Genomic DNA, 56,073 nt, shown 5'->3' with positions numbered 1-56,073 from the left:
AACAAAAAAAGCCCGGCCGCAAGGCCGGGCTTTGTCGACGTCGGGGAGGACAGTCGATCAGAGGCCGAGTTCAGGCATGCCGATCAGCGCGCCGAAGCTCTTGACCTGATAATTCACGCCGATGCGCGCGATGTGGGTGTCGAGGTTGTTGCCGGTGGTGACGCGGTAAGCGAAGGGGAAGCCGATACTTGCGCCGGATGCGCCCTTCATGCGGGTGAAGAGATACTCCGCCTTGACGGTCCAGTTGTCGAGAACGGCGTATTCCACGCCGGCGCCGACGGTGAAACCCGCCTGCCATAGGGCCCGGCTGGACGGGAACACCGATCCATTCGCCCATTGCTGGCCGTAGGGACTCACCTTGCCGTAGGCCAAGCCGCCGGTGATGTAGGGGAGGATCCGGCCGAAGGCGTAACCGAAGCGTAAACGCTCCGCGCCGAACCACTGCAGACGGCTGCTGGCGCCGACGCCGGTAAAATAGCCGTTCGTATTCGTCGCTCGAACGTTGGCGTAGTTGTATTCGCTTTCGTAGCCGACCACGATACGGTTGGCGAACACCCAGTTATAACCATTCTGATAGCCGACCATGTATCCGCTCGTGCCGATCGAATTCGACGTCGGGAACACTAGGAACGACCCGGGCTGCAGCGCGTAAAGGTTCGAATACTGGCTGGAGACGCCGCCGGCATAGGAACCGCTGACGCCGATATGGAAGCCTTCCCAGCTGAAGGGCGGCGGAAGCGGAGGCGGCGGCGGAGCCTTGTAGCTCGGAAGGTCAGCCGCCGAAGCGGCGCTGACCGCCAAAACTGACGCGAAGGCGCCAAAAATAAAAGTTCTGAAAGTCATTCGAGGCGCCTCCAATGAGCTCGTCCTCTCGGGACGAACGGCAGTTTCGAATGCTAAAGTATCACCATCAAACCTAAGACGTAATTAGCGCCAAGGGTCATAGCGCCGTTTTTCGGGCGCCGTTGCCGATGAGACACACCTCCCCACAACCTACTGATTTCCTGAATCTACTCCCTAGATCCGGCGCTGATCAGCGCGGCCGCGAGAACGCCGAGGCTCGCCTTGTACGCCGCGAGCGAAAGCCGCGACTCGTAATAGCGGCGCGCCGGGCTGCCGCGCCGCCCCGCTTCGTCCAAAGGCGCGCTGACCGCCGCCGCCCGGTTCAACGCGTCGGCGAATTCTTCAGCCGAACTGACAATGGCGACGCCAGGAAGGCGCAACGCTTCCTCATCCATCCCACGCATCGCCTGGGTGGTGGCGATCAGCGGCAGGCCGCTCGACAGCGCTTCGACCGTCTTGATCGAAAGTCCAGTGCCGCTGATTGTCGGCAGCAGCGCGAGGCGGGCGTTCGCGTAGACGACGCCGGGATCTTCGACCCGGCCCAGAAACCAGTCCTTATAGGCGGCATATTGCTCTGGCGCCTTAGAGCGCACAGCCGCGTCGACATTGCCGACGATCTTCACGGCGACGCCCGGCGCTTTCGGCGCGACTTCGCGCAGAAACCAGATGACGCTTTCGACATTGGCGGTGTTGTTGCTCGCGATAAGAATGATGTCCGGACCGCCAGGACCGGTCGGCGCCTCAGGCGTTGCGGGATAGAGCAGCGCATGCGCTTTTTCAGGAATTAGAGCGCGAAAGTCTTCGGCCTCCTGCGCATTGAGATGCAGCAGCAGATCGGCGCCGCGCATCGCCTCAAGTTCCTGCGCGAGCATCGATTCGTAGGAGGCGCGCGGCGCAAGCCAGAGCTTTGTCTCGTTGATCAGCGCGAACTGCCGCGCCTGCAAATCATGCGTGTCGAGCAGGATCGGCGCGCCGCCCGCAAGACGGCGCGCAATCGGCATCAGAAAAAAGTGGTTGCAATGAACGAGATCGAACGTCGCGCCCTCGATGCCGGGCGACAGCCGCGCGCGCTCCGCCATGCCAAGACGAACCACCGCCTGATCGCCATGGAGATAGGGCCACAACACGTCACGCAAAAATTGGGGCGAGAGCATCGCGTGGAACGGCGCGCCGCCGTAATAGCGGGGGTCGCCATCAAGTTCGGGAGTCGCCTGGTTGAAGGATTTCCAAATCCAGCTCCGACCCGGAACGAAGCCTGGATCGGAACTGATCGCGATCGGAAAAACTTCCGCTCCCAGCGCGCGATAGGCGGCGATCTGGCCAAGGACGACGCGGTAGGTGCCGCAAGAGTGCCAAGCCGGGTGGATCAGCGCGACGCGCCGGCCAAGAAGCGGACGTTGGGCGCAGGCGAAGCAATCACTCGATGCAACGCTCAACCCGTTCCTCCAGCTGGCGCGAACCGCAGCCTAAGCAGAGTTCGACTGCCCCGACAATCGCTTTAGCGCGGAACTGCTGCAACATGGCGCGTTTGCGCGCAGGCGCCGACCAAAGAAGCACGGTCTATGCTCGCGATCGCGCAAGCGACGAATTTGGCGCTCTTGCCGCGTCAGTTTAGAGCGCTGCGGCGGCCATTGCCAGAGCGCGCGCATAAGCCTCTGGGCTGAACGCGTCTTCGTACAGGCGGCGCGTGTCGCTTCGCTCCGGCTCTGCGGCTTCTCCGCTGACGGCGCGCGCCTGGGCTTCGCGCCATAAGGCTGCATATTGCCTGGCGTTTTCGGCGAGAGCCACATTTCCGAGTTTGGCGGGATCGACTTGCATGCCGCGAAACGCCAGCGGCGTCGCGACGAGAGGCGCGCCGCAAGATAGCGCCTCGACCGCCTTGATCGACAGGCCGTGGCCTTCAACGGTCGGGAGCAGCACGCAGCCGGCGTTGGCGTAGACCGCGCCGATGTCGTCGACGCGGCCCTTGAACAAGGCGCGATGCGACTCATAGAGCGCCGCGTCGCGTCTCTTCATGGCGCCGTCGATATTGCCGTAAATCGCGACGCGGGCGTCGCCCGCAAAGGGCATGACCTCCTGCAGGAACCAGCGGAGGCTCATGTAATTGGCGTAATTGTCGCTCGCCACGATGATGATGTCGCGGCCGCGCGCCAAGGGCGCCGACGCCACCGCCGGGTAAATGAGCGCATGTCGCAACTCCGGCAGGAGCTTTTGGAAATCGCGATGCTCCTCCTCATTGAGATGCGCGCAAAGATCGGCGCGGCGCATCCATGCGAGTTCGACCTCAAGCATGCCGCCGTAGGTCGCATAGGGCGGAATGAAGAATCCGCCCTTGTTGCGCAACACATATTGGCGCGCCTGAATGTCCTGCGTCTCCAGAACGACCGGAACTTTACGGCCGCGCATCAGCCGTTCCGCGAAGGGCAGCGTGAAGTAATGATTGGCGTGGATGAAGTCGATCGACTCGCTTTCGAATCCTTCGGGCAAGGGCGCGCGCTTCGCGAGTTCGATGAGCCACGACGCCTGATCGCCGTGGATCAGCCGCCACCAGCCATCGACAAGCAGTCGAGAGGCCAAGGCGGAGAACGGCGCGCCCGAATAAAATCGACGGTCGGCGCCGATGTCGCGCGACGCTTCAATATAGGCTGGCCAGCGCCCGCCGAGCGGCGGAGGGCGCGCGAGATCGTCCATCATCGCGACAGACACGACGCGCGCGCCAAGCGCCTTATAGGCGGCGATCTGACTGACGTTCACCTGATAACTGCCGCAACTGTGCCAGGCGGCATGAACAACGGCCACGGTTTTGCCGGCAAAAGGCCGCGCCTGCGCGCCTGCGGTCTGCGCCCCGCGCGCCGCGGATGACGAAATATGGCTCATCGTATCAGACATCGTGCTGCAACATGGTCGATCGTTCTCAAATAGCTTAGGAAAACCGCGCGCTCGGCCGCTCAGGCGCGCCGCATCGCTGCTGTTTCACATTGAGGCGTCCCGACCCGCATCTTTCCTCAATACCGAGCCGCCCCTTGCTTTTGCCCGACATTTTCAAATACATCCCCTATATGAGGCTTCGCGTTCCAAATCCAGTCTTATCGCCCGAAGGCGCCGCGGCGGCCAGCCCCGCGCCCACCCCAGCCCCTGCCAAGCGCTACGGCGTCGCCATCGTCGGCAACGACAAGATCATCGACTGGCTGCTGCCTTTTCTCGAAAGCTACCGAGACACCAATTCCGGGCTGCCGCTTTATCTCATTCCCTATGACGACAATGTCGTCATGACGCGCCGCGCGGCGGAAATTTACGGGGCGCATTACGTCGGCGAAGAGCCGACCGAAATCGACAAGCTCTCGCATGAACTTTACCCCGGCATCTTCAACACCAACCGCCGTCGGCTAAGAAAGCTGCAAGCGCTCGCGCTGCCGCTCGATGAAGTCGTCTATGTCGACGTGGACGTCATTCTGTTTCGCGACTTCACGCCGCTGTTCGGCCGTTTGGACAAAGGCAAGACGGAGTTCATCGTCGCCTCTCCGAGCTTCGAATATGTCTACAACGACCGGCGCGACCACTATCCGTTTTTGAAGGACGCGCTCCTTTTCAATGACGGCTTCTGGGTCACCTCGAACCAATATCTGAAGCTGTCCGATTTCATGGATACCGTCCGCGACGACGCCGTCATTTTCCATGACGTGCGCAAGCGCGGTCAGCTCTTCGCCCAGCCGCTCGTCAATTTCGTCACGCACCGCCGCGGCCTGAAAATCGAGCTTTTGCCGAACGTCATCGCGGGCGCCTCCCACGAAAGCTTCTACAAAGCGCCAGGCGTCGAATTTAAGAACGGCAAGCCCGTCGACTACGAAGGCAAGGAAATCTATTTCGCGCATTGGGCCGGCGCGACAGCGCTGCCGAAGAATGGCGTGTTCGATGAGGCGTGGACGCACTATTCGCAGGCCGCCTGGGCGAGGTTCAAGCAATGACGCGCGGCGGCGTTTCGCATCGTGCGCGCCTTTGCGCCGGCGCGCCGCTCCGCCGCTTAGGCGTCGCGATGCGGATTTTCTTTGCCGCTCGGCGCGACGCCGAGCGATAGCGCGGAGCCCCCCATGCCGCGCCTGCTGTTCCGCTATCTGTTCAAGCGCATCGGGTTGGGCGTGCTTATCGTGCAGTTCGCACTCTCCATTCCCGTCGTCTTGTCATATCTGCTTTACCAACTGCCGCCCGCTGCGGTGCGCGGCGGCCTTGTCATTCCCGCTTTGATCGGGGTGACGCCGACGGTGGCTTACGTGACTTTGCCGATGGCGGTGGGCGTCGCCACCGCGCTCGAGTTCGGCCGCATGGCGAGCGAAGGCATGATCGCCGTTCTCTACGCGCTGCGCCTTTCCGTCTGGGCCATCTGCCGCCCGGCGCTGGTCTTGGCGGCCGGCGTCGTCGTCCTCGGCTATCTGCTCGCCAATTTCGCGGCGCCCTACTATTCGAGCGGCATGCAGGACGTGCTCAATGTCGTGCGCAATTCGCTCAACCATCGCATGCTCGACGCGGCGCGTTTCTACACCTTCGACAATGGCGTGAAGACGCTCTACATCGAGCGTTGGGAGACGCCAGACCTTGCGGTCAATCTGTTCGTGCGTCAGCTTTCGATCGAAAAGATGCAGGAAGAGACGGTGACGGCGGCGCGCGCCGAATTTCGACGCAATGAATCCGGGGTCATCGTCGCGCTCTCCAATGGCAGCATCCAGACGCGCTCATTGACGACAGGCGACGTGCGCATCGCCAGTTTCGATGAATACGCCATGGCGTTGCCGATGCAGGGCAGCGCATCGCTGCCCGACCGGGGCTGGCGCGGCGTCTATGAATTGTCGGCCGGCGCCTTTCTCGCCAATTACGCCGCCGCGCGGCGCGATCCGCGCCAGCTTGGCGAGTGGACGGCGGAGGCGGCGAAGCGTTTCGGCGTGCCGGCGCTCGCGATCTCCCATACGCTCCTTGCGATGGCCCTCGTCCTGACATTCGGGAATATCACTGGGCGGCGCGGAGCGGCGGGCGGCCTCGCCACGATTGCGGTTCCAGCCGTGCACATCGGCTTTCTCGTCGCGCTTGAGTCGCTTCTGCGCATCAGCGGGTTGTTCGTCTTGCTGCTTGCCGCGCTCGCGCTCGCCGAAGTCGGCGTTTCGCTTTGGCTTCTTGCCCGGCTCAACCGCAGCCCCAAGCCCAAGCGCCTGTTCGACGCACGCGCTTCATCCGCGCGGGACGTCTACGCGACGCCGCTCGCCTGACCCTCTTCGGCGCGCATCGCCTTACGGTATTCCGCGACCACCTTCTGCGGATCGCCCATCTCGCGCACGACGCCGCCCTCGAGCCAGAGCACGCGATTGCACAGAGAGGCGAGAAAGTTGAGATCGTGCGACACCATCAAAATGGTGCCGGTTTTGGCAAATTCGGCGATGTATTTCTCGCACTTACGCTGAAAGATTTCATCGCCGACCGATAGCGCTTCATCGACGATCAGCACGTCGGCTTTGGCGTGGGCGCAGATCGCAAAAGCCACTCGCGCGATCATGCCCATCGAATAGGTGCGCATCGGCTGCTCAAAAAATGACCCGATGTCGGCGAAGGCGGCGATGTCGTCGATGCAGGCGTCGACCTCCTTGCGCGACAGCCCCAAGATCGCCGCGCCGATGCGGGCGTTTTCGCGCCCCGTCAGCAGCCCGTCGAAGCCCGAGCCGAGCGCCAAGATCGGCGCGATACGGCCGCTGACCCTGAAATCGCCTTTCGTTGGCTGGGTAATGCCGCACAGAATCTGCAGAAGCGTTGTCTTGCCGGCGCCATTGCGTCCCACGATGCCGACGCGCTCGCCTCTCTCGACCGTGAAATTGACGTCATGCAGGACCCATTTGTCCTTATAGAATTTCTTCCATAGGCCAAACAGGACCTGCTTGAGCTGGTCGTTCTGATGCGCATAGAGCTGGAAAGCCTTGCCGACGCCCGCGCAGCTGATAGAGGGCTCAGATGACATCGACGATGACCGATTTGTAGCGCATGAAGAACTGATAGCCGCCAAGGAACACGGCGTAGGAGACCGCGACAAGCGCGAGATAGCCGAAGACGTTTGGAAGCGTTCCATCAAGAGCAATGGAGCGCAGCATCTCGATGTAATCCCCGACGATGTTGAAGTGCAGCCAGAAGGCGGCCGATTTCGACATCGCGGCGATCTGGTCCAGGCGATAGAAGATCGGCGTCGCGAACATGAGCACCGGCACGATGGAGGCCATGATATGGGCGACGTCGCGCGTGAACGCCCCGAGCGCCATCAAAAACCACACGACGCCGATGATGAAGAGGAAAAAGGGCGCGATGAGAAACGGCGTCAGCAAGATCGTTAAGGGAATGCTTCCGGCTGTCAGCAATCGGAAGACGATGTAGACGGCAAAGCCCACGCCGCCGTAGGTGAACGCCCGGATCGTCGCCGTCCAGGCGATGGTTTCACTCGGGAAAATCGACTTCTTCACGAAGTTGACATGCTCGTGCAGAAGCATTGGCGCCCGATAGGCGAGTTCGCTAAACAGATTGAAGACAATAAGCCCGATGAAAATCGAGCTTGCGTAGTCGGTGACGCTCACGCCAGCGGAAAGCTGCGGCACCGTGATCGAGAACAGCGCCGTGTAGGTGAGCAGCATGAACAGCGGCGAGAGCACCGCCCAGAGCGGTCCGAGCGCCGAGCCTCGAAATCGGGAAATGAACTCGCGCCGCACGACGGCGCGGATAAGCTCCCGGTTGCGCCAAGCCCGTTCGAAGGGCGCGACATAGACGGGAGGGATCGAGGCGAGCAAGTGTCGGCGCGTCCTTAGGTTCAGACCATGATTTCGAAAAGCGCGAGCCGTCACTGGGACAAGATCATGCGCCGATCGAGCATTCTCGCGCCGGGCGCGGCGTCGCCCGCATAGACCAGTTCAGCCCGCCCCCTGTCAATGGCGACGCTCACCCTCACTGGAACAGCATGCATTATCGAGCTTATTGTCTTTGGAAGCGGCCATGGTGACGCGTCGTGCGACCATCGCTGGTCTGGGCGCGCTGGCGACGCAGCTAGTCCTGCCGAGCGCCGAAGCGGCGCAAGAGCCGCCCTATCGACTGGGCGAATGGACGGGCGACAGTTTCGCGCCGATGCACGCTATCCGCGACGGGCTTTGGCGCGCGCCGCTTTCGGCCCCCGAGCGGCGCGTCGACGTCGTCGTCATCGGCGGCGGAATAGCCGGCCTCGCCGTCGCGGCGCTGCTACGGGATCGCGACGTGCTCGTCCTTGAGCGCGAGTCCGATCCTGGCGGCGTCGCCAAATCGGGCCGCTGGCGCGATGTCGATTATGCGCTCGGATCAGCATATATCGTTGATATATCAAAACCTTTCATGGCGCTTTACGAGACGCTGGGCCTCGCGCCGCGCCCGGTCAGCGAACCGGTCGACAGAGCGCTGTCGGGGGTCGCCGGCGCGGGGGATCCAAGGGACGGGGAATGGCGCGGCGCCTATGAGCGGCTGAAGAAACTTCTGCGCCGCCTCGGCGAGAGTCCGGACTTTCCCAAGATACCAATCGCCGAGGCGTCGGCGCCCGCGCTTGCCCTGGACGGGCTGTCGCTCCTCGACTTCCTCCGGCGCGAGCATATCGACGCCGAACTCTTCGGCCTGCTCGACGCCTACTGCCTCTCGGCGCTCGGCGCGCCTACGGCCGAAATCTCCGCCTATGCGGGCGTCAATTTTCTTTCCGAGATCAACGCGCCGATCTACGCCTTCCCCGGAGGCAACGGCGCGATCGCCCGCGCTATGGCGGCGCGCCTGTCGCGCGCCGGCGAAGGACGCATCGTCACCGGCGCCGCGGTTTACGCGATCGAGCCGGCGGAAGGCGGCTACGCCCGCGTGGGCTGGTTCGACGCGCAACATCCTGGGGAGCCCCGCTGTCTCGAGGCGCGCTGGGCGGTCGTCGCCGCGCCTTACTTTTTCGCCGGCCGTATTCTGCGCGGGGTCGATCCTGCGGCGACGGCGCAAATGACCCGGTTGCGGCAGGGCAGCTATCTCGTCGCCAATTGCTGCTTCGAGGGGACGCCGCAAGAGCTGCCCTATGACAGCTGGGCGCTCGGCGCCCAGAACTTCAGCGACGCGATCAGCGCGACGGCGGTCCTGCCCCCCGCCGAGCGGCCCAAGGATCACAGCGTCCTGACCGTCTACGCGCCGTTCCGTGACCCTGGCGCGGGGCGGGCGCGCCTCCTCGCCGGCGACGGCGCCACCTTCGCCGCGCCGATCGTTGAAGAATTGCGGCGTTTCATGCCGGAGGCCTTCGGCAGGGCGCGGCTCGCGGAGGTGCGGCTGACGCGCTGGGGCCACCATCACCTCATCGCTGCGCCGGGGATCGTCGCGACAATGCGTGCGCTGCCGAAGCGCTTCGGCAATGTGCTGCTCGCCCATTCCGACGGACAGGGCATGCCGGCGGTCGAGAGCGCCATCGTCGAAGCGCTGAGCGCCGTCGAAACCATCAAGAGGGGCTGAAGCGCCCTACTCCACCGTCACGCTCTTGGCGAGATTTCGCGGCTGATCCACGTCTTTGCCCATGAATGTCGCAACGTGATAGGCGAGGAGCTGCGCGGGAACCGCGTAGACGATGACCGCAAACGGGCCCGCGACGCTTTCCGGCATTTCAATGAAACCGGCGAGCTCGGCCGCCGCCGCATCCCGCGCGTGCGGCGAGCCAATCAAGATTAAGTGACCGCCGCGCGCGGCGACCTCCTGCAGATTCGATACAGTCTTCTCGAGGCTCGCGTCGGGGGGCGCCAACACGATCACCGGCATGGCGTAGTCGATCAGCGCGATCGGCCCGTGCTTCAGTTCACCGGCCGCATAGCCCTCCGCGTGGATATAGGAAAGCTCCTTGAGCTTCAGCGCGCCTTCGAGCGCCAAAGGGAAAGCGGTTCCACGCCCGAGATAGAGCACGCTCGAAGCCCGCGCCACGTCGCGCGCCACGGGTTCGATCTGCGCCTCATGGGCGAGCGCCTGCGCCATCTGCCCTGGCGCGGCGACGAGTTCGGCGACCAGTTCGCGTTCGCGCTCCTTGCTCAGAACGCCGCGCGCGCGGCCCAGCGCCAATGCCAGACAAGCGAAAACCGCGAGCTGACAGGTGAAGGCCTTCGTCGAGGCGACCCCAATCTCCGGTCCCGCCAATGTCTGCGCCACCGTGTCGCTCTCGCGGGCGATCGTGGAGGTCTCGACATTGACGATCGAGAGAATGTGTTGGCCCTGCTCGCGGGCGTAGCGCAGCGCCGCGAGCGTGTCGGCGGTTTCACCCGACTGCGAGACCAGAATCGTCAATCCATTCTCGGGCAGCGGCGCCTCGCGGTAACGAAATTCCGACGCGATATCGATTTCGACCGAAAGACGGGCAAAGCGCTCAAGCCAGTAACGCGCCACGAGGCCGGCGTAATAGGCCGTGCCGCAGGCCGAAATGGTCACGCGCGACAGCGTCCGCGGATCGAATTTGAACTCGAACGGCAGGCGCACGACGCCCTCGGCGAGATCGAGATAATGTGCGAGCGTGCGGCCGACGACCTCCGGCTGCTCGTGGATCTCCTTGGCCATGAAATGGCGATAGTTGCCCTTATCGACCTGGAAGGAACCGGCCAGCAGCGGCTGGAAGCGCCTCTCGACGAGATTGTCATTGGCGTCATGGAAACGCGCGCCTTCGCGCGTCAGCGTCACCCAGTCGCCTTCGTCCAGATAGGCGATGGACGTCGCGAATGGCGCGAGCGCCAAGGCGTCGGAGCCGAGATAGACGCCTTCGTCGCTCCAACCCACGGCGAGCGGCGAACCGCGCCGCGCGCCGATCAGAAGATCGTTTTCGCCCTCGAAGAGGAAGGCCAGCGCAAAGGCGCCCTTGAGCCGCTTCAGCGCCGCCGCGACAGCTCTTTCCGGCGTCGCGCCGTTGCGCAGCTGGTCGGCGACGAGATGGACGACGGCCTCCGAGTCGGTCTCGCTCGAAAAGACATGGCCTTTCGCCGTCAGCTCGGCGCGCAGTTCGCGAAAGTTTTCTATGATCCCATTATGAACCACCGCGACGCGGTCGTTGGCGTGCGGATGGGCGTTGTTCTCGGTGGGGCGGCCATGGGTCGCCCAGCGCGTGTGGCCGATGCCGATGGCGCCTGAGAGCGGCGCGGCTGCGAGCTTCTCTTCGAGGTTCCTGAGCTTGCCGCTCGCCCGCACACGGGTGAGCCTGCCGTTCTCCAGAGTGGCGATCCCGGCCGAATCATAGCCCCGATATTCGAGACGCTTGAGCGATTCGACGATTTTCCCGGCGACCGGACCTGTTCCGATGATTCCCACAATGCCGCACATGACGACCTCCGAGAGCATAATAGCAAGAGAGCCGCCTGAGCGGATGGGCGCGGGAGCGAGACGGGATCAGGGACAGGGACGCGCTTACTTGTTCTCCTTGCGCGGATCTTCCTTGGGATCGGTATAGGCGATGCCCCATGGCCCGGTCGCGATCAACTCAACGAGCGTTTCCTCATCTGTCGTCCAGACAAAATGCGCATGACCCGCCGGCAAGGCGAAACTGGAGCCCGCATTCAGCACACCGCCTTTTTGCGCATCGAATTTTTCGCCCATGCCATTCCCTAATTTCCCACTCAGGATGGTGATGACCTCGGCGAAGGGATGCGAATGAGGTGGGATTTTATAGTTCGGCGGAAACTTCAGATAGGCGATAAACACGCCAGCTTTGCTTGGATCGCCGACGAGCAGAACGCTTTTGGCGCCTTTGGGAAGGATCGGCTCGTCTGTCCATCGAAGGCTGTCCTTCGTGAAGGTTTCCGCGGCGTCTACGGTCATGCGATCAATTTTTTGATCGGCCTGCGCGTATACAGAGCCTGCAATAGCGAGCAAAATCATGGCTGACGCAAGGATTCTCACGAGTTTCACCTTTCATGCGATCGGGCGTCCTTTGTCAGGCCGCGTGTTCGAACCTGCAAAGCCGGGCACGGATTAGTCTGACTCAACCCGAACCGTTATTTTCCTTTCGCCTTCTTCTCCGCCTGCGCCATACGAAACGAGACCGCCCACCCCGATTTTTCCATCTGCCGCCCGCGCGCCACGGCAAGCGCGTCGGGCGCAACGTCTTTGGTGATGACGGAGCCGGAGCCGACATAGGCGCCCTGCCCGATCGTCACCGGCGCGACAAGCGACGAGTTTGAGCCGATGAAGGCATTTTCGCCGATCGTCGTGCGATATTTGAGGAACCCGTCGTAATTGCAGGTAATGGTTCCTGCGCCGATATTGGCGTTGGCGCCGATGTCGGCGTCGCCGATGTAGGACAGGTGATTGACCTTGGCGCCTCGCGCGACATTGGCGTTCTTGATCTCGACGAAATTCCCCACCTTGGCTTTTTCGGCAAGAGCTGCGCCGGGCCGCAGGCGCGCGAAGGGACCGACGCTGGCGCGTTCGCCGACGCGCGCGCCTTCAAGATGCGAGAAGGCGTGGATCACGGCGCCGTCGGCGATTTCGACGCCGGGTCCGATGAAGACATGCGGCTCGATGACGACGTCGCGGCCGATCACGGCGTCGGCCGCAAGAAAAACGGTTTCCGGCGCGATCATCGTCGCGCCGCCCGCCATGGCGGCGCGGCGAAGACGCGCCTGCGCGACGGCCTCAGCCTGCGCGAGCTGCATACGGTCGTTGACGCCGAGAACTTCGGCTTCGTCGGCGATGACGACTCTCGTTTCGAGTCCGTCCGCGCGCGCGAGCTCCACCGCGTCGGTGAGATAGAATTCGCCTTTGGCGTTCTTGTTGTCGATCTTTTCGAGCAGGCGCAGCGCCTCTACCCCGTCGATCGCCATCAGACCGCCGTTGCAGAGCGTGACCGCGCGTTCTTCGTCACTTGCGTCTTTCTCCTCGCGGATGGCGACCAGGCGCCCCGCGGCGTCGCGCAGCAGCCGTCCGTAACCGAAGGGGTTGGACGCCTGAAAGCCCAGAACGGCGACGGCGGCGCCCTCGGCAAGGGCGGCGCGCAACGCGCCGATCGTCGGCGCTGTCAGGAGCGGCGTGTCGGCGAAGAGCACAAGGAGGTCGTCAGCTCCTTTAGCGATGGCTTGGCGCGCGGCGAGAACGGCGTGCGCCGTGCCGCGTCGTTCGCTCTGCACGAAGATTTCCGCCTCGGGGATAAAGCGGCGCGCCTCCGCGCCGACGTCATCGCGACCCGGCCCGACGATCACGGCGACGCTGCCGACGCCCGCCGACATGGCGCTCGAGAGCACATTGCCAAGCATCGAGCGCCCGGCGACCTCGTGCAGCGCCTTCGGCCGGTCGGATTTCATCCGCGTGCCTTCGCCGGCGGCAAGGACGATCGCGAGCGCGCTTCTTTCTGTCGGCATATGGCGCCCAAAGGCTAGACGTGGCGTAAGGAGCCGGCGTCGCGACGCCGCTCAGGCCGCGGTTCTGGCAGATTCGAGCGGCGGAGCGCAAGCCGCCGCGGCTTTCGCGCGCAGCCCTCAAAAACCGCCAAGAAAACCATTTTGTCTCCTTAGCTTTCTTGTATAGAGGGGCTGTCGCCAGCGCAGCGCCGCAAAATGGCTCAATCACACGTTCATGGACCGCGCGGATCGGCCTCCTTCGGTAGCTCATGTTTGAACGTCGAGATGTTTTGAAAGCGGGCTTGGGCGCAATCGCGGCGGGAATCGTTCCGCCGCCGTCAAGCGCGGGGACCGCCAGTCAAGCAGCCCCCCCGACGGTTCAAAAGCCTGCGCCATTCTCGCGCGACATGGTGGTCGAACTTGCCCGCGCGCTGGCCGCAAAGCCGTATACGCCGCCGCGAACCGACCTGCCCGAACCTTTCGCCAATCTCTCCTACGAACAATTCGTCGGGATCAAGACGAAGCCCGACGCGGCGATTTGGCGTCACGAGAACACGGGTTTCAGCATCGAGCCGCTTCACCGCGGCCATATTTTTGCGGCTGCTGTGGATATCTACGTCGTGGAGAACGGCGCCGCCGCGCGACTGCCTTATGAGGCGAGCCGCTTCGACTATGGGGCGCTCAATGTCCCGGAGACGCTTCCCGACCTCAGCTTTTCGGGCTTTCGGGTGCTTCACGCCCAAAATGGCGGCGCCGAGGCGGAGCTCGCCATATTCCAGGGGGCGAGCTTTTATCGGGCCGTCGCGCGCGGGCAGAATCTCGGCGTGACGGCGCGAGGGCTCTCCATTCGAACAGCCGATCCGCGCGGCGAGGAATTCCCCGCCTTCCGCAGCTTCTGGATCGAAAAGCCCGCGCTCAGCGACAACGCGCTCGTCATCCATGCTCTGCTCGATTCGCCAAGCGTCGCCGGCGTCTATCGCTTCACGCTGCGGCCGGGCGAGGCGACGCTTATCGACACCGAATTGACTCTCTATCCGCGCACGGCGGTCGATCATTTGGGAATCGCCGGTTTTGCCGGGGCTTCGCTGTTTACGCCGCTCGACCGTCCCAGGCTCGACGATTGGCGGCCGATGGTCGCCGACATCAACGGCATTCAGATGCTCAGCGGCCAAAGCGAATGGCTCTGGCGACCCGTGTCGAACCGCGAAAGTCTGCAGTTCTCCTCCTTTGTCGACGACAATCCGCAGGGCTTTGGCTCGCTGATCCGGCAGCGCGACATTGACGACTATGAGGACGACCAGCAGCACTGGGAACGCCGTCCCTCGCTGTGGGTCGAACCGCTCGGCGAATGGGGCGAAGGCGCCCTGCAGCTCGTCGAAATTCCCTCCGAATCCGAAATCAACGCCAATATCGTCGCCTATTGGCGGCCCAAGACCGCTCTCGTCGCCGGCAAGGAGACGTCCTTCGCCTATCGGCAGTTCTGGTGCTGGGAGCCGCCGACGCGGCCGCCGCTGGCGATCGCCATGCGCGCGCGCTCGGGCCGTGCGCCGGGCGGCAAGCTCCGCCGTTTTATTGTCGTCTTTTCCGGCGACGTGTTGGCGGACCCTCAACGCACAACGCAGCTGAAAGCGGCGTTGACGACCTCTCCGGGATTGGCGACGAATATTCGGACCTATTTGAATCCGTCGGCAAAGTCCTGCCGCGTCGCCTTCGACGTAGACCCTGCCGGCGAGAACTACTGCGAGCTTCGGCTCGTTTTGCAGTCCGACGAGCGACCGATCAGCGAGACCTGGCTTTATCGATGGACGTCGTGACCCTCGTTCCTTCAGACGATCCGCCGCGGGCAAGCGAATGGCGGACCGCCAGCTCCGATCCCGCCGCCGCCCCGCCGACTCCGCTCGAGAGCCGGCTGTCGATGCCGGCGCAAAACCTTTTTAAATTCGACAAACGGCAGCAGCGCAAAGCCGAAGCGCCTTGGCTGTGGCGCACGCCATGGCTTGCGAGGATTGTCACCTTTGGCGGCGGTCTGGCGCTGACGGCCTATGGCGCTCACGAGATGTATAAGGTCGTCGACGTCGGCGGGGTGACCACATTGAAGTGGGCACTGCTGGGGTTGTTCGTGCTGAACTTCTCCTGGATCGCGCTGTCCTTCACGAGCTGCGTCGTTGGCTTCGCTCTGCTGATGCGCCAGCGCCGGCGCCCGGCTCTGCCGACGGCGCTCGCCGAGACCACCGCCGTCGTCATGCCGATCTACAATGAGGCGCCGAGCCGCGTCTTCGCCGCCCTGCAGACGATCTATGAAGACGTGCAAGCGACCGGCCTTGGCGCGCATTTCGATTGGTTCTTCCTCTCAGACACCACCAATCCCGACATCTGGGTCGCCGAAGAGCGCGCCTTCATCGGCATTCGCCGCCGGCTGGGCCCACAGGCGCGAATCTTCTACCGACGGCGCGAAAAGAACACCGGACGCAAGGCGGGCAATATTGAAGATTTCGTCTCGCGCTGGGGCGGGGCCTATAAGCACATGGTCGTGCTCGACGCCGACAGCCTGATGAGCGGGCCGACTATCGTCCAGCTCGCCGCCGCCATGGAGGCCGACCCCGATAGCGGCATCATTCAGACCCTGCCGCTGATCATCAACCGGAACACGCTGTTCGCCCGCGTCCAGCAATTCGCCGCGCGCATCTATGGCCCCGTCATCGCGATGGGCCTAACGGCCTGGATGGGCCGCGACGGCAATTATTGGGGGCATAACGCGATCATCCGCACCGAAGCCTTCGCCCGATACTGCGGCCTGCCCGACCTGCGCGGCCGCCCGCCATGGGGCGGCCATATCCTGAGCCATGACTTTGTCGAAGCCGCGCTTATCCGCCGCGCCGGATATGCGGTCTACATGACGCCGACGCTCGGCGGCTCCTATGAGGAAAGCCCGCCTTCGCTGATCGATTTGTCGATTCGCGACCGCCGCTGGTGTCAGGGCAACCTGCAGCATGCGCGCGTGTTGAGCGGCAAAGGCTTCCACTGGGCGTCGCGGCAGCATTTTCTCACCGGCATCTTCGGCTATCTGACGTCGCCGCTCTGGCTGCTGCAACTTCTCATCGGCATCGTCATCGTCTTCCAGGCGAGTTATTTCCGACCGGAATATTTTACCGGCGAATTTGCGCTGTTTCCGACCTTCCCGCGGTTCGACGCCGAACGGTCGCTCGAACTCTTCGGACTGACGATGGGCATTCTGCTCGCCCCCAAGATGTTGGGCCTGATCGTCGCGATCTATGAGCCGGAAACGCGCAAAGGCTCCGGCGGCGTGATCATGCTGCTGATCTCGACCCTTTTCGAAGTTGTGCTGTCCGCCCTGCTGGCGCCGATCATGATGCTGATCCAGACCGGCCATGTGCTGCACATCGTTTTCGGCTTCGACACCGGCTGGGATCCGCAGCGCCGCGACGACGGCTCCGTGCCGTTTGCCGATATCGTCCGCCGCCACATATGGCACGTGGCGCTGGGCGTCTTAAGCCTCGTCGCAGGCTTCATGATTTCGCCCTCGCTCGTCGCCTGGATGTCGCCGACGATCGCCGGCCTCGTGCTCGCGATCGTTATTTCCTGGGCGACGAGTCAACGTTGGCTCGGCCTGATGTTTCGTCGCGCCGGCGTGCTGACGACTCCCGAAGAAACCACGACGCCGCCGATCGCCAAACGCGGCAAGGCGCTCTCAAAAGCGCTGGCGCGCGCCGGCGAAGATGACGTCAATGGTCTGCTGGCGCTCCACGCCGATCCCGAGTTGCGCGCGCTGCATGAAAGCTGGCTGCCGACGCGACGCCCGAGGCAGCGCGGGCAGATCAGCGCGGACCGCGCCTTGGCCGAAACCAAGATCGCCGACGCCGAGACGATCGAAGATGCCGTCAATTGGCTGAACCGCGGCGAGCGGCTGGTGGCGCTCTCCGACCGTGCGCTCATCGGCATGATCGCGCGTCTGCCGCGCCGCGCCGCGCTGGCGGCCGCTGCGCAGAGAACCCCGCGCGCCGCGGAGTGACTCGGCGCGTGGAGCAAAGGCTGGTGGGCCGGTGACGCATATTTACAAAATCGTTTCGCAGTCCGAGTGGCGTGCGGCGGAAGCGGCCGGCCTCTTTAGCGGCGCGGCGGTCGATCTCGCCGACGGCTTCATTCATTTTTCGGCCGCGGATCAGGTCGAGGAAACTGCGGCGAAATATTTCGCCGGCCAAACCGATCTGCTGCTCGTCGCGGTGAACGCCGCCGCGCTCGGCGACGCGCTCAGATGGGAGGCGTCGCGCGGCGGCGCGCTCTTCCCGCATCTCTATGCGCCGCTTTCGCTCGAGACGGTGGCGAACGTCGAGCCGCTGCTCCTCGGCGCAGACGGACGGCATGATTTTTCCAGCCTCCACAAATGACGGACGCCTTCGCGATCGCATCGCCGCTTTTGCGTCTGCTCGACGCTGAAACGGCGCACCATGCGACGATCGCCGCGCTGAAACTGCTGCCCTGTCGGCCGCCGCCGGCGAATGATCCGCGTCTCGCGATTCACGCCTTCGGTCTCGACTTTCCCAATCCGATCGGCCTTGCGGCCGGCTTCGACAAAAACGCCGAAGTCGCCGACGCGATGCTCGGTTTGGGGTTCGGCTTCGTCGAAGTCGGCACGCTCACGCCGCGCGCGCAGCCCGGCAATCCGCGGCCGCGCGCCTTTCGACTCGTCGAGGACCACGCGGTCATCAATCGCTATGGCTTCAACAATGAGGGTCATGCGTTGGCGCTGGCGCGCCTGTCGAAGCGCGCCCGGCGAGGAATCGTCGGCGTCAACATCGGGGCGAACAAGGACGCTGGCGATCGCGTCGCCGACTATGTCGCGGGCGTTTGCGCCTTCGCCGACGTCGCGAGCTATTTCACGATCAACGTCAGTTCGCCGAATACGCCCGGCCTGCGCGATCTGCAGGAGCCGGCGGCGCTTTCAGATTTGCTGGCGCGTGTCGCCGAGGCGCGCGACGCGGCGCCGGTTCGGCGGCCCCTGCTCCTCAAAATCGCGCCGGACCTCACGCTCGAACAGCTCGACGCCATCGTACGCGTCGCGCGCGATCAGCGCATCGACGGCATGATCGTGTCGAACACGACGATTTCGCGGCCCCTAACGCTGCACTCGCCTTTGGCGAAGGAGAGCGGCGGCCTCTCCGGCGCGCCGCTGTTCGACCTCTCGACGCGCATGCTCGCGCAAACATTTTTGCGCGTTGAAGGACAGTTTCCGCTGATCGGCGTCGGCGGCGTCGACAGCGCGCAAGCGGCGCTCGCCAAAATCGAAGCCGGGGCGACGCTGGTGCAGCTTTATTCGGGGCTCATCTATGAGGGGCCAGGGCTGGTCACGCGCATCAAGCGCGGATTGGTGGAAACGCTCGCGCGAGACAGAGAGGCGCTGGCCGCAAGGATCGGCAAAAGGGCGAAATCGTTTTAGCGCCGGATGAAACGCTCGACGGGGTTTCCCCTGCGATTCTCCATCGCTACTCGCCCTGAGAAGGATGCTGCGCACGCCGACCGCGCGCCGTCAGGCGCACGATTGAGCCGCCCGGACGCGGAAATACGAGCTGCAAACAATCTCCCGGTCCGTTGGTGATTTCCCACGGATGGGTCAGATAGGTGCTGATCGTTTTGCGCTCTCCAGGATTAAGACCGCCATAACTCTTGTCGCTTCCGGAGAAGTCTTTCCAATAGATGCCGCGATATTCGCCCGACTGATTGACGAAGGTGATCGTCGTCGCGACGTCGCTGTTTTGTGAACGCGCGCGCGGACAACCGGCGTGCGCCGAGGTTGCGGCTCCTACGGAGGCAACCGCAACAAGCGCGGCGCACAGCCGTAACGACCGAGTTGAAGCGTCTGTCACAGGGTTCCCCTTCACGAAGCGTGCATATTGAGGGCGCGCGCCGCCTATCATGACGTGCGGCCGATGCGGCGGCAACGCCGCTCAGCAGGAGGATCGCGGCTTCCATGCAACGGCGCGCGATGCTATCGAGCCCTCGATCAACGCAAGAGGAACGACGATGACCGAGCATATCTGGCTAGCGACGGGCGAAGCGACGGTTCTGGCCGCGGACGGACAATATACCGACGCCATGCCGGAAGTGATGATCGGCAACGTCAAGGGCCCGGTCGGGCACGCCTTCGCCAGCATGGCGGGCCAAGTCGCCGGCCATCCGCGCATGTTCGTCATCCGCGACCTCAACCAGCAGGTGCGGCCGGCGACGATGATGACCACCAAAATGACGGTCAAATCGGAAGATTACGTCGAGCTTCTCGGCGGCGTCGTGCAAGCGGCGACCGGCGACGCCATCGTCGACTGCGTCGCCGATGGGATTCTCCCCAAGGATCAGCTCAACGAGCTCTGCATGATCATCATGGTCTGGCTCGATCCGCGGTGCGCCACCCATGCGGAGCTCGACAAGAAAGATCTCTATCGCACCAATTACGAAGCGACGAAGCTCGCGATCTCTCGCGCCATGAAGGGCGAGCCGACGGCCGACGAACTCATCGCCAACCGCAAGAGCGTCCAGCACTACGCGCTTGAGGGCGTGTTCGAAGCTTGATCGTCGTCCTCGCGGACGCGCACGCCGATAATCATGCCGTCCTCGAACCAGCTCGACAAAGATTGCGCCAGCCGCTCTGGCGCAATCTCGCCAGCCTGCTGAAAGGCGGCCATCTGACAGATGTCCCCGAAGGCGTGCCCGGCGCGCGCTTCGGAAAGCGCGACATATTCGTCGGGCTCGAGCTGGCGGTAGGCGGATTCATCATCGACGCGCCATACGGCGGCATGTTCGATGTGTTCGCCCGCCGCGGGCTTATCGACTTTCGCCGGCGCCTCCTCGCTGATCGCCGCGCCGTAAGCCTCGATCGTGCCGGCGACGAGCTCGAGCAGCGTCAGGCTCGGATCGAATTCGAAGGCGAGCCGCGCCCAATCGTCGGGCGCAAATCCCGCCAGCGCCTGCACCGTCAACGGCGTTTCGTCGGCTGTGTCGAAGGCGTCGACCATGGCGCGCTCAAACAGCGCCATGGAGACGGCCGCAGCATCGTCGCGCCAGCGCGCGTTTTCGCGCATGAAGTCCGGCAGTCCGGTCGTAAACCAGCGCGCGTTCGGATCGCGCGACGGACATTGGTCGATGTAGTCGTCGACCAGCGCGTCAAACGCCTCGTCTCCGAGAATCGCGCGAAGCCCCGGGTGATCCTGCGAAACAAAGTCCGCCAGCCGTATGCGGTAGCCCGTCTGATAGACGTCCAGCAGCGTCTCCGGCGCGGCGCCGCGCGGCGACGGACGCAATTTTTTCAGGAGAGGCTCGTCCGCCTCTCCAGAGCCGGCCAGCACACGCTGCTGAAACAGAGACTGAAAATCTGCGAGCTTCATGCTGCGCTGAGCGCTCGCTCTTTTGAGATGCGGGCGTCGATATCGCGCATATTCTGGAGTTCGTCCAAAAGCTCCGCGAGCGGCGGATAGTTGTCATCGCGCTCGATCATGGCGGAGACGTCGCCGCAGCGCCGACGCGCGTGCTCGTAGAGCGCCCAGACTTCATCGCAGACCGGCTGATCGTGCGTGTCGACGCGATGAGTCTCATTATTGGTATGACCGGCCATGTGAAATTGCACGACGCGATCGGCCGGAACGCCATCGATGAAAGCGACCGGATCGAAGCCGTGGTTGAAGCTAGAAACGAAAACATTGTTGACGTCGAGCAGCAACAGGCAGTCGGCGCGCTCGGCCATTTCGCGAACGAACTCGTGTTCGCTCATCTCGGAATCGACAAAGGACACGTAGGTCGAGGCGTTTTCAACAACCAGCCGGCGCTTGAGAAAATCCTGCACCCGCTGAATGCGCTCGACAATATGCGCAAGCGACTCGCGCGTATAGGGAATGGGCAGCAGATCGTGGAGCGTCACGCCATGAACGCCTGTCCAGGCGACGTGATCTGAAACCCATGCCGGCTGAATGCGTTCAGCGAGCGCCTTCAACTGCCGCAAATAGTCGAAATTGAGCGGATCGGTTGAGGCGAGCGACATCGAGACGCCATGCATGACGACGGGATAATCGGCGCGTATCCGATCCAGCATCGCCAGCGGCCGCCCGCCGGCGAGCATGTAGTTTTCAGAAATGATTTCGAACCAGTCGATCGGCGGGCGCGACGACAGGATCTCTTCATAATAGATCGGCCGCAGGCCCAAGCCGTAGCCAAGCGGCGGGGGCTTTTCCATGACGTCTTCCCTCTCAGGCATCGCCGCTCATGCCGGAGCCGCATCGGCGTGGCGGGGACGGCTGTAGCCGCCGCCCCCGCACAAGGCGATTACTTGCTGTGGCAGCGGCTCTTCATGTTGCAGCGGCCCTTGTGATGGTGGCACTGCGCCTTGTGGTGGCATTTGGCCATGTGGCGGCAGCTTCCCTTGGCGCCGCAATGAGTCTTCGCGTGGGTCGACTTCGCGGAATGCGCGTAGGCGGGCGCAACCGATGCGCCGCTCAGAGCAAGGGCGACGGCGGCGGCGGCGAGAGCCGAACCTGAAATAATATTCGTCTTCATCTCTTTCTCCTCTTTATATCCCTATCGCAACGACGGGAAGTCGACGCCCTCGCCATCTGGACGGCGAGGGCGAAGTTCACTGGTCTTCGGCCAAGTCCCGGCGCCCCTGTCGATCGGCGAATTCGCCGCCGCTGACGTTCTGCGGCGCGCCGAAGCCTGGCAGTCGGCGCAGACTATGCGTGCGGCTGCGATTCCGCTAGGGAGAAATTCGCCAACAAATCAGCCTTTTTGAGTTATGATTATTATATTAAAACAGTATATTGTTAACTTATTGCAGTGCAATATCATGACTTTGGGCAGGCGGCGCCGACTGTTTTCTTTTTGGCGCGCTTGCGACGGCGGCGCGCCGCTGGTAGATAGGCCCCGCCTCGGTAACCAAGCCGGGGCATTCGCTTTGGTTTTCGACATCGGGCCGCGCCGGCAGTTCGCTTAGCGAACTTTTCGTCCAGCCTCGCGTTTTAGCCGCGGGGGACGTCCGATACCGAAAGCCGATCTGCAACGCTAACCCTTGCCGGCGCCGCCCTCTCTGGGCTCTCAGGAGAACATATGTCCGCCACGACCGATCGCGCGCCTACGCGCGAAGATTTCGCCGCTCTGCTTGATGAAAGCTATGGCCAGAACGAGGCCTTCGAAGGTTCCGTCATCAAGGGCCGCGTCGTCGCCATCGAAAAGGATGTCGCCGTCATCGACATTGGCCTCAAGACCGAGGGCCGCGTCGCCATCAAGGAATTCACCGGCTATGGCCGCGACCCCGCCCCGCAAGTAGGCGAAGAGGTCGAAGTCTACCTGGAGCGCGTCGAGAATGCGCTCGGCGAAGCCGTCATTTCGCGCGACAAGGCGCGCCGCGAAGAGAGCTGGGTCAAGCTCGAAAAGGCCTTCGAGACCAATGAAAAGGTCGAGGGCGTCATCTTCAATCAGGTCAAGGGCGGCTTCACCGTCGACCTCGACGGCGCCGTGGCCTTTCTGCCGCGCAGCCAGGTCGACATCCGACCGATCCGCGACGTCGGCCCGTTGATGAACGTGCCGCAGCCGTTCCACATCCTGAAGATGGACCGCCGGCGCGGCAATATCGTCGTCTCGCGTCGCACCGTGCTCGAAGAGAGCCGCGCCGAGCAGCGCCACGAGATCGTCGCCAACCTCGAAGAGGGACAGGTGATCGACGGCGTCGTGAAGAATATCACCGACTACGGCGCCTTCGTGGATCTCGGCGGCATCGACGGCCTGCTGCATGTCACCGACATCGCATGGCGGCGCGTCAATCATCCGTCCGAGGTGCTGACCATCGGTCAGACCGTCAAGGTGAAGATCATCAAGATCAATCACGAGACGCACCGCATCTCGCTCGGCATGAAGCAGCTCCTCGAGGATCCCTGGCAGGGCATCGAGGCGAAATATCCGATCAGCGCCAGATTCCACGGCCGCGTGACCAACATCACCGACTACGGCGCTTTCGTCGAACTGGAGCCTGGCATCGAAGGCCTCGTCCATGTCTCGGAAATGAGCTGGACGAAAAAGAACGTCCACCCCGGCAAGATCGTCTCGACGAGCCAGGAAGTCGACGTTCAGGTGCTCGAGGTCGATCCGGTCAAGCGCCGAATCTCGCTGGGCCTCAAGCAGTGCCTGCAGAATCCGTGGGAGGCCTTCGCCGAGAAGCATCCGATCGGCTCGACCGTCTCTGGCGAAGTGAAGAACAAGACCGAGTTCGGGCTCTTCATCGGGCTCGACGGCGACGTGGACGGCATGGTCCATCTGTCGGATCTCGACTGGAACCGTCCCGGCGAGCAGGTCATCGAGGAGTATAAAAAGGGCGACACGATCAACGCCCAGGTCCTCGACGTCGACGTGGAGAAGGAGCGCATCTCGCTGGGCGTCAAGCAGCTTGCGGGCGATCCGTTCGCTTCCGTCAGCGCCGAAGAAGGCGCCGAGCTCAGAAAGGGCCTCGTCATCACCTGCGAGGTGATCGAGGTGAAGGATTCCGGCATCGACGTAAAGATCACCGGCACCGATCTCTCCACCTTCATCAAGCGCAGCGAACTCGCTCGCGACCGCGCCGACCAGCGCCCCGAACGGTTCGCCGTCGGCGAGAAGGTCGACGCCCGCGTGACGCTGTTCGACCGCAAGGCCCGCAAGGTCTCCGTCTCGATCAAGGCGCTCGAAGTCGCTGAAGAGAAGGAGGCCATCGCGCAATATGGCTCGGCCGACTCCGGCGCTTCATTGGGCGACATCCTTGGCGCGGCGCTCAAAGCCCGCGAAGAGACGCCCAAGAAAGCCAAGAAGGACGACGAGGAGTAAGATCTCCTCGACCGCGAGTTTCAGGCCCGCGCCGCAAGGCGCGGGCTTTTCTTTGCGCCTCGCGTAAACCTTTCATTCACCAAACCCCAATTCGCGCAGAGCCGTTAACGCTAACTTCTGAAACGACTGGGCAAAGTCGGCGTGTTTTCCGCCCGCGGCCGCCGCGGGCCGCCGGAGTCGCGTCCCATGAGCGTTGCCGAATTCGACCCCAACTACAGGCGTTATGCGCAGCCGCTGCGCGCCCGCCCGGCGGGCGTTCGCGCAGCGATCGGAATAGGCGTCGGCGCGACGCTCATTCTCCTCGCCGCACTCGTCCTTCTTCCGCGCGGACCTCAGATCCCAGAACCGAAAGTCGCGGAGAACGTCGAACAACCGCGCGTTTCTGTCGCGCCATCTCGCAAGATTTCCACCAAGGTTTCCGTCGAAGCCATCGAGGCCTCGGCGCTGATGGCAAAGCCCTTCAGCGCATTCGACATCGCCGCGCCGGAATTCGACCGGGAGAAAAAAACGCTCGCCGTGCGCGACAGCGAGAACGGCTCCGGCCGTATCGACACGATCGCCGTGGGGCAATTCGCCATGGGCGCGCCCTTCATGCGCGTCGATATTCATCAGGACATCGTCGACAAGGAAAAGTCGTCGGATTTCTTCCTCGACATGACCCGACACGCCGCCCAGGCCGGCCTTAACGTCGCGAAGATCGGCCAGCCGAGCGCGCTCATCACCAAATTCGGGGCGTTTGAGACGGCCGAAATACGGCTCTCGCAAACTGCATCCGAAGGCGTCGCGGCGAGCGAACGCAGCTGCCTTGCCGCACGTTTCATCGATGGCAAGCTCGCTCTCGAAATCGCCGGACTGGCATGCGGCGAATCGGCGAAACCGATCGACCGGGTCGCGCTCGGCTGCATGTTGGACCATATCAACTACACGGCGAGTCGGGATAATCCGGCGCTGAACGACTTCTTCGCGCAAGCGGCGTCGACGCGCGCCATTGGCTGCGGCAACATCTCGCGCGACGACCTGACCGCGACCATCCCAGCGCAAAAGAACGCCGCGCGTCCGGCGCAGGGCGCGCGCCGCGCGCATGCGAGGCCATCGCGCCGAGGCGCAGAGATCACGCGCTAGGCAGTCCGCATTCACCCTGACGGCGGATTGCTAGCGGGAAAAGCCCGCTTTAATTCGCTTTTGCGAAACGATCCGCTATTATGATCCTAGGCGTTCAGTCCAAAGGGGATCGTGATGCGCAAGAATAGAGTGCTGTCGGCGGGGCTCGCCTGTCTGGTGTTGTTCGCGGCGGGCGATGCGCTCGCCAAGTCTCGCTATCGCGTCGCCTCGGGCGATGCGTGTTGCGGCCGCGGTCCGATCGACATCCAGCGCCGCAGCTGGCTCGATCCCGGCACCCAGGTGCCGGTCGGCAGCACCAACCGCTACATGGTCCAGCAGACCTACCTCAATCACGATCCGATCGAGCGCAACCAGCGTAGCTGGTATATGCAGGAGACGCTTCCGCAGCGGCCGCCTTATAACGCCAGCATGATCGTGCCTTACGACGAGGGTTTCCCGTTCTGGTGGCCGTAAGTCGGGCTTTTTTCCATAAATCTTGACTTCAGGGGCGCTTTCCTTTAGCTCCCCACGAGCCTGACGCGGCCCGTTCGCGCCAGGCCAGCACCCGTGGCGTTTGCTGCAAACGCCTGTCGGCCGTTATGACGGCAGAGGAGGGCGCGTTCTTGATGCCCCGGCGCTGGCCGGGGGCGGCGAGAGACGCGATTCTGGACGACGTCCGAGCGCAAGGCTCCGGACGATTTTCGTCTGTCGCCTCTCGCACGCAACAAACGCGATGATGAGAGGACGAAGTCAAAGTGACGAAGCGCGCAGAATCAAAATACAAGCTCGACCGCCGCCTGGGCCAGAACATCTGGGGCCGGCCGAAGAGCCCGGTCAACCGCCGCGAATATGGCCCCGGCCAACACGGACAGCGGCGCAAGGGCAAGCTCTCCGACTATGGCACGCAGCTTAAAGCCAAGCAGAAGCTCAAGGGCTATTACGGCAATATTTCCGAAAAGCAGTTTCGCAAATATTATGCGGAAGCGATCCGGTTGAAGGGCGACTCGGGCGATAATCTGATCGGCCTTTTGGAGCGGCGCCTTGACGCGATCGTCTATCGCGCGAAATTCGTTCCGACGGTTTTCGCCGCGCGCCAGTTCGTCAATCACGGCCACATCCGCGTCAACGGCAAGCGCGTCAATATTCCGTCTTATCAGGTGAAGGTCGGCGACGTGATCGAGGTGAAGGAAGCCTCGAAACAGGCGGTGACCGTTCTCGAGGCGGTTCAGCTCGCCGAGCGCGACGCCCCGGAATATTACGACGTCGATCACTCCAAGATGACCGCGAAGCTCGTCCGGGTGCCGCATGCGACGGAGGTGCCCTATCCGGTGCAGATGGAGCCGAACCTCGTCATCGAGTTCTATTCGCGCTAACCTCGACGCGCAGCAATGTGAAGAAGACAGCCGCTTCGAGCGGCTGTTTTTTTATGCCCGAATTGTTGACTGTGGGTCCGCAATCGGAAAGTCTAACGCGCAAAAGCGCCGTCATCGCTTGCGAGCGTTTGAAAAACGGCCGCGCCAAGGGATCGCAGAAGGAGAGGCACGTGTCCGGGCTATCGAAGAAGCGGCCGGCGGAAAAGGAACGCGGTCAGCGTCCCCTCTGGATCGCGATCGGCGGCTTGCTGGTCAGCGTTCTAAGCTACACCATGAGGGACCTGATGCTCGGCGACGTCGTTTTCTGGTTCGGCGTCGTGCTCGCTTTTATAGGCGTGCTTTACTGGTTCATTCGGCCGAAACACGGGCTGTAGCGCCCGGTTAGCGGCCCCCATTCTGCTCGCCAGATTTGATTTGCCACAATTGTCGAAGACGATATGGTCTTTGGCGTCGCAACAGTTACGGACCGCACATGCCCTTCGCTTTTATGCCCCGTCGTCGTTTCCTTGTCGGCGCCGCCTGCGCGCTCCTCGCCGCAATGCCCGCCCTTGCCGAAAAGTCTGCTTCGGGCAAGGTCGCAATTGACGAACTGATGGCGCCGAACGCTCTGCCCGACGTGGTGGAAGGCGCGGCGGACGCTCCCGTGACGATTGTCGAATATGCTTCGATGACCTGCAGCCACTGCGCGGCGTTCCATCACGACGTGTATCCGGAGCTGAAGAAGAACTACATCGACACGGGCAAGGCGAAATTCATTTTGCGGGAGTTCCCGCTCGATCCGCTCGCGACGGCCGCCTTCATGCTAGCGCGCGAACTCGGCGACAAGCGTGACGCGACGGTCGATCTTCTGTTCTCGCAGCAGAAGAACTGGGCCTTCTCCGACAAGCCGCTCGACGGTTTGGCCAATGTCTTGAAACAGGCTGGGATCGGCCAGGAGAAGTTCGAGGCCGTCTTAAAGGATCAGACGCTTTACGAGAACGTCAACAAGGTGCGTAATCGCGCCGCCGAGAAATTTGGCGTCAACTCGACGCCGACCTTCTTCGTCAATGGCGACAAATACACCGGCGAGATCGGCGTCGAGGATTGGGAAAAGATCATCACATCGAAAACCGCAGCGAAGTGATCGCTTCCTGCGCTCGATGGCGGTGTCAAGCCAGCCATGACGGCTCTCAAAGACGCCCTTTAGAACGCCGTCCGCCGCTCTAGCGCCGCCGCAAGCGTTCCCTCGTCGAGATAGTCGAGTTCGCCGCCGACCGGCACGCCGTGGGCGAGACGCGTCACCTTCACGCCGGACGGCGACAGCACATCGGCGATGTAATGCGCGGTCGTCTGTCCATCGACCGTTGCGTTGACCGCAAGCACGACTTCGCTGGTCTCTTCTCCGCGCACACGCGCGACGAGGCTGGCGATGGAGAGATCGTCGGGGCCGACGCCGTCAAGCGGCGACAACACGCCGCCGAGCACGTGATAGCGCGCGTTGAGCAGCCCTGCCCGCTCCAGCGCCCAGAGATCGGCGACCGTCTCGACGACAACCAGGATCGACCCGTCGCGGCGCGCGTCGCGGCAGATCGTGCAGGGATCGCTCGTATCGATATTGCCGCAGACCGAGCAAAGGACGATGCGCTCCTGAGCGATGCGCATCGCTTCGGCGAGCGGCGCCAGCAGTTCTTCGCGTTTGCGGATGAGATGCAACACCGCGCGCCGCGCCGATCGCGGACCGAGCCCCGGCAATTTGGCCAGGAGCTGGACGAGCTTTTCGATCTCGGGACCGGCCACCTTTTCCGCCATAGCCGGATCAAAGCCTCATGTGGTTTCGCGTCACGCCCGCGCTTGTCGCGGGCATCCACGTCAGAATGCTACGTATCATTGGAAGCTTTGCGCGGCGTCATCACGAGGATGGCCGGCTCAAGGCCGGCCATAACGCGAGAATCGCAGCAATACGCATCAGAACGGCAGTTTGAAGCCTGGCGGCAACGGCAACCCGCCGGTGAGCGCTTTCATCTTTTCGGCCATGGCCTCCTCGGCTTTGGCGCGCGCCTGCATGTGGGCCGTGAGGATCAGGTCTTGGAGAATTTCCTTCTCGTCGGGAGTCAACAGACTGGGGTCGATGGAGATGCTTTTCATCCCGCCTTTCGCGGTGAGCGCGACCCTCACCATGCCGCCGCCCGCCTCGCCTTCGACGACCGTCTGTTCGAGCTCCAGCTGCGCTTCGGCCATTTTGGCCTGCATCTGCTGCGCCTGCTTCATCAGGCCCATGAAGTCCATCATTGCGCTTCTCCGTCGTCTTCCTCGATTGGCGACGCGTCATCATAGAGCGTTTCGGTGGACGCCGCGCCCTCGTCCCTGCCCCGAACGGCGACGATCTGCGCGCCGGGAAAACGCGCAAGAACGCTCGCAACGAGCGGATCTGATTCGAGCGAGGAGCGGCGCTTGCGCTCCTCCGCGTCGCGCTGTTCCTTGAGCGTCGGCGCGCCGCCGGAGGCGACGACCGACACCATCCAGCGCTCGCCGGTCCAGGCCTGAAGCCTCTGCATCAGAGTCGACGCCAGTTCACGCGCGCCGCCCGGCGCAAGCTCAAACTCGATCCGTGCATGTTCAAACCGCACCAGCCGCACTTCGGATTCGAGCCCTATCTTGAGGCGCATGTCCCGCTTCTGCGCGGCGAGCGCGACAAGCGCGTCGAAGCTCTCGATGATGAGTCCTGGTTCCGGCGTTGCAGATCTTGGCGCCGGCGCTGCAGTGGGCTGAGGCGTAGCGGCGCGCGGCGCGGGCGCGAGTCCCTGGCCGCCGCTGCGCGCTTGCGGCGCAGCGGCGGGTCCGGCGGGCCCTGCGCTTCGCGTTGAAGGCGCCGCGGAGTCGGCGCTCGATGCGTTCTCGCCAAACCCCAGGCGGCGCAGCGTCTCCGCCGGCGACGGCATGTCGGCGGCGTAAGCGAGCCTAACGAGCACCATGTCGGCGGCCGCCAACGGTCGCTGCGCGCCGCGCAATTCGTCGACGCCTTTCATCAAGATCTGCCAGGCGCGCGTGAGCGTGGGAACGGAAAGGCGCGTCGCCGCGTCTTCGCCGCGACGTTTCTCTTCGGGCGTCAGCGCCGCCGACTGGGCGGTCTCCGGCGCAAGCTTCAGGCGCGTCGCGAGATGCGTGAATTCGGCGAGTTCGAGCAGCACCTGCGCCGGATCGGCGCCGCCGTTATACTGATCTTCGAGAATGGCGATCGCCTTGGCGATATCGCCCGACATCGCCGCTTCGAAAAGGTCGATGATTCGCGCCTTATCGGCGACGCCGAGCATCAGCCGCAGATCCTCGGCGGCGATCGCGCCGCCCCCCGAATGCCCCGCGCCATAGGCGATCGCCTGATCGAGCAAGGACAGCGCATCGCGCGCCGAGCCTTCCGCCGCGCGCGCGATCATGGCGAGCGCATCCGGCTCGATGGCGACGCCCTCGGCCTTGCAGACGCCAAGCAGATGATTGGCGAGCAGACCGGCGTCGATGCGGCGCAGATCAAAGCGCTGGCAGCGCGAGCGCACCGTCACCGGCACCTTGTCGATTTCGGTCGTCGCGAAGATGAACTTCACATGCTCGGGCGGCTCTTCGAGCGTCTTTAAGAGACCGTTGAACGCGGCCTTCGAGAGCATGTGCACTTCGTCGATGATGTAGACTTTGGTCCGCGCCATCACCGGGCGGTAACGGGCGTTGTCGATGATCTCGCGGATGTCGTCGATGCCCGTGTGCGAGGCGGCGTCCATTTCGAGCACGTCGACATGGCGCGAGTCGATGATCGCCTGACAGTGGACGCCGAGCTCCTCCATATGGATCGTCGGCTGATTGATCGCGGGCCGCGCGTCTCCTGCCGGCAGTTCATAGTTGAACGCGCGCGCGAGGATGCGGGCGGTCGTCGTCTTGCCGACGCCCCGCACGCCGGTGAGCAGATAGGCCTGATGAATTCGGTTGAGATCGAAGGCGTTTTCGAGCGTGCGCACCATCGGCTCTTGGCCGATCAGGTCTGCGAAGGTGGTCGGTCGATATTTGCGCGCCAGCACGCGATAGGCCAACGGCGGCGCCTGATCGGCGCCAAACAGCGAAGGTCCGTCATCGGGCCCCAGCGATGGCCTCGGCGGATCGTGCTCGTGGTCCATCTGCATCCATCCGGCGGCAGACGAGCGACGAACAGCGCAGTATATTGCGCCACGCCATTCGCTGCTCGCCGAAGAAGGTGGGAGGCTGAACGAAGACCCGCCCAAGCTCGTTAGGGCTGCTTCCTTCCGGACCTGACCCGGTTGGCGAGTGAAGCGTCCACCGCCAACCTCCCGACCCCTTATTTGGCAGACGAGCGCGCGGGATGCAAGGCTCCGGACCGCGGCCTTTGCCTTACGGCGTTCACCTTTCGCCCGGAGCAGGGGTGCGCGCGCGCGGCGCACTTGCTAAAGAGAGCGCAAATTCGAGGGATTTGCGCTTGAACGCCGTCACCGCCACTTCAGCAGAACGCGAAGCTACGAGCCTTGCGGCCATCCTTGCGCATTTCGCGCGCGAGGGGTTCACACGCTGCGAGCCGCGCCTCCTGCAGCCGGCGCATGTCTTTCTGGATCGATCCGGCGAGGATTTCCGCGGTCGGCTTTACCTGACGAGCGATGGCTCGGGTGCTGAATTTTGTCTGCGGCCGGAATATACGATTCCCGTCTGCCTCGATTACCTCGCCTCCGCTCGGGCGGGCGATCCGGCGGCCTATGCGTATGGGGGCTCGATCTTTCGGGCGCCTGAACATGGCGCGACGGGCGACGGCGAGTTTCTGCAGGCCGGGCTGGAGAGCTTCGGCCGCCCGGACCGCGAAGCCGCGGACGCCGAAATTCTGGCTGCTTCCCTCGACGCCGCGGCGGCGGTCGGCGCGACGGCGCTCAAGGTTCTGATCGGCGACGCCGGTCTCGTCGCCGCCTTCCTCGAACGGCTTGAGATGCCGCCGGTCTGGCGCCGGCGTCTGGCGGCCGGGCACGCGCGCGGCCAGAGAATATCCGATATTTTTGCGGCGCCCGAACGCAATGGCGGATCGGAACAGTCGGGCGTATTGGCGGCCCTGACGAAAGTCGACCCGTCGGATGCGCGCCGTCTCGTCGAGGATCTGCTGTCGATCGCCGGCATCACCGCCGTCGGCGGCCGCAGCGCGGCTGAAATCGCCGAACGCTTTCTCGATCAGGCGACGCTCGCCGAAGGCGCGGGCGTTTCCAACGAAACGCGCGCGCTGGCGGAGACTTTTTTCGCCATCGAAGGCGCGCCCGAGTCAGCTTCCGCAGCCATGCGTCGACTGGCCGCCGACGCGCAGCTTGACCTCTCCGCCGCGCTGGACGCGTTTGACGCGCGCGCTGAGGCCATTAGCGCGCGCGGCCTTACGATTCACGAGATCCGCTTTTCGGCAAGTTTTGCGCGTCATCTCGATTATTACACGGGCTTCGTTTTCGAGGCCCGCCACTCCAGCGACGGCGCGCCGGTGATCGGCGGCGGACGCTACGACCGACTGCTCAAGACGCTCGGCGCGGCGTCGGACATCCCTGCCGTCGGCGCCGCCATCTGGATCGACCGTCTTTCCCCGAGCGCGAGACAAGCATGATGACGCCCGCGCAAAAACTCATCATCGCCTCCCCGTCAAAAGGCCGGCTGCAGGAGAACGCCGCAGCCTTCTTCGCGCGCGCCGGTCTGGAGCTGACGCAAGGCCGCGGCGCGCGCGACTATCGCGGCGCCGTCGCCGGAGTCGAAGGCGCGGAAGTCGCCTATCTCTCCGCTTCCGAGATTACGCGCCGGCTGGCCTTGGGCGAAGCCCATCTCGGCGTCACCGGCGAGGATCTGGTGCGCGAGGAGATCGCCGACGCCGACAAGAAAGTGGAGCTTCTCGCGCCGCTGGGCTTTGGCGCCGCGAATGTCGTCGTCGCGGTTCCGCAAGCCTGGATCGACGTGCGCTATATGAGCGATCTCGCCGACGTCGCCGATGGATTTCGCGCGCGCCACGGCCGCGGGCTGCGCGTCGCGACGAAATACATCAATACAACGCGGCGCTTCTTCGCTACTCATGACGTATCGGACTATCGCATCGTCGAGAGCTCCGGCGCCACCGAAGGCGCGCCCGCCGCAGGCTCCGCCGATCTCATCGTGGACATCACGACGACAGGCGCGACGCTCGCAGCGAATGCGTTGAAGATCATCGAGGACGGCGTCATTCTGCGCTCGCAGGCCAATCTCGTCGCCTCGCTGACGGCGCCTTGGGACAATGCGGCGCGCGAAGCGGCGCGCGTCATTCTCTCGCGCATCGCCGCGGAAGAAGAAGCGCGCACGACCCGCGACGTGCGCGCAAGCCTGCCTACGCTTAGCGAACATATCCTGAAAGAAGCGGAAGCGAACTTCGGCGCCGGATTGCGCGACATCGACGACGGGTCAGCGACGTTCTCCTGCCCGGCGAAAAAGGTTGCGGCGCTCGCCGACTGGCTGATCGCCCGAGGCGCCAAAAGCGTCACCAGCGCGCGGCTCGATTATATCTTCCAGGCGGAGAACGCCTTGTGGAGCAAGCTGGCGGCGCGGCTTGGCTGATGTCATTCCCGACGCTTCGCTTAAAGCGAAGCGATCGGGAATCCAGAGTCGCAACAAGCATTTTGGAAGTCGTTCTGGATTCCCGGTCGGACTTACGTCCGCCGGGAAGGACAAACCGCAAACCGATTCACGCTTCCATCAAGGCGCCGACATGCGCCGCAGCGCTGCGCGCGAGATCTTCCGGCCGATAGCCGCCCTCGAGCAGTGAGACGATGCGTCCCTTGCAACGTCGCGCGGCGATCTCCATCACGCGCAGCGTGACGTCCCTGAAATCTTCGTCGACGAATCTTAATCCGCCAAGCGGATCGTGAAGATGGGCGTCGAATCCGGCGCAAAGAATGATGAGATCGGGCGAAAACGCCTCGACACGCGGCAGAATGCGAGACGCCAGCGCCTCGCGAAATTGCGCGCCGCCGTCGCCCTTTGCGAGCGGCGCGTTGACGATCGTGTCATGCGCGCCGGTTTCGCTCACCGCGCCAGTTCCGGGATAGAGCGGCATCTGATGCGTCGACGCGTAAAGCACGTTTCGATCGCTCCAGAAAATCTCCTGCACGCCATTGCCGTGATGCACGTCAAAATCGACGATGGCGATGCGCGACGCGCCATGCGCCGCGCGCGCACGCAGCGCCGCCACGGCGGCGTTATTGAAAAAGCAAAAGCCCATCGGCGCATCGCGCGTCGCATGATGTCCCGGCGGCCGCATGGTGACGAACGCGTTCTTGGCGTCGCCGCGCATCACCGCATCGACGGCCGCCAGCGCGCCCCCGGCTGCGCGCAGCGCCGCTTCATGCGTGGCGCCGTTCATGACGATGTCCGGACCTATATGCGCATATCCCTCTGCAGGCGCCGATTGCGCAAGATGCGCGAGGTGTTCAAAACTATGCGCGCGCAACAAAGTTTCCTGCGCCGCTAAAGGCGCCTCGGCGCGCATGAGGCCGGCGAAGCGCGGGTCGTCAAGCGCGCGCAGAACCGCCCGAAGGCGCTCCGGCCGCTCGACATGCGCCGGCCCCATGTCATGCGCCAGCGCCGCACGGTGCGTGACGAGCAGGGTCGAGGCTGTTGCAGCGCGCGCGCGGAAGCCGGCAAGGCTTGCGCCGGCGCCGGCGATCGCCGCCCGGCGCGTAAAGGCGGCGTCGTAACTTTTTCGCGCCATTTCCAGTCCGCTCGCTTCTTAGGACCGTCCAAGGACTGTCAGCCAATTTCGATTTGACAGCAAGAAACGCATTGCGGCGGTGGGCGCAAAAGTTCGATGATGCGCGACATGCAGACGAACGACCCGACGCAGGCACATTCGCTCGACCTCGATGAGACGCGCTGGGCGGCGGTTGTCGCGCGCGATGCGCGCCGAGACGGCGACTTTTACTATTGCGTCGAAACGACCGGCGTCTATTGCCGTCCCTCCTGCCCCTCGCGGCCGGCGAAGCGCGCCAATGTGCGCTTTTGCGCCACGGCCGCCGAAGCGGAGGCGGCAGGGTTTCGTCCGTGCCGCCGTTGTCGGCCAGAGGCGCCGCCGCAACAGGAACAGGATGCAGCGAAGATCGCCCGGGCCTGCCGAATGATCGAAGCGGCCGAAGCGCCGCCGACGCTCGCGCAGTTGGCGCGCGGCGCCGGACTTAGCTCCTATCACTTCCACCGACTGTTTTCGCGCATTTGTGGCGTCACGCCCAAGGCCTATGCTCAGGCGCACCGGCGCACGCGCCTGCACGAAGAACTGAAGGAAAGCCGCACCGTGACAGATGCAATCTATGGCTCGGGCTATCATTCAAGCGCGCGGTTCTACGCAACGGCGCAGGACACGTTGGGCATGACGGCAAGCGCCTATCGCGCCGGGGCGCCGCGCGAAGCCATTCGCTTCGCCATCGGCCAATCGTCTCTGGGCGCGGTGCTCGTCGCGGCCAGCACGAAGGGCGTTTGCGCCATTTCGCTCGGCGACGACCCTGAAGAACTGCTGCGCGATCTGCAACATCGATTTCCGCGCGCGACTCTCATCGGCGGCGATGAGTCGTTCGAACGCTATGTCGCCGCGGCGGTCGGCATGGTGGAGCGGCCACAATCATCTTTCGATCTGCCGCTCGATATGCGCGGCACGGCCTTTCAGCAGCGCGTCTGGGCCGCGCTGCGCGACATTCCGGCGGGAGCAACGGCGAGCTATGCCGACATTGCGAAACGCATCGGCGCGCCGAAGGCGACGCGCGCGGTGGCGGGCGCCTGCGCGGCCAATCCGGTGTCGCTCGCGGTTCCTTGCCATCGTGTCGTGCGCAGCGACGGCGCACTTTCCGGCTACTATTGGGGCGTGGAGCGCAAACGCGAGCTGCTCAAACGTGAACGCAAGCCGTGAATGTGCGGCGCCCTACGCGCTTCGCAGCGCGGCATATTCTTCATTGATCGCGTCGTGCAGCTCTTTCCACAGAGCGTTGATGCGCACGTCCGGCCCCCAATTGTAGAGCGCCTTGGCGACCTCCGCGATCGTCTCATTGATGGGCTCGCTTTCCCCCTCCTCCAATTCGAGAGAGAAGAGCTTCGGCGGCGCTTCGCCTTTCCAGGCGTCCCAATGTTCGTTCGAATAATTGGAGACGCCGCGCTGCGCCGCGAGCAGTTTCGGCGTATATTTGGCGAAGCGGCGATGCAGAGGTCCGTCCGACTTTTCTGCACGATAGGCGTCGCGCACAAAAAAATAGCGCACATGCTGCAGTTCATGCGCAAGGCAGCAGCCAAGGCGCGCGTGGCTCATGTTCGGGTCGAAATAGATTTCAATGCGGCCGTCGGGAAAGGACTGTCCCTCCGAAGTGAAGCTTTGGCCAAGATAGTTGAACGTCTTTTTCTGTGGGCTGAGGGTCACTTTGCTGACGTCGCAGCCGAACTCCGCCACGAGCGCCGCGAGCGTTTGCCGCTTCCTTAAGAAATCGGGCGCGTTTTCGATCTCGCTCACTGTCTGCACAGCTTGGACAGCGGGCGCCGAGCGCCGTGCGGCATGCCTTGAGCGGAGAAAAGACAGCGCGTCAAAACCCCGCCGCTCACGTCCTAGGCGCACTTCCGAACGGCTCCTCATGCGTGATCACCCAATCGAATTCCGGATGCGCCGCGGCGACATGCTCCCACCATCGCCGCCCGTCCTGCAAGCGCGGCGAGAGATCATTGACCCGCAGCAGCTGGAACGCGCCGGGACGCTCCTTTACCCCGGCGATGACGGCCTCCACCATCGCCCGCCCCAAGCCGCGCTGCAAAGAGTTGATCTGTTCGAAAACCAGCGACGGCGGCTCATAGGCGCCGGCGAGCAAAAGCGCGATCCCAGACGCCTCCGTCCCCTCGGGCGTGGTGATCAATTTCGAGGAGGTCGACGCTTTGATTTCAAAGAACCCGCGCCCGTACGGCCGCGCGTCGACATAGAGGCCGAGAGCCGCGAGATTGCGGGAGATCGCCTCGGCGATCGCCAGCATCGCTGGGTCCGGCTGTTGAGCCACCGGCGTCCTCCGCCAGAACCGCAAGACCTCCCAAAACGCCATCATACGATCTCACACGATCCCAATGTTTGGCGCGAGATACCCCCCTTTGCGGGGAGGTCGGCGATCCCAGCCAAGTTTACGCAATCTGCGTAAACTTGGCGGCGGGATCGCCGGGCGGGGAACCTCACGTCCTCAAGCGAAATTTTTCCCCACCCGTCCCCGTAAAGGGGAGGGGTACGCAAACGCCCAGCCTTTATCCGATGCCGGCCCCCATCGCCGTGCCCTTCCCGTCGTTCCGTGCGATAAAGGGCCATGGCGACACCGATTCGCAATGCTTTCGACCCCGGCTTTGGCGTTTATGTCCATTGGCCGTTTTGCCTGTCGAAATGCCCCTATTGCGACTTCAACAGCCACGTGAGGCGCGGCGACGTCGACGAGGACCGCTTCGTCGAGGCCTTCAGCGCGGAGCTTGCGCATCGCGCCGCGCTGACGCCCGGGCGCGAAGTCCGCTCGATCTTCTTTGGCGGCGGCACGCCGTCATTGATGGCGCCTTCGACGGCTCAAGCCATTCTCTCCCAGATTTCGAGCCACTGGCCCCTCGCCAAGGACTGCGAAATCACGCTCGAAGCCAATCCGACGAGCGTCGAGGCCTCGCGTTTCAAGGGCTTCAAAGCCGCAGGCGTCAACCGTGTCTCGCTCGGCTTGCAGGCTCTGAACGACATCGACCTGCGCGCCCTCGGGCGGCAGCACTCGGTCGCGGAAGCCCTCATGGCGCTCGACGTCGCCAATTCGGTCTTCGAGCGCACATCCTTCGATCTGATCTACGGCCGCACGGGCCAGACGGCCGCCGCCTGGCGAAAAGAGCTGGAGCTGGCGCTCACCCGTTCGCCCGAGCATGTCTCGCTCTATCAGCTGACGATCGAGCCGGACACGATGTTCGAGCGCATGGTCAACGCCGGCAAGATGGCGTTGCCCGACGTCGAAACGCAGCGCGCGCTCTGGGACGTCACGCAGGAAGTCACCGCCCGCGCCGGCCTGCCGGCTTACGAAGTCTCCAATCATGCGCGGCCCGGCGCGGAGTGTCGGCACAATCTGGTCTATTGGCGCTACGGCGAATATGTCGGCGTCGGTCCCGGCGCGCATGGGCGGGTGGTCACGCCGCGCGGTCGGCGCGCCCAGTCCACCGAGCGGCATCCCGAGATGTGGCTGACCTGCGTCGAGACCGAAGGCCACGGCATCATCGAGGATGAATTGCTCTCGTCCGAGCAGGAAGGCGACGAATTCCTGCTGATGGGGCTGCGGCTGCGCGAAGGCGTCGATCCGCAGCGCTATTTCCTGCTGACCGGCAAGCGCCTGTCGCAATCGCGCATCAGCGAACTCATCGGCGACGGGCTGGTCGAATTCACCCGCGACAACAGGCTGCGCGTGAGCTCCGAAGGTTTTCCGGTGCTCGATGCGGTCGTCGCCGATCTCGCCGCTTAGCGGCGCTCCGCGGCTCTTGGCGCAATGGTCGCGACAGTGACCTATATCGTAAGGCTCTCCGCTCCCTGCCCCCTCTGATGCAGACTCGGTGAGCGCCCTTCTAGCGGCGAGCTACTCAACTCTGTTGGCGTCGCATTACGAAAGGGCTTTGCTCGAGCGAGCCTTGCCTTTCATGACAAAGGCGAATCCAACACTCCTCGCCTCTGGCGCCTTCTACGTCGCGCAGAGCAGCCATGGCGAACTCATCGGCTGCGGAGGCTGGTCGCTTGAGCGTCCAGGAACTGCAAAGATCGTCCGAGGGGAAGCGCATATCCGCCATTTTGCGACCCATCCCGACTGGACCCGCTTGGGCGTCGGGTGTTCCATTATGAATCAGTGCTGCATCGACGCCAAGGCTCGAGACGTAAGCGAACTTCATTGTTGCTCGACGTTCGCCGCCGAAAATTTTTACAAGGCGTTAGGCTTCAAAACCGTAACGGGGGCAGATATCCCTCTCGACTCGGAGGTCTCATTCCCGGCTCTTCTGATGCAGCACGCATTGCCGTGAGCAAGATGTCAGCCACATGGACGCGTCGGCCTCCGCACATACGACGAACCTGGGAATGCAACCGGCGCCGCTCCAACAAGCGGCGCCGGCTTCGCAATATGCGGCTGATGCGCCGGGCGAACTTAACGTCGATAGAGCTGCTCTAGCGCATCCGCGCCGAGGAGCTCGCGAAGACGGCCAAGGATCAGCAGCACGACGCCGAACGTCGCCAGCGACATCCAGCCGAAAAAGACGAAGCCCCAGTGCAGCGGACCTGCAAAGCCTTCGTCCATCGCCCAGAACGTGTGACCCCATTCATTGAATCCCACATTCGGGATCGTCATGAAGACGCCGACGACAAGAACCACGAAGGCGAGAGAATATCCCTTCGCGAAAGTCGGCAGACGCGTTTTCGCATAGAAGAACGCGCCGAGACCGATGATCGCAAAGAGCGGATATGCAATATAGAAGGTGATGATATTACTCGGCGTGAAATCGGTGTCGCGCACGGCGGTCATGTGCCAGACAGCCGTCTGCTCCGAAAAGAAGCTTAAGCCCCAAAACAGGGCGAGCGAGAAAACGAGCAGCCACTGGACGAGATAAACGAGCCGTCGCATTTCGGCTGCGGCTCCTAACTTCGCCAGATCGCGATCGCGCGTGCGCCACAGAAAGCCGACAAGGCCGATCGCGCCCGAGCACGACGCGAGAATCGCAAATTGCAACAGGCCCATCCAGTAGAGCTGAAACTCTGGCGAGAAGGAATCGAGACCAAATCTCCAGGCGAAAAGTTGTTCGTAGAGGCGCAGGATAGCCACGAACAGCATCAAGGCCGGAACGCCGATAAGAACGGGCCTGGTGTCGATAATTCGTTCAGCGCTTCGGGCGGCGGAACGGGCCTCTGTTTTTGTCATGCTCATAAGTCATCTCCAAAAGACTGTTTTTGCGGGGCATGAAAGCCCCTTCGAACGGTTTGATGCGCGCGTGGCGGTCGCCGCTTCTGCTCTCGCAGCGGTGGCGGCAGGATCGTTTGAAAGATTCGTCGCGAACGCGCTCTCGCCGACGTCGCCATCGTAAGGATGGCGGCTGCGTTGAAATTTCAGCGCGAGAAAACCTTCAGCCCTCGCGGGGAGGAGCTCGTGGCGATTGTGGCGCGCGCCGTGGCTCGATGCGCGGCGCCTGACTGGACGTCTCCAGCGGAGGCGAATGAGCCTCACTCGGAAAAATCAGAGCGGTCGAAAGAACAGGCTTGGAAGGAGGCGCGTCCAGCGCGCCATTGTGAAGAATGCAACAAAATCCGTGGCGATGGCGTTCGTTTGGGAAAAGTGGCGGCTCGCCGCTCACCGCATCCTGCGGCGCGCAGACCGTTCCGAAAGCGACGCCTTCTCCCAGCGCAACGGCGCCCGTGCTCGTGGTCTGCGCGAGCATAAGGAAGGCGATGAGCGCGGCAAAAATGCGCGCGCGCTGACGTGTCCGCTGGAAGATTGGATCCACCGTGGCCTCTCGGGTTCCAAGCACCGAACTTAGGTTTCAATCATGGGCGCGGTCAAGCGAGGTGACGAAAACCCTGTGCGACGAAGCGACGCGTCGATTTTTGATGCAAGACAAAACAATGCGCCATTGCTTCGCTCTGGTCTGCAATCGCTCGCTAATCAGATAGTCCGCCGAGTCGACGCCGGCCTCTCGCCGAGTCAACCGCGTTTCAAGCGTCACCCCACCTGCCCCCGATGGCGCAGGAAGTGGTCGGCGAGCACGCAAGCCATCATCGCTTCGCCCACCGGCACGGCGCGAATGCCGACGCAGGGATCGTGACGGCCCTTGGTGACGATGTCTGTCTCCTTGCCGAAGCGATCAATCGTGCGGCGCGGCGTCAGAATCGACGACGTCGGCTTCACCGCGAAGCGCACGACGATGGGCTGGCCTGTCGAAATGCCGCCGAGCACGCCGCCGGCGTTATTGGACAAAAACTGCGGTCCGCCTTTTCCGGCGCGCATTTCGTCGGCGTTGTCTTCACCGGTCAGCTCGGCGGCGGCGAAGCCCGCGCCGATCTCGACGCCCTTCACCGCATTGATCGACATCATCGCCGCGGCGAGATCGGCGTCGAGCTTGCCGTAAACCGGCGCGCCCCAACCGACCGGAACGCCCTCGGCGACAATCTCGATCACCGCGCCGATGGAAGAGCCGTCCTTGCGCACGTCGTCGAGATAGTTCGCCCATAGTTCCGCCGCGCGCGCGTCGGGGCAAAACAGCGGATTGCGCTCGACCTCCGCCCAATCGAAATGCGCGCGATCGATTCTGTGCGGACCCACCTGCACCAGCGCGCCGCGAATCGTCACGCCGGCGATCACCTTGCGCGCGACCGCCCCGGCGGCGACTCGCGCCGCGGTTTCCCGCGCCGACGAGCGCCCGCCGCCGCGATAGTCCCGCACGCCATATTTCGCGTCGTAGACGTAATCGGCGTGGCCGGGCCGATATTTGTCGGCGATCTCGCCATAGTCCTTGGAGCGCTGGTCAGTATTTTCGATCACGAGCGCGATCGGCGCGCCGGTCGTCACTTGTCGGCCATCGCCGTCAGAAAAAACGCCCGAAAGAATCTTTACCTCGTCGGCCTCCCGCCGCTGCGTGGTGAAGCGCGATTGTCCCGGCTTGCGCTTGTCCAGAAAGCCCTGGATCTCCTCCGCATCCAGCGGAATTTTCGGCGGACAGCCGTCAACGATCGCGCCGAGCGCCGGCCCATGGCTCTCGCCAAAGGTGGTGACGCGGAAAAGATGGCCGAAACTGTTGTGGGACATGCGATCTTCTAGGCTTGGCGCCGGCGACGGTCAAACGGGCGGTTTCCGGCGCCCGCGTCATGACGCGGCGCGCGCGCGCCGCTAAGATAGGCGCATGACCCTCACGCATAAGCCCGTCGGCCCCGGGAGCCACATCTTCCTCGTCGACGGCTCCTCCTTCGTCTTTCGCGCCTATTTCCAGTCGATCCGACAGGATGCGAAATATAACTATCGCTCCGACCGGCTGCCGACCGGCGCCGTCCGGCTGTTCTGCACGAAGCTGTTGCAGTTCGTGCGCGAAGGCGCGGCCGGCGTGACGCCCACGCATCTCGCCATCATCTTCGACAAGAGCGAGCATTCCTTCCGAAAGGACCTTTATCCCGACTACAAGGCGCATCGCTCCGAACCGCCGGACGATCTCATTCCGCAATTCCCGCTGATGCGCGCCGTCGTGCGCGCTTTCGGCCTCACCCCGATCGAACAGGACGTCTACGAGGCCGACGATCTCATCGCCACCTATGCGACGCAGGCGCAGGCCAAGGGCGCGGACGTGCTGATCGTTTCGGCCGATAAGGATCTGATGCAGCTCGTCGGTCCCGGCGTCAGAATGTACGACCCCGCCTCGGGAATAGCCGGAACGAAAGGCGCGCGCGAAGAACGCCTCATCGGCGACGCCGAGGTCGTCGATTATTTCGGCGTGACGCCGGACAAGGTCGTCGACGTGCAGGCGCTCGCAGGCGATTCCACTGACAATGTGCCGGGCGCAAAAGGCATCGGCATTAAGACCGCGGCTCAGCTCATCAACGAATATGGCGATCTCGAAACGCTGCTCGCTAAGGCGCCCGGCATCAAGCAGCCGAAGCGACGCGAGGCGCTGACCGAGCCGGATGCGGTCGCGCGCATCCTTCTTTCAAAAACGCTCTGCGAACTGGTGCGCGACGTCCCTCTGGAAACCTCGCTCGAAGAGCTTGGCCTTCATCAACCCGACGCGGCGAAGCTTATCGCTTTTCTGCAGGCGATGGAGTTCACGACGATCACCCGCCGCGTCGCTGAAATGTATGGGGTCCAGGCGCAGGATATCGAGCCGGATCCCGGTTATGTCGGCGCGGCCGGCTGGCGCGGGCGCGACGGCGAAGTGTCCGAGATCGCGTCGCCTGCTGCTGAAGCGCCGCACCGCGCCGAGAAGCCGACAAGCGACGCCCTCACGCCTGCGAACCTCGTCGCCGCGCGTCTCGCCGAAGCGAAGGCGGTCAAGATCGACCGCTCCAGCTATGAGACGGTCGTCTCGACCGAACGTCTGGATGACTGGATCACGGAAGCCGTTGGCGCAGGACTCGTCGCGATCAATGTCGAAACGACCTTGCCGGACCCGATGCGTTGCGAACTCATCGGCGTCTCCTTGGCGACCGCGCCGGGACGCGCCTGCTATATCCCGATTCAGCATCGCTCGGGCGACTCGGCCGACCTTTTTTCCGGCGCCAATTTGATCGAAGGACAGATCCCGTTCGACGCGGCTCTCGCGCGATTAAAGCCATTGTTTGAGGACGCCGCGATCCTCAAAATCGCGCACAACATGAAGCATGATCTGCTGGTTCTTTCGCGCTACGGAATCGACGTCGCGCCGATCGACGACGCCATGCTCATGTCCTACGCACTGGACTCCGGACGTCGCGACCATCGTCTCGAAGAGTTGGCGCGAAACTATTGCGGCCATGACGCTCTGACCTTCGCCTCCGTCGCCGGCGCGGGCCGCAATTTCCTCGGCTTTGCCCGCGCTGCGCTCACGGCGGCGACGGAATACGCCGCGGAACAGGCGGACATTGCCCTGCGCCTTTGGCGCGTGCTGAAGCCGCGGCTCTTGGCCGAGCGCATGACTGCCGTCTACGAGACATTGGAGCGGCCGATGGTCGCGACGCTCGCGCGCATGGAGCGAAGGGGCGTCATGGTCGAGCGCGCGACCCTGTCGCGGCTCTCAGGCGAATTTGCGCAGGACATGGCGCGTCTCGAGGCCGAGATCTTCGAACTCGCCGGCGAGAGTTTCAACCTTGGCTCGCCCAAGCAGTTGGGCGACATACTTTTCGGCAAGATGGGGTTGCCCGGCGCGAAGAAAACGGCGACCGGCGCCTGGTCGACTTCCGCAAGCGTTCTCGAAGACCTCGCCGTCGCCGGCAATGATTTTTCGCGCCGCATTCTCGATTGGCGACAGCTCTCCAAGCTCAAGAGCACCTACGCCGACGCCCTGCCCGGCTATATCAACGCCGAGACCGGTCGCGTGCACACGAGCTATGCGCTCGCCGCCACGACGACGGGACGGCTCTCTTCATCCGAGCCCAATCTGCAGAACATTCCCGTACGCAACGAGGCCGGCCGCAAAATCCGCAAGGCTTTTGTCTCGGCGCCCGGCCATGTGCTGATCTCTGCGGATTATTCGCAGATCGAGTTGCGGCTGCTCGCCCATATCGCCGACATTCCTCAGCTCAGACGCGCCTTCGCCGAAAATCTCGACATTCACGCGATGACGGCGAGCGAGATGTTCAATGTGCCCATCAAGGACATGCCGCCCGAAACGCGCCGCCGCGCCAAGGCGATCAACTTCGGCATCATCTACGGCATTTCCGCCTTCGGCCTCGCCAATCAGCTCAGCATTCCACGTGAAGAGGCGAGCGCCTATATCAAGCGCTATTTCGAGCGCTTTCCTGGCATTCGCGACTACATGGATTCAACGCGCAAGACGGTGCGCGAAAAAGGCGAAGTCTCAACGATTTTTGGCCGAATCTACCACTTCCCCGGCATCTCATCGGCCAATGCGTCCGACCGCGCCTTCTATGAGCGCGCGGCGATCAACGCGCCGATCCAGGGCGCGGCCGCGGACATCATCAGACGCGCCATGGTACGGATGGATGACGCGCTCGCACGCGCCGGACTATCGGCGCAGATGCTTCTGCAGGTGCATGACGAGCTTGTCTTCGAAGCGCCGAACGATGAAGCCGAGGCGACGATCGAACTCGCGCGCCGCGTCATGGAGCAGGCGCCTGCGCCCGCCGTCCATCTTGCCGTGCCGCTGAAAGTCGATGCCCGCGCCGCCGCCAATTGGGACGAAGCGCACTGAGGGCGCGTATGATTTCCGTCTAAACCAGTTGGGGGTCATTCCCGACGCGCGAAGCGCGATCGGGAATCCAGAGCAAGACCAACATTCTTGAGTTGGCTCTGGATTCCCGGTCAGGCCTTCGTCCTGCCGGGAATGACAGGCCCACCAAACTGGTCAATCGCGATTCGTATCACAAGCCCGGACCGTCGCCGCTGCGCGTTTCTCCCGACGCGAGTCCAAAATTTAGTCGCAGCCAGAATCGCTCATGAAGATAATAGAGCGCGAAGATCGCGATCATTTCAACGCCGGTGATTTCGGCGGCGAGTGTGGCGCTCTGAACGAAAGCGTAGACGATCAGGAAGGTCGATATGCTCGCCGGCAGGAGCCAGGTGAGCGCCTTCGCCAGGCTGCGCGTCGTGGTCGGTCGAAACGACTCCCGCGCCAGCGGCAGTCCTTCCATGGAGGCGTAGCTGAGCTCCGCCAGCGGCGGCGCGACGCGGCCGTTCGATGCGGCGACGGCTTTGACCATGCCGACCGCAACCGTTTCATTGGTGATGCGGTCGATGAGAATGAATCCGCCGGTTTCGCGGTTCTCGCCATAGGGATCGCAGGCGATCACGGTCTCGAGCGACAGGCGCGCGCCGCCGATCTCGTTGAAGGCGAGCGTCGACCCTTCAGGAAGCGGCTGCGGCAGGCCGGTTTCGATGTCGATTCGCGCATCGACCGTAGTCACGGCGGCCGGCGCAGTCTTCGTCCCGAGCTTTAAGAGATAGCTCTTGCCGACGACAAGAGGCTCACGCACCAGCCACAACAGCTTCGCTTCGAGACGATCGCCGGTCTTGGCCGGCGAGACCGGCGAACACAAAAGATCGCCGCGCGAAATGTCTATCTCTTCGGTGAGCGTGAGGGTCGCCGATTGGCCGGAAACGGCGCTCTCGAGATCGCCGTCGAAGGTCACGATCCTCGCGACGCGCGTGTCGCGCCCCGAAGGCAGAACGCGCACGATGTCACCCGGCTGAATATTGCCGCCGCTGATGAAGCCGGAGAACCCGCGGAAGTCGAGATTGGGCCGATTCACCCATTGCACGGGCATGCGGAAGGGCGCGATCCGCGTGGCGTCCTCCACCGCGACGCCCTCAAGATAGGAGAGCAGCGGCGGCCCATCGTGCCAGGGCATATTGGCGCTGTGGTGGACAAGATTATCGCCATCCTTGGCGACAAGCGGCACGACATGGATGGAGGCGAAGCGAAGATGGTCGGCGAAGGCATGAAAATCCGCTTCGATCTTGCGGAACGTCTCTTCGCTGTAGCCGACGAGATCCATCTTGTTGACGGCGACGACGACATGGCGGACGCCGAACATCGAGGTGATGACGCTGTGACGTCGTGTTTGCGGCAGAATTCCCTTGCGCGCGTCGACAAGCAGAATGGCGAGTTCCGCGGTTGAGGCGCCGACGGCCATGTTGCGGGTGTATTGCTCGTGGCCCGGCGTGTCGGCGACGATGAACTTGCGCCTGTCGGTCGCGAAATAGCGATAGGCGACGTCGATGGTGATGCCCTGTTCGCGCTCGGCCGCAAGCCCGTCGACGAGCAAGGCGAAATCCAGGTCTTCGCCCTGAGTGCCATGCTTTTTCGAATCGCTTTCCAGCGCCGCGATGATGTCGTCGGGCGCAAGATCGGCGTCGTACAGTAGACGACCGATCAGCGTCGATTTGCCGTCGTCGACCGAGCCGCAGGTGATGAACCGCAAGAGCGGCTTTTCGCCGACCAACCGCGCTGGCGCGCGCGACGGCGATGCGGCAGCGACGGCGCCGTGCATGTCAGAAATATCCTTCCTGCTTCTTTTGCTCCATGGAGCTGGAGCCGTCGTGGTCGATGAGCCGCCCTTGGCGCTCCGAGGAGCGGCTTTCGCGCATCTCCGTAATGATCTCTTCGAGACTGGCCGCATCGCTTTCGATGCCGCCGGTCAACGGATAGCAGCCGAGCGTGCGGAAGCGCACCATCTTATGTTCAATCGATTCGCCGGGCGCGAGCTCCATGCGGGCGTCGTCGACCATGATGAGCGTGCCGCTGCGGCGCACGACCGGCCGCTCCTTGGCGAAATAGAGCGGAACAACGGGGATGTTCTCGCGCGCGACGTAGTCCCAAATGTCCGCCTCGGTCCAATTAGACATCGGGAAGACGCGCAGGCTCTCGCCCGGCGCCTTTCGCGTATTGTAGAGACGCCAGAATTCGGGGCGCTGATTCTTCGGGTCCCAGCGGTGCTGCGCGGTTCGAAAGGACAGCACGCGCTCCTTGGCGCGGGATTTTTCCTCGTCGCGGCGTGCGCCGCCGAACGCGGCGTCGAATTTATACTTGTCCAGCGCCTGCTTCAGCGCCTCGGTCTTCATGATCTCGGTGTGCAGCTTCGAGCCATGAACGAAGGGACTGATGTTCATCTCAATCCCTCTGGGATTGATATATTCGATGAGTTCGAGGCCAAGCTCCTTCATGCGACGATCGCGAAACTCGATCATCTCGCGAAATTTCCAGGTCGTATTGACATGGAGCAGCGGAAACGGCGGCTTGGAGGGATAAAAGGCCTTCATGGCGACGTGCAGCATCGCCGCCGAATCCTTGCCGATCGAATAGAGCATCACCGGCCGTTCGCACTCGGCGACGGTCTCGCGCATGATATGAATGCTCTCGGCCTCGAGGCGATCGAGATGGCCCAGCGAACGTGTCGCAAGCGCCGTCATAGGCTCGCCTCCTGCGGCGCGCCGCGACGCAACACGCCGTCTTCGCCGACATGCAGGCCGCATTCCTTCTTGTTGTCTTCTTCCCACCACCAGCGTCCGGCGCGTTCGTCCTCACCGGGCAGCACCGCGCGCGTGCACGGCGCGCAGCCGATCGATAGAAATCCCTTGGCGTGGAGATCGTTGATCGGCACTGAAAACTCCTCGACCGCGGCGACGACCGCGTCGCGCGTGTAATCTGCGAGCGGATTGAGCTTGAGCACCCTGTGCGTCTCATCGAAGGCGATGAGCGGCGCCTCGGCGCGCGCCTGCGACTGATCCGCGCGAAGCCCCGTCACCCAGCCGGAAACACCCTCGAGCAGCCGCGACAGCGGTTCAACCTTGCGAACATGACAGCAGGCCTTGCGCGCGTCCACGGACTTATAAAAGCCGTTGATCCCCTGCTCCTCGATGAGCGCTTCGAGCGGCGCGGCCTGCGGGTAAACCGCGCGAATACGCCGCGCATAGCGCGCTTCGGTGCGCTCCCACAGCTCATAGGTTTCGGGAAAGAGCCGCCCCGTGTCGATCGTCGCGACGTCGATATCGAGGCCCTGCGTGAAGATCGAATGCGCGATGAACTGATCCTCGACGCCAAAACTCGTGGTGAAGACGATCCGGCCGGGAATGAACTCGCGCACGAGCAGCAAACGATGATCGAGATCGAGCGGCGCCAGTCGCGGCGCCAGCGTTTCGGGGATCGAAGGCTTCATGAACGCACCGCCTTTCGGCGCGCTTCGAGGATCGAGCCGCGCCCGGCGTAGCCACGCTGATAGCTCATTGAATAGGCGTTGAGCGCGGCGCGCCACTGTCCTTCGTCCTGGCGTTCGGCCAGATCGTCGGGGATTTCGATCGTATCGAAGCCGCAGCCGATCGCGTGCGGATATTGGTCGGCGACGAGACGCCCGCTGGCCCGCAACTCGCCTTTGAACGCCGCCCGCCGCAACAGGCGCGCCAAAGAGAAGCCGCGGCCGTCAGCGAAAGCCGGGAAAGCGATCGAGATGAGGTCGAGCCGCGGCAGGGCCGCGATGAGCGCCGACGGTTCCGTCGTGTTCGGAATGATCACGCCGAACGTGGCCGTCGGCCCGAGGACCTCCACGGCATGTTCGAGTCGCGGCAACGACACGATGAACTTGCCGGTCTTCGGCAGCGCTTCCTCGTCGGCAAGTCGGCGCCATGCATCCTCGATGAAGCGGCCGTCAGATATCAGCGCCATCTTCGCCCTCCCGACGCAGAACGTCTTTGAACCGCGCATGACCGATCCGGCGCCAGGTGTCGATGAAGGCTTCGCCCTCCTCGCGCTCGGCGAGATAGTAGTCAACGAGATGTTCGACGACGTCGGGCACCTGCTCGGCGGTGACCCCAGGTCCCAGAATTTCGCCGATCGACGCGGAGAAGGTCGGGTCGCCGCCGAGCGTGATCTGATAGGATTCCTGGCCCTTCTTCTCCAGGCCGAGAATGCCGATCGCGCCGACATGGTGATGACCGCAGGCGTTGATGCAGCCTGAGATCTTGACGCCGAGTTTGCCGATGCGCCGCTGCCTCGACATGTCGGAGAAGCGCTTCGAGATCGCCTGCGCGATGGGAATCGAGCGCGCGGTGGCGAGCGAGCAATAGTCGAGACCGGGGCACGAGATGATGTCGGAGACGAGACCGGCGTTCGCCGTCGCAAGACCAGCGGCGTCGAGCATGCTCCACAGGGCGAAAAGATCGTCCTGCTTCACATGCGGCAGGATGATGTTTTGCTCATGGCTGACGCGCAGCTCGCCAAAACCGAAGCGCTCGCTCGCCTCGGCGAGCACGCGCATCTGTTCGGACGTCGCGTCGCCTGGAACGCCGCCGATGGGCTTCAACGAAACGGTGACGATGGCGTAGCCGGGGATCTTGTGCGCGCCGACGTTGACATCGACGAAATTGGCGAAAGCCGGCGTCTCCAGTTTCGCGGCGCGCAGCAAGGCGGACGTCGCCGGCAGCGACTCATAGGGCGGCGGCGCGAAGAAAGCGGCGATGCGCGCAAACTCCTCAGGGTCGTGGTCGAATGCCGAGCGGTCCATCGCCGCGAATTCGGCTTCGACCGCGGCGCGGATTTCGTCAATTCCCTTCTCGTGGACGAGAATTTTGACTCGCGCCTTGTATTTGTTGTCGCGCCTGCCGAAGCGGTTATAGACGCGCAGGATCGCCTCGAGAAAGGCGAGCAGATCCTCGCGCGGCACGAAGTCGCCGACGACCTTGCCGATAAAGGGCGAACGGCCGAGTCCGCCGCCGACCACGACCTGATAGCCGATCTCTCCCGTATCGTTCTTGACAACGCGCAGGCCGATGTCATGCACCAGGATGGCGGCGCGATCATGCGCGGCGCCTGTCACCGCAATCTTGAACTTGCGCGGCAGGAACGAGAACTCCGAATGCAGGCTCGACCATTGGCGGAGAAACTCGGCGGTCGGCCGAGGATCTTCGATCTCGTCCGGCGCGACGCCGGCGAAGTGATCGGCCGTCACATTGCGAATGCAATTGCCCGACGTCTGGATGGCGTGCATCTCGACGTCCGCCAGCGATTCCAGAATGTCCGGCGTATCGACGAGCTTGGGCCAATTGTATTGGAGGTTCTGGCGCGTCGTGAAATGGCCGTAGCCCTTGTCCCATCTATCCGCGATATCGGCGAGCCGGCGCATCTGCCGCGCCGTCAGCGTGCCATAGGGAATGGCGACGCGCAGCATATAGGCGTGTAGCTGCAGATAGAGTCCGTTCATCAGCCGGAACGGGCGGAACTCCTCTTCCGTCAGCGCGCCGGAAAGTCGCCGATTGACCTGCTCACGAAATTCCGCGACGCGTTCGCTTACAAAAGCCGCGTCATATTCATCGTAACGATAGGTGGTCATCGGCGCATTGGGCCGCTGCGCCACACGCAGATCGACCGCCGTCATAGCGCGCCCTCGCCCGCCTGCTTGCCGAGATCAAGGCGAACGCTCGGTCCCTTCACGCGCATCTTCTCTCGATAATGTAACGGCGTCGGCGCGCCGTCGCTCCCGATCTCGACGTCGGCGAGATAGACGTCGACCACGCGATTGGCTGAAATGTCGCCCTTGCCCAAGGCTTCGAGCGCGGCGGCCTCGTCGGCCTTCCGCGCGACGCGCGCGCGACGGTGGTCGCGCTCCCAGCCCGAGGGGCCGAGAAACACCACTTCGCCGTCCGTCAAATTCGACGCGATCAGGATCTGGGGATGTTTGAAGACGGGCATCACGTTTCCTGCGCCAGCTTTAGCCGAAGGCCGCTCATCTCATCGGACCAGATGATCTGGCAGGAGAGACGCGAGTTTTCGTAAAGCATCGGCAATTCATCGAGCTTTTCGACTTCCTCTTCGCGCGGCGGCGGCACGCGGCAGGCCGATTCCGCGTCGAGAACGACGTGGCACTCCGCACATGCAAGAGCGCCGCCACAAGTGTTGTCCATGCCGACCCCATGGTCGCGCAAGATCTCCATCAGCCGCCAGCCTTCGACGGCTTCGAGTTCATGGACAACGCCGCTGCGATCCTCGACGTGCAGGGTCGGCAGACTCTGCTGCGACGATTCGGCGGGCCGCCGCGCGACGATATTCTCGATATTGCTCATGCCTTGACGCGCCGACCTGGTCCGCGCCAGCCAGCAGCCACGGACGTTCTGTATTTCGAACGCATAAACCTCCAAACCGCACGAATGTCAATTCACGACCATATTGTGGTGCTTGTGTTTAATTACATATTTCACGTGTTGTTTTAAGCGCGTCACAATTGGAGCGCCATCCGCCGTTAGCTGAAACAGAGCATGACAAGCGCTAAAAACCATGTTTGTTGAGCGCTTGTCATTCATAAACAGCGGCGCCAGCGCGACATGCGATAGGAGCACCCATGGTCAAGAAGCCGGTCAAAATCACCAGGGAAGCGCCCGCGAAACGGGAGCCGGAAAGCCGGCCGCGTAAGGCCGAGGCTCCGGCCGTCGCCGCGAACGCCGCCGCGCGCCCGGCGGTCATCGTCGTTGGCGCGGACAAGGGCGGCGTCGGCAAAACCACGATCGCCAGAGCCATCCTCGATTTTCTTTCGCTCAATGACATCCATACGCGGGCGTTCGACACCGAGACGCCGCGCGGAACGCTTCACCGCTTCCACCCTGACGAGACGATGATCGTCGATCTGACCGAACCCTCGGACCAGATGAAGATCATCGACACGCTGAACACGTCGCAGGCCAAGGTCAGCGTCATCGACGTGCGCGCCGGCGGGTTGAGCCCGGCGCTCGGGGCGCTCGACGAAATCGGCTTCTTCGATGCGGTGAAAGGCGGCGAATTCCGCTTCGTGCTGCTGCATGTGATCGGGCCCTCCATCGCTTCGCTGGAGGAGATCGCCGAAATCGCGCCCTACGTCGCGGACGCCAATTATTTCATGGTGAAGAATCACGTCAACGACACGACCTTCTTCGAATGGGATCCACAAACGCACGCGAAATATTTCGAGCATGTCGTCACCTCGGGCGAGATCACGATTCCCAAGCTCAGCGAACTTGCCTACGAGCAGGTCGAGCTATCCGGCACGCCGTTCTCGACATTCATCGGCAATCAGGACGCGCAGGGTCGCCCGGCGGAGCATTCGTTCGTGTTGCGCGGCTATGTCCGCACCTGGCTGGCGCGCGTCGCCGACGAGTTCGAACGGGTCGGCCTTCTCGATCTTGTCGGCGATAAGAGGCGATAGAGGTCGCGGCGGCGCGCATCGTCTCCGCGAAGACCACATGGCGCCTCGCACTCTTGCGTTCTTCGTTTGCTCGCCGCACTCGCGAACAGGCGTGACGACAGCGGCGCGTTTGCTGACCGATTATTATTTGTCGCGCAATGTCGACGTGGAAGGCTTTGACACGGATTTCCGGGAGCCGCTTTATGCAGTGTTCTTTCCGGAAGCGACGCGCATCGTCGACGTTAGCGAGATCAAGGGACAGATTTCGCTGTTCGACCGCCTGCTCGTCGCCGACGAGACGCCAAAGATCGTCGACGTCTGGCATCGCTCCTATGAGCGTCTGTTCGCGACCATCGCCGAAATTGGCTTTCTCGAAGAAGCGCGGCGGCGCGGCGTGGAGCCGATCGTGCTCTTTCAGACGGACGTCACGGAGAGCGCGGCGAACAGCGCGCTCGTCCTCAAGACCACTTGGCCGGATCTCATGATGAACGTCATCCACAATCGCGGCGCCTCGCCGCTCGGCGCCGACTCGTTGGCGATTCTTGCGCGCTATCCAGCGAGCGGCAAATTCGTGATCCCGAGTCTTGAGGCGCCGATCGCGCGCGCGCTCAACGACGTCGATCTGTCGCTGTCCCGCTTCATGCGGGAGCCGCCCGCAGGAATGTCGCTCGTGGTTCGCGCGGCGCTCAAAGCATGGCTGTCGCCAATCTTCACCCAATTTCAAAGCTTCGAATTGCGGCTCGAGCTGCAGTCGAGCGAATGGCTTCGTTAAAGGACGGGCGCCGTGGAATACCGCAAACTCGGGGACAGCGATCTCTCCGTCTCCGCCATCTGTCTCGGCTCGATGATGTGGGGACAGCAGAACAGCGAAGCCGAAGGCCATGCGCAATTGGATTACGCCTTCGATTGCGGCGTCAATTTCATCGACACGGCGGAAATCTATTCCATTCCGCCGAGGCCAGAAACTCAAGGCTCCTCCGAGCGCATCATCGGAAGTTGGCTCGCCGCACGTAAGAACCGCGACAAGGCGATCATCGCCACCAAGGTCGCCGGCCGCGGCGACGCCAACTGGCTGCGTCCGGGGCGCGTCGGAACGGTTCTCGACGCCAAGAATATCGACTCTGCGATCGAGGGATCACTGAAGCGGCTACAGACCGATTACATCGATCTCTATCAATTGCATTGGCCGGATCGTTCGCTACCGCTTTGGGGCGCAGGCGGCACGGTCTATCGACGGCCGACGAAACGCGACGAAATTCCGATTGAAGAGACGCTCGAAGCCCTGGCGCGGCTCGTCCAGGCCGGCAAGGTTCGGCACATCGGCCTGTCCAACGAAACGCCGTGGGGCGTGGCGCGCTTTCTGCGCGCTGCGGAACTCGGCCTCGGGCCTCGCGTCGTCTCGATTCAAAACGCCTACAACCTCGTCAACCGCACCTTCGAGATCGGGCTCACTGAGTTCGCTGAGCGCGAGCACGTCGGTTTGCTCGCCTATTCGCCGCTCGCGCAAGGATACCTCACCGGCAAATATCAGGGCGGCGCGCGGCCGCCCGGCGCGCGCACGACGCTGTTTGAGCGCGCGCAGCGTTATGAGAAGCCGGAAGTCGAAAAAGCGATCGCCGCTTATCTGACGCTCGCGCAAGATCTTGGAGTCGATCCGGCGCAGCTCGCCATCGCCTTCGTGACGTCCCGGCCCTTCGTGACATCGAATATTATCGGCGCGACGACGATGGCGCAGCTCAAAGCCGACCTCGCGTCGGTGGAGTTCAGGATCACGCCTGAAATCGAGCGGCGTATTGACGCCATCCACCATCTCCACAGCAACCCCGCGCCATGACCCGAAGCGCAAATCTTCGCGAGGAGACGCCGCACGATCATCCGGAAATAACCGACTTGCTTCGTGCCGCTTTCCACCGATCCGGGGAGGCCGATCTCGTCAAGGCGCTGCGCAAGGCAGGCGACTTGGTGTTCGGCGGCGTCGCCGCCATCGACGGCGACATCATCGGCTATGTCGCCCTGTCGAGAATGAGGGCACCCTTCCCGGCTCTAGGGCTCGGTCCTATCGCTGTCGCAGCGACGCATCGCCAAAAAGGCGTCGCGAGCACGCTTTTGCACTGGAGCTTGGCGCATGTGCAGAAAGACCAGTGGCCCGCAATTTTTGTATTGGGCGACGGCGCCTTTTACGGCCGTTTCGGATTCCGACCCGAGCTTGCAGTCGGCTTTAGCTCGCCATATGCGGGACCGTGTTTTCAGGCCCTGGCGGTCAACGGCGAGCTTCCGGCCAAGGAGGGACAGGTCGACTACGCGCCAGCCTTCGACCAACTCTGAGTCCGGTGCTCAGGCGTGTCCCGCGTGTGTCGACAGCCGTTGTGGATCGACGCCGATCGAGCGCAGCGCGCGCGCATATTTCGTCTCGAGGTCATGATCGAACAGCAACGCGGGATCGGTCGGACAATTCAGCCATCCATTGCGCTGAATCTCTTCTTCGAGCTGACCCGGATCCCAACCCGCATAGCCGAGCGCCAGCAGCGCTCGGTCCGGACCGCGCCCCGCCGCGATCGCGCGCAGAATGTCGATCGTCGCCGTGAGCGAGACGCCGTCGTCGATCGGCAAGGTGGAATTGTCGAGGAAGAAGTCCGGCGTATGCAGCACGAAACCACGGTCGGTCTGAACCGGCCCTCCGGACAGCACCTGGATGTCTTCGGCGCGGCTGGGCAGGCTGATGCGCTCCTGGGGCGCGATCACTTGCAGCTGCACGAGCAAATCTGGAAAATTGCGCACACGTGCCGCCTGGTTGACGACGATGCCCATCGCGCCTTCTTCGGAATGGGCGCAGAGATAGATCACCGAGCGCGCGAAGCGCTGATCCAACATGCTCGGCATCGCGATCAGCAATTGGCCGTCAAGAAAGCGGCGCTCGTCGGGACGACCGCTGCGGCGCTCGCTCACCCTCTCCGCGAAATCTTGCTTCTTGCCGCTCGGCCTCATAGGGTCATGCTACGCCCGCCGCGTCCTCAGGACAAGCGGCGCAAATGACGTAACTGACTGCCTTGACTGGGGGACCGGGGGCGCCGAAGGATCACGATGCGCTCAAAATTCTTTCTCTACGCGCCCCTAGCCGTCACGCTGGCGCAGAGCTTTCCGGCGGCGTCGCGCGCCGAGAACACAGCCTTCGCGTCTTCCGTCGTAAAGGGCGCGGCGTCGAGCGCTCGGCTTTTGTCCGCCGGCCCTCTGCAGGGCGGGGCTTACCGCGCCGCCGTCGAGATCGCGCTCGCGCCGGAAACCATCACCTATTGGCGCCAGCCTGGCGAGGCGGGCTCCGCGCCGGCCTTCGATTTTTCGAAATCGGTCAATGTCGCCAAGGTCGAACCGTCCTTTCCCGCGCCGAAACATATCGACGAGGCCGGAACCATCGTCGCCGGCTACGATGCGCGAGTCGTCCTGCCGTTGAAGGTGACGCCGCGCGATCCCAACGCGCCGGTGACGCTCAATCTCGTGCTCGACTACGCCTCCTGCGGCAAGATCTGCCTGCCGGCGCGCGCCGATCTGTCTTTGCAGCTGCCGCGCGACGGCGCTTCGCCTCATGCGGCGGCGATCGCCGAAGCCGAACGGCTGGTGCCACGGAAACTCACCGCGGCCGAGGCCAAGAAGCGCTTTGCAGTCTCGCGGAATAGCGCGGACGGGTCGTGGCGGCTGCGCTACCTTGGACCCGGCAAGGCCGAGGACGTCTTCGCCGAAGCGGCTGAGCCGCTCTTCATTGAAAGCACGCGCGCGGGAGATGGCTTCGAGCTTAAGCTTTTTTCCGGCAGTGCGCCCGCCAAGGCCGCCGACGCGACGCTCACGATCGTCACCGACGCCGGCGCCTTCGAGGCCCCGGCGCGGCTGGAGTGACCGCGACCGGCCCTCGCCCTACTCCACCTCGGCGTCGATGGGCGTCGCAGCCTCATGGTCGAGCTTGGGCGTGCGCTTGAACGTCGACTTGCGCCCGCGCAGGGTCTGGAGAATCTTCGCGCCATTGGCGAAGGCGAGATAGATCATCAGCGGCGGAATCGACGCGACCGTTTTCACATAATCGGCGAGGGTCCCGCGCTTGAGCGCCAGATAGGGCGGCAGCGTGATGCCGAGCGCGACCAGGACCGTCATGATTCCGATGATCTCCAACATCCCGGCGAAGGGCGCGAGCGATCCGTGCAGGATCACGCCA

At 63.4% G+C, this 56,073-nt stretch carries 54 protein-coding genes and 1 other RNA gene (1 of these 55 running past the window's edge); 25 read left to right on the top strand and 30 right to left on the bottom strand.

The window, feature by feature from the left end; translation table 11 throughout:
* Positions 1-57 precede the first annotated feature (57 nt).
* From IYY11_RS18550 to IYY11_RS18540, 3 genes are all read right to left on the bottom strand, one after another.
* Entirely contained in the window at positions 58-843 is a 786-nt protein-coding gene (locus IYY11_RS18550) for an outer membrane protein (protein ID WP_196405212.1), read from the bottom strand.
* Positions 844-1,010: 167 nt separating this feature from the next.
* A complete protein-coding gene (locus IYY11_RS18545; protein WP_196405211.1) occupies positions 1,011-2,279 on the bottom strand; it encodes a glycosyltransferase in 1,269 nt (422 codons plus the stop codon).
* Between the two features lie 175 nt (positions 2,280-2,454).
* Positions 2,455-3,720, bottom strand: a complete 1,266-nt coding sequence (locus tag IYY11_RS18540; protein WP_196405210.1) for a glycosyltransferase — start codon at positions 3,718-3,720, stop codon at positions 2,455-2,457.
* 182 nt (positions 3,721-3,902) lie between these two features.
* On the opposite strand from IYY11_RS18540, the gene IYY11_RS18535 reads away from it, so the two are divergent.
* Both IYY11_RS18535 and IYY11_RS18530 read left to right on the top strand, forming a co-directional pair.
* Positions 3,903-4,808 carry a hypothetical protein gene (locus IYY11_RS18535; RefSeq protein ID WP_196405390.1) on the top strand — a complete coding sequence of 302 codons (906 nt, stop codon included), beginning with the start codon at positions 3,903-3,905 and terminating at the stop codon, positions 4,806-4,808.
* A gap of 123 nt (positions 4,809-4,931) precedes the next feature.
* On the top strand, positions 4,932-6,098 hold the full coding sequence (locus tag IYY11_RS18530; protein WP_196405209.1) for an LptF/LptG family permease: 1,167 nt from the start codon (positions 4,932-4,934) through the stop codon (positions 6,096-6,098).
* Here IYY11_RS18530 and IYY11_RS18525 read toward each other — a convergent pair.
* Positions 6,077-6,838 carry an ABC transporter ATP-binding protein gene (locus IYY11_RS18525; RefSeq protein ID WP_196405208.1) on the bottom strand — a complete coding sequence of 254 codons (762 nt, stop codon included), beginning with the start codon at positions 6,836-6,838 and terminating at the stop codon, positions 6,077-6,079. The two genes, IYY11_RS18530 and IYY11_RS18525, sit on opposite strands and share 22 nt — an antisense overlap.
* Complete coding sequence (locus IYY11_RS18520) at positions 6,828-7,652, bottom strand: ABC transporter permease (protein ID WP_196405207.1); 825 nt, start codon at positions 7,650-7,652, stop codon at positions 6,828-6,830. Before IYY11_RS18520 ends, IYY11_RS18525 begins: the two co-directional genes overlap by 11 nt.
* A gap of 202 nt (positions 7,653-7,854) precedes the next feature.
* On the opposite strand from IYY11_RS18520, the gene IYY11_RS18515 reads away from it, so the two are divergent.
* A complete protein-coding gene (locus IYY11_RS18515; protein WP_196405206.1) occupies positions 7,855-9,354 on the top strand; it encodes an FAD-dependent oxidoreductase in 1,500 nt (499 codons plus the stop codon).
* Positions 9,355-9,360: 6 nt separating this feature from the next.
* Here the strand turns inward: IYY11_RS18515 and glmS are convergent, their stop codons facing one another.
* The 3 genes from glmS to glmU all read right to left on the bottom strand — a co-directional run bounded on the left by glmS (position 9,361) and on the right by glmU (position 13,223).
* Positions 9,361-11,190 (bottom strand): glutamine--fructose-6-phosphate transaminase (isomerizing), encoded by a 1,830-nt coding sequence (gene glmS / locus IYY11_RS18510; RefSeq protein ID WP_196405205.1) that lies wholly within the window; start codon positions 11,188-11,190, stop codon positions 9,361-9,363.
* Positions 11,191-11,274: 84 nt separating this feature from the next.
* Complete coding sequence (locus IYY11_RS18505; RefSeq protein ID WP_246720080.1) at positions 11,275-11,685, bottom strand: cupin domain-containing protein; 411 nt, start codon at positions 11,683-11,685, stop codon at positions 11,275-11,277.
* A 176-nt stretch (positions 11,686-11,861) separates the two neighbouring features.
* Entirely contained in the window at positions 11,862-13,223 is a 1,362-nt protein-coding gene (glmU, locus tag IYY11_RS18500) for a bifunctional UDP-N-acetylglucosamine diphosphorylase/glucosamine-1-phosphate N-acetyltransferase GlmU (protein ID WP_196405203.1), read from the bottom strand.
* A gap of 248 nt (positions 13,224-13,471) precedes the next feature.
* On the opposite strand from glmU, the gene IYY11_RS18495 reads away from it, so the two are divergent.
* The 4 genes from IYY11_RS18495 to IYY11_RS18480 are packed head-to-tail and all read left to right on the top strand — an operon-like array spanning position 13,472 to position 18,657.
* Positions 13,472-15,016 (top strand): glucan biosynthesis protein, encoded by a 1,545-nt coding sequence (locus tag IYY11_RS18495; RefSeq protein ID WP_196405202.1) that lies wholly within the window; start codon positions 13,472-13,474, stop codon positions 15,014-15,016.
* Entirely contained in the window at positions 15,004-17,232 is a 2,229-nt protein-coding gene (gene mdoH / locus IYY11_RS18490; RefSeq protein WP_196405201.1) for a glucans biosynthesis glucosyltransferase MdoH, read from the top strand. The genes IYY11_RS18495 and mdoH overlap by 13 nt, the downstream gene beginning before the upstream one ends.
* 31 nt (positions 17,233-17,263) lie before the next feature.
* Positions 17,264-17,608: a DUF952 domain-containing protein gene (locus IYY11_RS18485; protein WP_196405200.1), complete on the top strand. Its 345-nt coding sequence runs from the start codon at positions 17,264-17,266 to the stop codon at positions 17,606-17,608.
* Positions 17,605-18,657, top strand: coding sequence for a quinone-dependent dihydroorotate dehydrogenase (locus IYY11_RS18480; RefSeq protein WP_196405199.1), 1,053 nt, complete (start codon positions 17,605-17,607; stop codon positions 18,655-18,657). The genes IYY11_RS18485 and IYY11_RS18480 overlap by 4 nt, the downstream gene beginning before the upstream one ends.
* 46 nt (positions 18,658-18,703) lie before the next feature.
* On the opposite strand, the gene IYY11_RS18475 is transcribed toward IYY11_RS18480, so the two are convergent.
* Complete coding sequence (locus tag IYY11_RS18475) at positions 18,704-19,084, bottom strand: hypothetical protein (RefSeq protein WP_196405198.1); 381 nt, start codon at positions 19,082-19,084, stop codon at positions 18,704-18,706.
* Positions 19,085-19,241: 157 nt separating this feature from the next.
* Here IYY11_RS18475 and fae point away from each other — a divergent pair, with 157 nt between their 5' ends.
* Positions 19,242-19,784: a formaldehyde-activating enzyme gene (gene fae / locus IYY11_RS18470; protein WP_196405197.1), complete on the top strand. Its 543-nt coding sequence runs from the start codon at positions 19,242-19,244 to the stop codon at positions 19,782-19,784.
* On the opposite strand, the gene IYY11_RS18465 is transcribed toward fae, so the two are convergent.
* The 3 genes from IYY11_RS18465 to IYY11_RS18455 all read right to left on the bottom strand — a co-directional run bounded on the left by IYY11_RS18465 (position 19,754) and on the right by IYY11_RS18455 (position 21,758).
* Positions 19,754-20,596: a DNA-binding domain-containing protein gene (locus IYY11_RS18465; RefSeq protein WP_196405196.1), complete on the bottom strand. Its 843-nt coding sequence runs from the start codon at positions 20,594-20,596 to the stop codon at positions 19,754-19,756. The genes fae and IYY11_RS18465 overlap by 31 nt on opposite strands.
* The gene (locus tag IYY11_RS18460; RefSeq protein ID WP_196405195.1) at positions 20,593-21,438 is read right to left on the bottom strand and encodes a DUF692 domain-containing protein; all 846 of its coding nucleotides are present in this window, start codon (positions 21,436-21,438) and stop codon (positions 20,593-20,595) included. Before IYY11_RS18460 ends, IYY11_RS18465 begins: the two co-directional genes overlap by 4 nt.
* Positions 21,439-21,527: 89 nt before the next feature.
* Positions 21,528-21,758, bottom strand: coding sequence for a hypothetical protein (locus IYY11_RS18455; protein WP_196405194.1), 231 nt, complete (start codon positions 21,756-21,758; stop codon positions 21,528-21,530).
* 546 nt (positions 21,759-22,304) lie between these two features.
* On the opposite strand from IYY11_RS18455, the gene rpsA reads away from it, so the two are divergent.
* The 6 genes from rpsA to IYY11_RS18425 all read left to right on the top strand — a co-directional run bounded on the left by rpsA (position 22,305) and on the right by IYY11_RS18425 (position 27,647).
* Positions 22,305-24,050 carry a 30S ribosomal protein S1 gene (rpsA, locus tag IYY11_RS18450; protein WP_196405193.1) on the top strand — a complete coding sequence of 582 codons (1,746 nt, stop codon included), beginning with the start codon at positions 22,305-22,307 and terminating at the stop codon, positions 24,048-24,050.
* Between the two features lie 186 nt (positions 24,051-24,236).
* A complete protein-coding gene (locus IYY11_RS18445) occupies positions 24,237-25,172 on the top strand; it encodes a hypothetical protein (protein ID WP_196405192.1) in 936 nt (311 codons plus the stop codon).
* Positions 25,173-25,286: 114 nt separating this feature from the next.
* On the top strand, positions 25,287-25,625 hold the full coding sequence (locus tag IYY11_RS18440) for a hypothetical protein (protein WP_196405191.1): 339 nt from the start codon (positions 25,287-25,289) through the stop codon (positions 25,623-25,625).
* 281 nt (positions 25,626-25,906) lie between these two features.
* On the top strand, positions 25,907-26,524 hold the full coding sequence (rpsD, locus tag IYY11_RS18435; protein ID WP_029650358.1) for a 30S ribosomal protein S4: 618 nt from the start codon (positions 25,907-25,909) through the stop codon (positions 26,522-26,524).
* Positions 26,525-26,694: 170 nt separating this feature from the next.
* Positions 26,695-26,898: a hypothetical protein gene (locus IYY11_RS18430; RefSeq protein WP_018408888.1), complete on the top strand. Its 204-nt coding sequence runs from the start codon at positions 26,695-26,697 to the stop codon at positions 26,896-26,898.
* A 98-nt stretch (positions 26,899-26,996) separates the two neighbouring features.
* On the top strand, positions 26,997-27,647 hold the full coding sequence (locus IYY11_RS18425; protein ID WP_196405190.1) for a DsbA family protein: 651 nt from the start codon (positions 26,997-26,999) through the stop codon (positions 27,645-27,647).
* Positions 27,648-27,706: 59 nt separating this feature from the next.
* On the opposite strand, the gene recR is transcribed toward IYY11_RS18425, so the two are convergent.
* The 4 genes from recR to ffs form a co-directional block, all read right to left on the bottom strand.
* A complete protein-coding gene (gene recR / locus IYY11_RS18420) occupies positions 27,707-28,312 on the bottom strand; it encodes a recombination mediator RecR (protein ID WP_196405189.1) in 606 nt (201 codons plus the stop codon).
* 156 nt (positions 28,313-28,468) lie between these two features.
* Positions 28,469-28,792: a YbaB/EbfC family nucleoid-associated protein gene (locus tag IYY11_RS18415; RefSeq protein WP_192879583.1), complete on the bottom strand. Its 324-nt coding sequence runs from the start codon at positions 28,790-28,792 to the stop codon at positions 28,469-28,471.
* Positions 28,789-30,660 (bottom strand): DNA polymerase III subunit gamma/tau, encoded by a 1,872-nt coding sequence (locus tag IYY11_RS18410; RefSeq protein ID WP_246720076.1) that lies wholly within the window; start codon positions 30,658-30,660, stop codon positions 28,789-28,791. The genes IYY11_RS18415 and IYY11_RS18410 overlap by 4 nt, the downstream gene beginning before the upstream one ends.
* 76 nt (positions 30,661-30,736) lie before the next feature.
* Positions 30,737-30,833, bottom strand: an RNA gene (ffs, locus tag IYY11_RS18405) — signal recognition particle sRNA small type.
* A 138-nt stretch (positions 30,834-30,971) separates the two neighbouring features.
* Here ffs and IYY11_RS18400 point away from each other — a divergent pair.
* Together IYY11_RS18400 and hisG are read left to right on the top strand one after the other, a co-directional pair.
* Positions 30,972-32,123: an ATP phosphoribosyltransferase regulatory subunit gene (locus IYY11_RS18400; RefSeq protein ID WP_196405389.1), complete on the top strand. Its 1,152-nt coding sequence runs from the start codon at positions 30,972-30,974 to the stop codon at positions 32,121-32,123.
* Positions 32,123-33,094: an ATP phosphoribosyltransferase gene (gene hisG, locus IYY11_RS18395; protein WP_196405388.1), complete on the top strand. Its 972-nt coding sequence runs from the start codon at positions 32,123-32,125 to the stop codon at positions 33,092-33,094. Before IYY11_RS18400 ends, hisG begins: the two co-directional genes overlap by 1 nt.
* 127 nt (positions 33,095-33,221) lie before the next feature.
* Here hisG and IYY11_RS18390 read toward each other — a convergent pair whose 3' ends face one another.
* Positions 33,222-34,247, bottom strand: a complete 1,026-nt coding sequence (locus IYY11_RS18390) for a histone deacetylase family protein (RefSeq protein ID WP_196405187.1) — start codon at positions 34,245-34,247, stop codon at positions 33,222-33,224.
* Between the two features lie 108 nt (positions 34,248-34,355).
* On the opposite strand from IYY11_RS18390, the gene ada reads away from it, so the two are divergent.
* Positions 34,356-35,432 (top strand): bifunctional DNA-binding transcriptional regulator/O6-methylguanine-DNA methyltransferase Ada, encoded by a 1,077-nt coding sequence (ada, locus tag IYY11_RS18385; RefSeq protein ID WP_196405186.1) that lies wholly within the window; start codon positions 34,356-34,358, stop codon positions 35,430-35,432.
* A 12-nt stretch (positions 35,433-35,444) separates the two neighbouring features.
* Here ada and IYY11_RS18380 read toward each other — a convergent pair whose 3' ends face one another.
* Positions 35,445-36,023: a hypothetical protein gene (locus IYY11_RS18380; RefSeq protein WP_312029752.1), complete on the bottom strand. Its 579-nt coding sequence runs from the start codon at positions 36,021-36,023 to the stop codon at positions 35,445-35,447.
* 85 nt (positions 36,024-36,108) lie between these two features.
* Positions 36,109-36,555 carry a hypothetical protein gene (locus IYY11_RS18375; protein ID WP_312029751.1) on the bottom strand — a complete coding sequence of 149 codons (447 nt, stop codon included), beginning with the start codon at positions 36,553-36,555 and terminating at the stop codon, positions 36,109-36,111.
* Between the two features lie 294 nt (positions 36,556-36,849).
* Between IYY11_RS18375 and hemW the strand changes: the two genes are divergently transcribed.
* A complete protein-coding gene (gene hemW / locus IYY11_RS18370; RefSeq protein WP_196405184.1) occupies positions 36,850-38,019 on the top strand; it encodes a radical SAM family heme chaperone HemW in 1,170 nt (389 codons plus the stop codon).
* Positions 38,020-38,191: 172 nt separating this feature from the next.
* Positions 38,192-38,566 (top strand): GNAT family N-acetyltransferase, encoded by a 375-nt coding sequence (locus IYY11_RS18365; RefSeq protein WP_246720074.1) that lies wholly within the window; start codon positions 38,192-38,194, stop codon positions 38,564-38,566.
* Between the two features lie 122 nt (positions 38,567-38,688).
* Here IYY11_RS18365 and IYY11_RS18360 read toward each other — a convergent pair whose 3' ends face one another.
* Positions 38,689-39,462, bottom strand: a complete 774-nt coding sequence (locus IYY11_RS18360) for a methane monooxygenase/ammonia monooxygenase subunit C (protein WP_196405183.1) — start codon at positions 39,460-39,462, stop codon at positions 38,689-38,691.
* A gap of 789 nt (positions 39,463-40,251) precedes the next feature.
* Entirely contained in the window at positions 40,252-41,334 is a 1,083-nt protein-coding gene (aroC, locus tag IYY11_RS18355; protein ID WP_196405182.1) for a chorismate synthase, read from the bottom strand.
* A gap of 94 nt (positions 41,335-41,428) precedes the next feature.
* Here aroC and polA point away from each other — a divergent pair, with 94 nt between their 5' ends.
* Complete coding sequence (gene polA, locus IYY11_RS18350) at positions 41,429-44,422, top strand: DNA polymerase I (RefSeq protein ID WP_196405181.1); 2,994 nt, start codon at positions 41,429-41,431, stop codon at positions 44,420-44,422.
* A gap of 169 nt (positions 44,423-44,591) precedes the next feature.
* On the opposite strand, the gene cysN is transcribed toward polA, so the two are convergent.
* Genes cysN through IYY11_RS18315 form a run of 7 tightly spaced genes read right to left on the bottom strand, consistent with a single transcriptional unit; the run spans position 44,592 to position 50,781 of the window.
* Positions 44,592-46,220 (bottom strand): sulfate adenylyltransferase subunit CysN, encoded by a 1,629-nt coding sequence (cysN, locus tag IYY11_RS18345; RefSeq protein WP_196405180.1) that lies wholly within the window; start codon positions 46,218-46,220, stop codon positions 44,592-44,594.
* A gap of 1 nt (position 46,221) precedes the next feature.
* Complete coding sequence (gene cysD, locus IYY11_RS18340) at positions 46,222-47,139, bottom strand: sulfate adenylyltransferase subunit CysD (RefSeq protein ID WP_196405179.1); 918 nt, start codon at positions 47,137-47,139, stop codon at positions 46,222-46,224.
* Positions 47,136-47,885: a phosphoadenylyl-sulfate reductase gene (locus tag IYY11_RS18335; RefSeq protein WP_196405178.1), complete on the bottom strand. Its 750-nt coding sequence runs from the start codon at positions 47,883-47,885 to the stop codon at positions 47,136-47,138. Before IYY11_RS18335 ends, cysD begins: the two co-directional genes overlap by 4 nt.
* On the bottom strand, positions 47,882-48,388 hold the full coding sequence (locus IYY11_RS18330; RefSeq protein ID WP_196405177.1) for a DUF934 domain-containing protein: 507 nt from the start codon (positions 48,386-48,388) through the stop codon (positions 47,882-47,884). Before IYY11_RS18330 ends, IYY11_RS18335 begins: the two co-directional genes overlap by 4 nt.
* Complete coding sequence (locus IYY11_RS18325) at positions 48,372-50,096, bottom strand: nitrite/sulfite reductase (protein ID WP_196405176.1); 1,725 nt, start codon at positions 50,094-50,096, stop codon at positions 48,372-48,374. Before IYY11_RS18325 ends, IYY11_RS18330 begins: the two co-directional genes overlap by 17 nt.
* Positions 50,093-50,410 (bottom strand): DUF2849 domain-containing protein, encoded by a 318-nt coding sequence (locus IYY11_RS18320; protein ID WP_196405175.1) that lies wholly within the window; start codon positions 50,408-50,410, stop codon positions 50,093-50,095. The genes IYY11_RS18325 and IYY11_RS18320 overlap by 4 nt, the downstream gene beginning before the upstream one ends.
* The gene (locus IYY11_RS18315) at positions 50,410-50,781 is read right to left on the bottom strand and encodes a ferredoxin (protein ID WP_196405174.1); all 372 of its coding nucleotides are present in this window, start codon (positions 50,779-50,781) and stop codon (positions 50,410-50,412) included. The genes IYY11_RS18320 and IYY11_RS18315 overlap by 1 nt, the downstream gene beginning before the upstream one ends.
* A gap of 275 nt (positions 50,782-51,056) precedes the next feature.
* On the opposite strand from IYY11_RS18315, the gene IYY11_RS18310 reads away from it, so the two are divergent.
* From IYY11_RS18310 to IYY11_RS18295, 4 genes are read left to right on the top strand one after another with little or no spacing between them, the layout of a single operon-like run.
* Complete coding sequence (locus tag IYY11_RS18310; protein WP_196405173.1) at positions 51,057-51,893, top strand: hypothetical protein; 837 nt, start codon at positions 51,057-51,059, stop codon at positions 51,891-51,893.
* A gap of 37 nt (positions 51,894-51,930) precedes the next feature.
* Positions 51,931-52,644: a hypothetical protein gene (locus IYY11_RS18305; protein ID WP_196405172.1), complete on the top strand. Its 714-nt coding sequence runs from the start codon at positions 51,931-51,933 to the stop codon at positions 52,642-52,644.
* Between the two features lie 12 nt (positions 52,645-52,656).
* On the top strand, positions 52,657-53,706 hold the full coding sequence (locus IYY11_RS18300; protein ID WP_196405171.1) for an aldo/keto reductase: 1,050 nt from the start codon (positions 52,657-52,659) through the stop codon (positions 53,704-53,706).
* Positions 53,703-54,197 carry a GNAT family N-acetyltransferase gene (locus tag IYY11_RS18295; RefSeq protein ID WP_196405170.1) on the top strand — a complete coding sequence of 165 codons (495 nt, stop codon included), beginning with the start codon at positions 53,703-53,705 and terminating at the stop codon, positions 54,195-54,197. Before IYY11_RS18300 ends, IYY11_RS18295 begins: the two co-directional genes overlap by 4 nt.
* A 9-nt stretch (positions 54,198-54,206) precedes the next feature.
* On the opposite strand, the gene IYY11_RS18290 is transcribed toward IYY11_RS18295, so the two are convergent.
* The gene (locus tag IYY11_RS18290; protein WP_196405169.1) at positions 54,207-54,857 is read right to left on the bottom strand and encodes a YqgE/AlgH family protein; all 651 of its coding nucleotides are present in this window, start codon (positions 54,855-54,857) and stop codon (positions 54,207-54,209) included.
* 96 nt (positions 54,858-54,953) lie between these two features.
* On the opposite strand from IYY11_RS18290, the gene IYY11_RS18285 reads away from it, so the two are divergent.
* The gene (locus IYY11_RS18285) at positions 54,954-55,760 is read left to right on the top strand and encodes a protein-disulfide reductase DsbD domain-containing protein (RefSeq protein WP_196405168.1); all 807 of its coding nucleotides are present in this window, start codon (positions 54,954-54,956) and stop codon (positions 55,758-55,760) included.
* Positions 55,761-55,778: 18 nt separating this feature from the next.
* On the opposite strand, the gene IYY11_RS18280 is transcribed toward IYY11_RS18285, so the two are convergent.
* A protein-coding gene (locus IYY11_RS18280) for a glycosyltransferase family 2 protein (RefSeq protein WP_196405167.1) crosses the window boundary here: on the bottom strand, positions 55,779-56,073 show its end. It continues 1,001 nt past the right edge of the window; the window shows 295 of its 1,296 coding nt (coding positions 1,002-1,296); its start codon lies off the right edge, out of view; the stop codon is at positions 55,779-55,781.

The sequence above is a fragment of the Methylocystis sp. H62 genome (assembly GCF_015709515.1).
Classification (GTDB): Bacteria; Pseudomonadota; Alphaproteobacteria; order Rhizobiales; family Beijerinckiaceae; genus Methylocystis.
The sequence above is the reverse complement of the archived record's forward strand: the minus strand, read 5'-3'. Positions and strand labels throughout refer to the sequence as shown.

Excerpts from the sequence above, each read along its gene's own strand:
- IYY11_RS18550 (WP_196405212.1), bottom strand. The coding sequence starts at position 843 with ATGACTTTCAGAACTTTTATTTTTGGCGCCTTCGCGTCAGTTTTGGCG.
- IYY11_RS18540 (WP_196405210.1), bottom strand. The coding sequence starts at position 3,720 with ATGAGCCATATTTCGTCATCCGCGGCGCGCGGGGCGCAGACCGCAGGC.
- IYY11_RS18535 (WP_196405390.1), top strand. The coding sequence starts at position 3,903 with ATGAGGCTTCGCGTTCCAAATCCAGTCTTATCGCCCGAAGGCGCCGCG.
- IYY11_RS18530 (WP_196405209.1), top strand. The coding sequence starts at position 4,932 with ATGCCGCGCCTGCTGTTCCGCTATCTGTTCAAGCGCATCGGGTTGGGC.
- IYY11_RS18525 (WP_196405208.1), bottom strand. The coding sequence starts at position 6,838 with ATGTCATCTGAGCCCTCTATCAGCTGCGCGGGCGTCGGCAAGGCTTTC.
- IYY11_RS18515 (WP_196405206.1), top strand. The coding sequence starts at position 7,855 with ATGGTGACGCGTCGTGCGACCATCGCTGGTCTGGGCGCGCTGGCGACG.
- glmS (WP_196405205.1), bottom strand. The coding sequence starts at position 11,190 with ATGTGCGGCATTGTGGGAATCATCGGAACAGGTCCGGTCGCCGGGAAA.
- IYY11_RS18505 (WP_246720080.1), bottom strand. The coding sequence starts at position 11,685 with ATGACCGTAGACGCCGCGGAAACCTTCACGAAGGACAGCCTTCGATGG.
- glmU (WP_196405203.1), bottom strand. The coding sequence starts at position 13,223 with ATGCCGACAGAAAGAAGCGCGCTCGCGATCGTCCTTGCCGCCGGCGAA.
- IYY11_RS18495 (WP_196405202.1), top strand. The coding sequence starts at position 13,472 with ATGTTTGAACGTCGAGATGTTTTGAAAGCGGGCTTGGGCGCAATCGCG.
- mdoH (WP_196405201.1), top strand. The coding sequence starts at position 15,004 with ATGGACGTCGTGACCCTCGTTCCTTCAGACGATCCGCCGCGGGCAAGC.
- IYY11_RS18480 (WP_196405199.1), top strand. The coding sequence starts at position 17,605 with ATGACGGACGCCTTCGCGATCGCATCGCCGCTTTTGCGTCTGCTCGAC.
- fae (WP_196405197.1), top strand. The coding sequence starts at position 19,242 with ATGACCGAGCATATCTGGCTAGCGACGGGCGAAGCGACGGTTCTGGCC.
- IYY11_RS18465 (WP_196405196.1), bottom strand. The coding sequence starts at position 20,596 with ATGAAGCTCGCAGATTTTCAGTCTCTGTTTCAGCAGCGTGTGCTGGCC.
- IYY11_RS18460 (WP_196405195.1), bottom strand. The coding sequence starts at position 21,438 with ATGGAAAAGCCCCCGCCGCTTGGCTACGGCTTGGGCCTGCGGCCGATC.
- IYY11_RS18455 (WP_196405194.1), bottom strand. The coding sequence starts at position 21,758 with ATGAAGACGAATATTATTTCAGGTTCGGCTCTCGCCGCCGCCGCCGTC.
- rpsA (WP_196405193.1), top strand. The coding sequence starts at position 22,305 with ATGTCCGCCACGACCGATCGCGCGCCTACGCGCGAAGATTTCGCCGCT.
- IYY11_RS18445 (WP_196405192.1), top strand. The coding sequence starts at position 24,237 with ATGAGCGTTGCCGAATTCGACCCCAACTACAGGCGTTATGCGCAGCCG.
- IYY11_RS18440 (WP_196405191.1), top strand. The coding sequence starts at position 25,287 with ATGCGCAAGAATAGAGTGCTGTCGGCGGGGCTCGCCTGTCTGGTGTTG.
- IYY11_RS18425 (WP_196405190.1), top strand. The coding sequence starts at position 26,997 with ATGCCCTTCGCTTTTATGCCCCGTCGTCGTTTCCTTGTCGGCGCCGCC.
- recR (WP_196405189.1), bottom strand. The coding sequence starts at position 28,312 with ATGGCGGAAAAGGTGGCCGGTCCCGAGATCGAAAAGCTCGTCCAGCTC.
- IYY11_RS18415 (WP_192879583.1), bottom strand. The coding sequence starts at position 28,792 with ATGATGGACTTCATGGGCCTGATGAAGCAGGCGCAGCAGATGCAGGCC.
- IYY11_RS18410 (WP_246720076.1), bottom strand. The coding sequence starts at position 30,660 with ATGGACCACGAGCACGATCCGCCGAGGCCATCGCTGGGGCCCGATGAC.
- hisG (WP_196405388.1), top strand. The coding sequence starts at position 32,123 with ATGACGCCCGCGCAAAAACTCATCATCGCCTCCCCGTCAAAAGGCCGG.
- IYY11_RS18390 (WP_196405187.1), bottom strand. The coding sequence starts at position 34,247 with ATGGCGCGAAAAAGTTACGACGCCGCCTTTACGCGCCGGGCGGCGATC.
- ada (WP_196405186.1), top strand. The coding sequence starts at position 34,356 with ATGCAGACGAACGACCCGACGCAGGCACATTCGCTCGACCTCGATGAG.
- hemW (WP_196405184.1), top strand. The coding sequence starts at position 36,850 with ATGGCGACACCGATTCGCAATGCTTTCGACCCCGGCTTTGGCGTTTAT.
- IYY11_RS18365 (WP_246720074.1), top strand. The coding sequence starts at position 38,192 with ATGACAAAGGCGAATCCAACACTCCTCGCCTCTGGCGCCTTCTACGTC.
- IYY11_RS18360 (WP_196405183.1), bottom strand. The coding sequence starts at position 39,462 with ATGAGCATGACAAAAACAGAGGCCCGTTCCGCCGCCCGAAGCGCTGAA.
- aroC (WP_196405182.1), bottom strand. The coding sequence starts at position 41,334 with ATGTCCCACAACAGTTTCGGCCATCTTTTCCGCGTCACCACCTTTGGC.
- polA (WP_196405181.1), top strand. The coding sequence starts at position 41,429 with ATGACCCTCACGCATAAGCCCGTCGGCCCCGGGAGCCACATCTTCCTC.
- cysN (WP_196405180.1), bottom strand. The coding sequence starts at position 46,220 with ATGCACGGCGCCGTCGCTGCCGCATCGCCGTCGCGCGCGCCAGCGCGG.
- cysD (WP_196405179.1), bottom strand. The coding sequence starts at position 47,139 with ATGACGGCGCTTGCGACACGTTCGCTGGGCCATCTCGATCGCCTCGAG.
- IYY11_RS18335 (WP_196405178.1), bottom strand. The coding sequence starts at position 47,885 with ATGAAGCCTTCGATCCCCGAAACGCTGGCGCCGCGACTGGCGCCGCTC.
- IYY11_RS18330 (WP_196405177.1), bottom strand. The coding sequence starts at position 48,388 with ATGGCGCTGATATCTGACGGCCGCTTCATCGAGGATGCATGGCGCCGA.
- IYY11_RS18325 (WP_196405176.1), bottom strand. The coding sequence starts at position 50,096 with ATGACGGCGGTCGATCTGCGTGTGGCGCAGCGGCCCAATGCGCCGATG.
- IYY11_RS18320 (WP_196405175.1), bottom strand. The coding sequence starts at position 50,410 with ATGCCCGTCTTCAAACATCCCCAGATCCTGATCGCGTCGAATTTGACG.
- IYY11_RS18315 (WP_196405174.1), bottom strand. The coding sequence starts at position 50,781 with ATGAGCAATATCGAGAATATCGTCGCGCGGCGGCCCGCCGAATCGTCG.
- IYY11_RS18310 (WP_196405173.1), top strand. The coding sequence starts at position 51,057 with ATGGTCAAGAAGCCGGTCAAAATCACCAGGGAAGCGCCCGCGAAACGG.
- IYY11_RS18305 (WP_196405172.1), top strand. The coding sequence starts at position 51,931 with ATGGCGCCTCGCACTCTTGCGTTCTTCGTTTGCTCGCCGCACTCGCGA.
- IYY11_RS18295 (WP_196405170.1), top strand. The coding sequence starts at position 53,703 with ATGACCCGAAGCGCAAATCTTCGCGAGGAGACGCCGCACGATCATCCG.
- IYY11_RS18290 (WP_196405169.1), bottom strand. The coding sequence starts at position 54,857 with ATGAGGCCGAGCGGCAAGAAGCAAGATTTCGCGGAGAGGGTGAGCGAG.
- IYY11_RS18285 (WP_196405168.1), top strand. The coding sequence starts at position 54,954 with ATGCGCTCAAAATTCTTTCTCTACGCGCCCCTAGCCGTCACGCTGGCG.